The 56,726-nt window shown below is 69.2% G+C and carries 55 protein-coding genes (1 of these 55 running past the window's edge); 30 read left to right on the top strand and 25 right to left on the bottom strand.

Annotated features, from left to right (window positions below; translation table 11 throughout):
- From IG04_RS0136345 to IG04_RS0136335, 3 genes are all read left to right on the top strand, one after another.
- Positions 1-312: the final stretch of a serine/threonine-protein kinase gene (locus IG04_RS0136345; RefSeq protein WP_245816228.1), read on the top strand. The gene continues 1,278 nt to the left of window position 1, outside the view; the window shows 312 of its 1,590 coding nt (coding positions 1,279-1,590); the start codon falls outside the window, past its left edge; it ends in the stop codon at positions 310-312.
- A 122-nt stretch (positions 313-434) separates the two neighbouring features.
- Positions 435-3,023 carry an alpha-glucan family phosphorylase gene (glgP, locus tag IG04_RS0136340; protein ID WP_030481277.1) on the top strand — a complete coding sequence of 863 codons (2,589 nt, stop codon included), beginning with the start codon at positions 435-437 and terminating at the stop codon, positions 3,021-3,023.
- 301 nt (positions 3,024-3,324) lie between these two features.
- The gene (locus tag IG04_RS0136335; RefSeq protein WP_030481276.1) at positions 3,325-3,867 is read left to right on the top strand and encodes a hypothetical protein; all 543 of its coding nucleotides are present in this window, start codon (positions 3,325-3,327) and stop codon (positions 3,865-3,867) included.
- A gap of 141 nt (positions 3,868-4,008) precedes the next feature.
- Here IG04_RS0136335 and IG04_RS0136330 read toward each other — a convergent pair whose 3' ends face one another.
- From IG04_RS0136330 to glgX, 4 genes are all read right to left on the bottom strand, one after another.
- Entirely contained in the window at positions 4,009-5,130 is a 1,122-nt protein-coding gene (locus IG04_RS0136330) for a hypothetical protein (protein ID WP_030481275.1), read from the bottom strand.
- 38 nt (positions 5,131-5,168) lie between these two features.
- Complete coding sequence (locus IG04_RS0136325; protein ID WP_030481274.1) at positions 5,169-5,558, bottom strand: rhodanese-like domain-containing protein; 390 nt, start codon at positions 5,556-5,558, stop codon at positions 5,169-5,171.
- Positions 5,555-6,142: a cysteine dioxygenase gene (locus IG04_RS0136320; protein WP_036016625.1), complete on the bottom strand. Its 588-nt coding sequence runs from the start codon at positions 6,140-6,142 to the stop codon at positions 5,555-5,557. Before IG04_RS0136320 ends, IG04_RS0136325 begins: the two co-directional genes overlap by 4 nt.
- A gap of 241 nt (positions 6,143-6,383) precedes the next feature.
- Positions 6,384-8,498 carry a glycogen debranching protein GlgX gene (gene glgX / locus IG04_RS0136315; protein WP_030481272.1) on the bottom strand — a complete coding sequence of 705 codons (2,115 nt, stop codon included), beginning with the start codon at positions 8,496-8,498 and terminating at the stop codon, positions 6,384-6,386.
- 89 nt (positions 8,499-8,587) lie between these two features.
- On the opposite strand from glgX, the gene IG04_RS0136310 reads away from it, so the two are divergent.
- From IG04_RS0136310 to IG04_RS0136295, 4 genes are all read left to right on the top strand, one after another.
- Positions 8,588-9,430 (top strand): ABC transporter ATP-binding protein, encoded by an 843-nt coding sequence (locus tag IG04_RS0136310; protein WP_051771403.1) that lies wholly within the window; start codon positions 8,588-8,590, stop codon positions 9,428-9,430.
- Between the two features lie 184 nt (positions 9,431-9,614).
- Positions 9,615-10,394: an enoyl-CoA hydratase/isomerase family protein gene (locus tag IG04_RS0136305; protein ID WP_030481270.1), complete on the top strand. Its 780-nt coding sequence runs from the start codon at positions 9,615-9,617 to the stop codon at positions 10,392-10,394.
- On the top strand, positions 10,384-11,340 hold the full coding sequence (locus tag IG04_RS0136300) for a class I SAM-dependent methyltransferase (protein WP_030481269.1): 957 nt from the start codon (positions 10,384-10,386) through the stop codon (positions 11,338-11,340). The genes IG04_RS0136305 and IG04_RS0136300 overlap by 11 nt, the downstream gene beginning before the upstream one ends.
- Before the next feature lies 1 nt (position 11,341).
- Complete coding sequence (locus tag IG04_RS0136295) at positions 11,342-12,502, top strand: THUMP-like domain-containing protein (RefSeq protein WP_030481268.1); 1,161 nt, start codon at positions 11,342-11,344, stop codon at positions 12,500-12,502.
- Here the strand turns inward: IG04_RS0136295 and IG04_RS0136290 are convergent.
- Entirely contained in the window at positions 12,461-13,048 is a 588-nt protein-coding gene (locus tag IG04_RS0136290; protein WP_030481267.1) for a TetR/AcrR family transcriptional regulator, read from the bottom strand. The genes IG04_RS0136295 and IG04_RS0136290 overlap by 42 nt on opposite strands.
- A 92-nt stretch (positions 13,049-13,140) precedes the next feature.
- Here IG04_RS0136290 and IG04_RS0136285 point away from each other — a divergent pair, with 92 nt between their 5' ends.
- On the top strand, positions 13,141-13,536 hold the full coding sequence (locus IG04_RS0136285) for a DUF4267 domain-containing protein (protein ID WP_030481266.1): 396 nt from the start codon (positions 13,141-13,143) through the stop codon (positions 13,534-13,536).
- Between the two features lie 171 nt (positions 13,537-13,707).
- On the opposite strand, the gene IG04_RS0136280 is transcribed toward IG04_RS0136285, so the two are convergent.
- The 7 genes from IG04_RS0136280 to IG04_RS0136245 all read right to left on the bottom strand — a co-directional run bounded on the left by IG04_RS0136280 (position 13,708) and on the right by IG04_RS0136245 (position 25,792).
- Positions 13,708-14,433 (bottom strand): hypothetical protein, encoded by a 726-nt coding sequence (locus IG04_RS0136280; protein WP_030481265.1) that lies wholly within the window; start codon positions 14,431-14,433, stop codon positions 13,708-13,710.
- A 9-nt stretch (positions 14,434-14,442) separates the two neighbouring features.
- Entirely contained in the window at positions 14,443-15,957 is a 1,515-nt protein-coding gene (locus IG04_RS0136275; protein WP_084401333.1) for a peroxidase family protein, read from the bottom strand.
- Positions 15,958-16,026: 69 nt separating this feature from the next.
- Complete coding sequence (locus tag IG04_RS44555; protein ID WP_159460470.1) at positions 16,027-16,737, bottom strand: response regulator transcription factor; 711 nt, start codon at positions 16,735-16,737, stop codon at positions 16,027-16,029.
- 189 nt (positions 16,738-16,926) lie between these two features.
- Positions 16,927-20,184, bottom strand: a complete 3,258-nt coding sequence (locus IG04_RS0136265; RefSeq protein WP_030481262.1) for a GH92 family glycosyl hydrolase — start codon at positions 20,182-20,184, stop codon at positions 16,927-16,929.
- Between the two features lie 58 nt (positions 20,185-20,242).
- Positions 20,243-21,079: a nucleoside hydrolase gene (locus tag IG04_RS0136260; RefSeq protein WP_030481261.1), complete on the bottom strand. Its 837-nt coding sequence runs from the start codon at positions 21,077-21,079 to the stop codon at positions 20,243-20,245.
- A gap of 89 nt (positions 21,080-21,168) precedes the next feature.
- The gene (locus IG04_RS43300; protein WP_211257878.1) at positions 21,169-22,944 is read right to left on the bottom strand and encodes a S8 family serine peptidase; all 1,776 of its coding nucleotides are present in this window, start codon (positions 22,942-22,944) and stop codon (positions 21,169-21,171) included.
- A 118-nt stretch (positions 22,945-23,062) separates the two neighbouring features.
- The gene (locus IG04_RS0136245; RefSeq protein WP_084401337.1) at positions 23,063-25,792 is read right to left on the bottom strand and encodes a helix-turn-helix transcriptional regulator; all 2,730 of its coding nucleotides are present in this window, start codon (positions 25,790-25,792) and stop codon (positions 23,063-23,065) included.
- Between IG04_RS0136245 and IG04_RS0136240 the strand changes: the two genes are divergently transcribed.
- Positions 25,791-26,543, top strand: coding sequence for an acyltransferase (locus tag IG04_RS0136240; protein WP_030481259.1), 753 nt, complete (start codon positions 25,791-25,793; stop codon positions 26,541-26,543). The genes IG04_RS0136245 and IG04_RS0136240 overlap by 2 nt on opposite strands.
- A 3-nt stretch (positions 26,544-26,546) precedes the next feature.
- On the opposite strand, the gene IG04_RS0136235 is transcribed toward IG04_RS0136240, so the two are convergent.
- The 5 genes from IG04_RS0136235 to IG04_RS0136215 are packed head-to-tail and all read right to left on the bottom strand — an operon-like array spanning position 26,547 to position 31,170.
- Positions 26,547-27,323, bottom strand: coding sequence for an SGNH/GDSL hydrolase family protein (locus IG04_RS0136235; RefSeq protein ID WP_030481258.1), 777 nt, complete (start codon positions 27,321-27,323; stop codon positions 26,547-26,549).
- Positions 27,324-27,371: 48 nt separating this feature from the next.
- Positions 27,372-28,619, bottom strand: a complete 1,248-nt coding sequence (locus IG04_RS0136230; protein ID WP_030481257.1) for a glycosyltransferase family 4 protein — start codon at positions 28,617-28,619, stop codon at positions 27,372-27,374.
- Positions 28,620-28,623: 4 nt separating this feature from the next.
- The gene (locus IG04_RS0136225) at positions 28,624-30,087 is read right to left on the bottom strand and encodes a 1,4-alpha-glucan branching protein domain-containing protein (protein ID WP_030481256.1); all 1,464 of its coding nucleotides are present in this window, start codon (positions 30,085-30,087) and stop codon (positions 28,624-28,626) included.
- Positions 30,084-30,812 carry a class I SAM-dependent methyltransferase gene (locus tag IG04_RS0136220; RefSeq protein WP_245816230.1) on the bottom strand — a complete coding sequence of 243 codons (729 nt, stop codon included), beginning with the start codon at positions 30,810-30,812 and terminating at the stop codon, positions 30,084-30,086. Before IG04_RS0136220 ends, IG04_RS0136225 begins: the two co-directional genes overlap by 4 nt.
- Before the next feature lie 10 nt (positions 30,813-30,822).
- The gene (locus IG04_RS0136215) at positions 30,823-31,170 is read right to left on the bottom strand and encodes a hypothetical protein (RefSeq protein ID WP_338043646.1); all 348 of its coding nucleotides are present in this window, start codon (positions 31,168-31,170) and stop codon (positions 30,823-30,825) included.
- Positions 31,171-31,290: 120 nt separating this feature from the next.
- Between IG04_RS0136215 and IG04_RS0136210 the strand changes: the two genes are divergently transcribed.
- Positions 31,291-31,941 (top strand): TetR/AcrR family transcriptional regulator, encoded by a 651-nt coding sequence (locus IG04_RS0136210; protein ID WP_036016623.1) that lies wholly within the window; start codon positions 31,291-31,293, stop codon positions 31,939-31,941.
- Here the strand turns inward: IG04_RS0136210 and IG04_RS0136205 are convergent, their stop codons facing one another.
- On the bottom strand, positions 31,942-32,784 hold the full coding sequence (locus IG04_RS0136205; RefSeq protein ID WP_030481252.1) for a DegV family protein: 843 nt from the start codon (positions 32,782-32,784) through the stop codon (positions 31,942-31,944). It abuts the gene before it with no gap.
- A gap of 315 nt (positions 32,785-33,099) precedes the next feature.
- On the opposite strand from IG04_RS0136205, the gene IG04_RS0136200 reads away from it, so the two are divergent.
- From IG04_RS0136200 to IG04_RS0136185, 4 genes are all read left to right on the top strand, one after another.
- Positions 33,100-34,050 carry a coiled-coil domain-containing protein gene (locus IG04_RS0136200; protein WP_030481251.1) on the top strand — a complete coding sequence of 317 codons (951 nt, stop codon included), beginning with the start codon at positions 33,100-33,102 and terminating at the stop codon, positions 34,048-34,050.
- Complete coding sequence (locus IG04_RS0136195) at positions 34,047-34,601, top strand: hypothetical protein (RefSeq protein WP_144065381.1); 555 nt, start codon at positions 34,047-34,049, stop codon at positions 34,599-34,601. The genes IG04_RS0136200 and IG04_RS0136195 overlap by 4 nt, the downstream gene beginning before the upstream one ends.
- Before the next feature lie 11 nt (positions 34,602-34,612).
- The gene (locus IG04_RS0136190) at positions 34,613-35,386 is read left to right on the top strand and encodes a hypothetical protein (protein WP_030481249.1); all 774 of its coding nucleotides are present in this window, start codon (positions 34,613-34,615) and stop codon (positions 35,384-35,386) included.
- Positions 35,387-35,519: 133 nt separating this feature from the next.
- A complete protein-coding gene (locus tag IG04_RS0136185) occupies positions 35,520-36,326 on the top strand; it encodes an isocitrate lyase/PEP mutase family protein (RefSeq protein WP_030481248.1) in 807 nt (268 codons plus the stop codon).
- Here the strand turns inward: IG04_RS0136185 and IG04_RS47385 are convergent.
- Positions 36,323-36,472 carry a hypothetical protein gene (locus IG04_RS47385; protein ID WP_169746028.1) on the bottom strand — a complete coding sequence of 50 codons (150 nt, stop codon included), beginning with the start codon at positions 36,470-36,472 and terminating at the stop codon, positions 36,323-36,325. The two genes, IG04_RS0136185 and IG04_RS47385, sit on opposite strands and share 4 nt — an antisense overlap.
- Positions 36,473-36,535: 63 nt before the next feature.
- Positions 36,536-37,378: a DegV family protein gene (locus IG04_RS0136175; protein ID WP_030481247.1), complete on the bottom strand. Its 843-nt coding sequence runs from the start codon at positions 37,376-37,378 to the stop codon at positions 36,536-36,538.
- Positions 37,379-37,593: 215 nt separating this feature from the next.
- Here IG04_RS0136175 and IG04_RS0136170 point away from each other — a divergent pair, with 215 nt between their 5' ends.
- From IG04_RS0136170 to mnmA, 7 genes are all read left to right on the top strand, one after another.
- Positions 37,594-38,376: an electron transfer flavoprotein subunit beta/FixA family protein gene (locus tag IG04_RS0136170; RefSeq protein ID WP_030481246.1), complete on the top strand. Its 783-nt coding sequence runs from the start codon at positions 37,594-37,596 to the stop codon at positions 38,374-38,376.
- 13 nt (positions 38,377-38,389) lie between these two features.
- Entirely contained in the window at positions 38,390-39,343 is a 954-nt protein-coding gene (locus IG04_RS0136165) for an electron transfer flavoprotein subunit alpha/FixB family protein (RefSeq protein WP_030481245.1), read from the top strand.
- 146 nt (positions 39,344-39,489) lie between these two features.
- Positions 39,490-40,263, top strand: coding sequence for a GNAT family N-acetyltransferase (locus IG04_RS0136160; protein WP_030481244.1), 774 nt, complete (start codon positions 39,490-39,492; stop codon positions 40,261-40,263).
- Entirely contained in the window at positions 40,260-41,132 is an 873-nt protein-coding gene (locus IG04_RS0136155) for a lysophospholipid acyltransferase family protein (RefSeq protein ID WP_084401342.1), read from the top strand. Before IG04_RS0136160 ends, IG04_RS0136155 begins: the two co-directional genes overlap by 4 nt.
- Positions 41,089-42,432, top strand: a complete 1,344-nt coding sequence (locus IG04_RS0136150; protein ID WP_030481242.1) for an MFS transporter — start codon at positions 41,089-41,091, stop codon at positions 42,430-42,432. Before IG04_RS0136155 ends, IG04_RS0136150 begins: the two co-directional genes overlap by 44 nt.
- Entirely contained in the window at positions 42,432-43,607 is a 1,176-nt protein-coding gene (locus IG04_RS0136145; RefSeq protein ID WP_030481241.1) for a cysteine desulfurase family protein, read from the top strand. Before IG04_RS0136150 ends, IG04_RS0136145 begins: the two co-directional genes overlap by 1 nt.
- The gene (gene mnmA, locus IG04_RS0136140; RefSeq protein WP_030481240.1) at positions 43,604-44,686 is read left to right on the top strand and encodes a tRNA 2-thiouridine(34) synthase MnmA; all 1,083 of its coding nucleotides are present in this window, start codon (positions 43,604-43,606) and stop codon (positions 44,684-44,686) included. The genes IG04_RS0136145 and mnmA overlap by 4 nt, the downstream gene beginning before the upstream one ends.
- Before the next feature lie 213 nt (positions 44,687-44,899).
- Here the strand turns inward: mnmA and IG04_RS0136135 are convergent, their stop codons facing one another.
- Together IG04_RS0136135 and IG04_RS43295 are read right to left on the bottom strand one after the other, a co-directional pair.
- Positions 44,900-45,751, bottom strand: coding sequence for a serine/threonine dehydratase (locus tag IG04_RS0136135; RefSeq protein WP_051771392.1), 852 nt, complete (start codon positions 45,749-45,751; stop codon positions 44,900-44,902).
- Positions 45,748-46,251 carry a DUF6584 family protein gene (locus tag IG04_RS43295; protein ID WP_036016621.1) on the bottom strand — a complete coding sequence of 168 codons (504 nt, stop codon included), beginning with the start codon at positions 46,249-46,251 and terminating at the stop codon, positions 45,748-45,750. The genes IG04_RS0136135 and IG04_RS43295 overlap by 4 nt, the downstream gene beginning before the upstream one ends.
- Before the next feature lie 36 nt (positions 46,252-46,287).
- Between IG04_RS43295 and IG04_RS0136125 the strand changes: the two genes are divergently transcribed.
- Together IG04_RS0136125 and IG04_RS43290 are read left to right on the top strand one after the other, a co-directional pair.
- The gene (locus tag IG04_RS0136125; protein WP_030481237.1) at positions 46,288-47,430 is read left to right on the top strand and encodes a hypothetical protein; all 1,143 of its coding nucleotides are present in this window, start codon (positions 46,288-46,290) and stop codon (positions 47,428-47,430) included.
- Positions 47,431-47,468: 38 nt separating this feature from the next.
- A complete protein-coding gene (locus IG04_RS43290; RefSeq protein ID WP_051771389.1) occupies positions 47,469-47,867 on the top strand; it encodes a hypothetical protein in 399 nt (132 codons plus the stop codon).
- Here the strand turns inward: IG04_RS43290 and paaI are convergent.
- Both paaI and IG04_RS0136110 read right to left on the bottom strand, forming a co-directional pair.
- Positions 47,806-48,192 carry a hydroxyphenylacetyl-CoA thioesterase PaaI gene (gene paaI, locus IG04_RS0136115; protein ID WP_030481235.1) on the bottom strand — a complete coding sequence of 129 codons (387 nt, stop codon included), beginning with the start codon at positions 48,190-48,192 and terminating at the stop codon, positions 47,806-47,808. The genes IG04_RS43290 and paaI overlap by 62 nt on opposite strands.
- Positions 48,193-48,424: 232 nt before the next feature.
- Entirely contained in the window at positions 48,425-49,744 is a 1,320-nt protein-coding gene (locus IG04_RS0136110) for a glycoside hydrolase family 18 protein (protein ID WP_030481234.1), read from the bottom strand.
- A 140-nt stretch (positions 49,745-49,884) separates the two neighbouring features.
- Between IG04_RS0136110 and IG04_RS0136105 the strand changes: the two genes are divergently transcribed.
- From IG04_RS0136105 to IG04_RS44550, 3 genes are all read left to right on the top strand, one after another.
- Positions 49,885-50,934: a methionine synthase gene (locus IG04_RS0136105; protein WP_051771386.1), complete on the top strand. Its 1,050-nt coding sequence runs from the start codon at positions 49,885-49,887 to the stop codon at positions 50,932-50,934.
- A 92-nt stretch (positions 50,935-51,026) separates the two neighbouring features.
- Positions 51,027-52,880, top strand: a complete 1,854-nt coding sequence (locus IG04_RS0136100) for a glycoside hydrolase family 9 protein (protein ID WP_030481232.1) — start codon at positions 51,027-51,029, stop codon at positions 52,878-52,880.
- Between the two features lie 38 nt (positions 52,881-52,918).
- Complete coding sequence (locus IG04_RS44550) at positions 52,919-54,067, top strand: PLL family lectin (protein WP_051771384.1); 1,149 nt, start codon at positions 52,919-52,921, stop codon at positions 54,065-54,067.
- Here the strand turns inward: IG04_RS44550 and IG04_RS0136090 are convergent.
- Complete coding sequence (locus tag IG04_RS0136090) at positions 54,054-54,533, bottom strand: GNAT family N-acetyltransferase (protein WP_030481230.1); 480 nt, start codon at positions 54,531-54,533, stop codon at positions 54,054-54,056. The genes IG04_RS44550 and IG04_RS0136090 overlap by 14 nt on opposite strands.
- Before the next feature lie 64 nt (positions 54,534-54,597).
- On the opposite strand from IG04_RS0136090, the gene IG04_RS0136085 reads away from it, so the two are divergent.
- The 4 genes from IG04_RS0136085 to IG04_RS45910 form a co-directional block, all read left to right on the top strand.
- Positions 54,598-55,119, top strand: a complete 522-nt coding sequence (locus IG04_RS0136085; protein WP_144065383.1) for an LppU/SCO3897 family protein — start codon at positions 54,598-54,600, stop codon at positions 55,117-55,119.
- Complete coding sequence (locus IG04_RS0136080; protein ID WP_211257877.1) at positions 55,116-55,673, top strand: YdeI/OmpD-associated family protein; 558 nt, start codon at positions 55,116-55,118, stop codon at positions 55,671-55,673. Before IG04_RS0136085 ends, IG04_RS0136080 begins: the two co-directional genes overlap by 4 nt.
- Before the next feature lie 5 nt (positions 55,674-55,678).
- Positions 55,679-56,332 carry a hypothetical protein gene (locus IG04_RS0136075; RefSeq protein WP_030481227.1) on the top strand — a complete coding sequence of 218 codons (654 nt, stop codon included), beginning with the start codon at positions 55,679-55,681 and terminating at the stop codon, positions 56,330-56,332.
- Positions 56,333-56,420: 88 nt separating this feature from the next.
- Positions 56,421-56,726 (top strand): helix-turn-helix domain-containing protein (locus IG04_RS45910; protein ID WP_338043645.1); only part of this gene is annotated, 306 nt, incomplete at its 3' end.

Below are 56,726 nucleotides of genomic sequence, written 5' to 3'. Positions count from 1 at the left end.
CAGGCCCAGGTCACGACCTTCACGAAGCAGCACTACGCGAAGCTGCCGTCGAACGTGGAGGCCGCGCGCAACGACTGGGACCCCGGCCGGGCACCGGGCCTCGCCTCGGAGAAGGAGCACTGGGGTCAGTTCAGCAAGGTCGCGATCAGGGGAACCCCGCTCGTCCAGTCCGACAGCGAAGGCAACTTCACGGTCACGGTGGTGCTGGAGCTCACCGAGAAGGAGACGAACGAGGTCAAGACGCGGGAGTACACCCTCGAGATCTCCGGCAAGGGTGAGAGGTTGCTGATCACGGGCGAGCAACGGGGCTGACGCCGGGCGGCGCGTATGGGCTGTTCACGGCCCGTCCCCGTCTTGACCGGTTCTGCAAGTCGTTGCAGGTGTGACCGGGAACGTTGTCAGGCACTCAGGGGCGGCAGGTAAGTTCGCTCGTCATGCGAGCACTTCGCCGGTTCACCGTCCGAGCCAGCCTGCCGGAGCCCCTGTCCGCGCTGAGCACGCTCGCCACCAACCTGCGCTGGACGTGGCACCCGCCCACGCAGGACCTCTTCACCTCGATCGACCCCCGCGTCTGGTCCGAGGTCGGTGGCGACCCGTTGCGTCTGCTCTCCGTCGTCGACGCGGGCAAGCTGGAGTCGCTGGCCAGAGACGACCAGTTCCTGCTCAAGCTCCACGCGCTCGCGAGCGACCTGGAGCGGTACGTCCAGGGTCCGCGCTGGTATCAGCGCAGGCAGGACGAGATCGTCCAGCGCCGGGAGCACGGGGCACCTGACACACCGCTGCCCACGAGCGTCGCGTACTTCTCGATGGAGTTCGGCGTGCACGAGGCGCTGCCGAACTACTCGGGAGGTCTCGGCATCCTCGCCGGCGACCACCTCAAGGCGGCCTCCGACCTGGGCGTTCCGCTGATCGCCGTCGGTCTGCTCTACCGGTCCGGGTACTTCCGGCAGTCGCTGTCGCTCGACGGCTGGCAGATCGAGCACTACCCGACGCTCGACCCGCGCGGGTTGCCGCTGGAGCTGCTGACCGAGCCGTCCGGGCTGCCGTTGCTGGTGCACGTGGCCATGCCGGGCGACCGGATGCTGCGCGCGAAGATCTGGAAGGCGCAGGTCGGGCGTGTCCCGCTGCTCCTGCTCGACTCGGACGTGGAGCAGAACGACGAGGACCTGCGCGGCGTCACCGACCGGCTCTACGGCGGCGACCAGAACCACCGGATCCGCCAGGAGATCCTCGCCGGTATCGGTGGCGTGCGCGCCGTGCGCACGTTCTGCGAGCTCACCGGCCACGCGCAGCCTGAGGTCTTCCACACCAACGAGGGCCACGCCGGGTTCCTCGGCCTCGAGCGGATCCGCGAGTACATCACCAACGAAGGTCTCGACTTCGACCAGGCGCTCACGGCCTCTCGTGCCGGTGCGGTGTTCACGACGCACACGCCGGTGCCCGCCGGAATCGACCGTTTCCCGGTCGACCTGGTCCAGCACTACTTCGGCGCCGAGAACCTGGTTCCCGGCGTGAACACGCAGCGCATCCTCGCGCTGGGCGCCGAGGACAACCCGGGCATGTTCAACATGGCCCACATGGGCCTGCGGCTCGCCCAGCGCGCGAACGGTGTGTCCAAACTGCACGGTGAGGTCAGCCGGGACATGTTCCGCGGCCTCTGGCCGGGCTTCGACGCCACCGAGGTGCCGATCGGTTCGGTCACCAACGGCGTGCACGGGCCGACGTGGGCGGCGACCGAGATGAGCAGGCTGCTCGGAGCGTCCGAAGCGGACAGCCACACGAGCAACGGTCTCGGCATCGGCGCGTTCGAGCCGGTCACCGACGCCGGGCTGTGGGAGCTGCGGTCGACGCTGCGTGGCCGGCTGGTCGACGAGGTGCGCCGACGGGTGCGCGAGTCGTGGCTGCAGCGCGGCGCGTCGGCGTTGGAGCTGGGCTGGACCGACTCGGTCTTCGACCCGAACGTGCTGACCGTGGGCTTCGCACGGCGTGTGCCGACGTACAAGCGCCTCACGCTGATGCTGCGCGACCCGGAGCGGCTGCGTTCGCTGCTGCTGCACCCCGAACGGCCCGTGCAGCTCGTCGTGGCGGGTAAGTCGCACCCGGCCGACGACGGCGGCAAGGCGCTGATCCAGCAGATCGTGCGCTACGCCGACGAGGCGGGCGTGCGGCACCGGATCGTGTTCCTGCCGGACTACGACATGTCCATGGCCCGGTACCTGTACTGGGGTTGCGACGTGTGGCTGAACAACCCGATGCGCCCCCTCGAAGCGTGCGGCACGTCCGGCATGAAGGCGGCGTTGAACGGCGGCCTCAACCTGTCCATTCGCGACGGTTGGTGGGACGAGCTGTACGACGGCTCGAACGGCTGGGCCATCCCGACCGCGGACGGCGTCAACGACCCGGTCCGCCGGGACGACCTGGAGGCCAACGCGCTGTACGACCTGCTCGGTTCGCAGGTCGCGCCGCTGTTCTACGACCGGGGTGAGGACGGCGTGCCGACCCGCTGGATGTCGATGGTCCGGCACACGCTGGCGTCGCTCGGCCCGGTGGTGCAGGCCTCGCGCATGGTCCGCGAGTACGTGGAGACCTACTACGCGCCGGCCGCCGCGTCCGCGCAGAACGTCGTCGGTGAGGGCTACCGGGGCGCCAAGGAACTCTCCGCGTACCGGCACAGGCTGCGCGCGTCGTGGACGCGGGTGCGGGTGCTCGACAGCGACCTGGTGATCAGTGGCTCCTCCGTGCCGGTGCTCGGAGCGCCGGTCATGGTGCGGGCGCGCGTCGAGCTGGCCGGGCTGGAACCGTCCGAAGTGGACGTCCAGGTCGTGCTGGGCAAGGTGTCGCACGACTCCGACGAGCTCAAGGACATCGTGTCCGCGCCCATGAGCTACGCGGGCAACGGCAACTACGAGGCCGAGGTGCCGCTGCCGCACGCCGGAGCGCTCGGCTACACCGTGCGCGTGCTGCCGCGGCACGGCCTGCTGGCGACGTCTGCGGAACTCGGCAGGGTCGTACTGGCTGGTTGATCGCTTCGCGAGATTGACACAGGGCATCCGGTTCGCCTTCAAACGGCGGGCTGGATGCCCTGATGTGTTTGTCTTCCAGGTTGCCTGGTCACTGCTCGTGACTTGAGTCAGGCGTGTACCCCTCAAACCACTTCGCTCAAACGAATGACCACTTTTTCGAGTGGGTGAATTCGCGATCTCCGCTGGTAGGGGCCTGGATGCGGGCTTACGCTCCTTGGCATGGAATGAACCGCACGAGAATTCGTCGAAGGTTTTCTCGGGGCGGCTCCAAGTGAATTGCGCATTGAGGAAGAAGGTAGCCGTGAAGAAGACGATTACCGCACTCTCGCTCGTCGCAGCATTGTTCACCGCCTCGACCATCCCGGCTGCCAGTGCGTCGCCCGCCGCGCCAGAACTCCCAGCCGCCTGCGCCGGTCTCGTCACCGACCTCGCCGGAAAACTCACGAAGACCGTCAGCAGTCTCCTGCCCCTGCCCAACGTGGGCGCCGTGACACCGTTGATCGGTGACATGCTCAACCTGGTGACCGCGATGCAGAGCTCCGGCTGTCTGCCGACACCGCCGGTCAGCGTGCCGGGCGTACCCCTACCCGCGAAGGCCGAGTACACAGGGCCGGTCGACCAGTGCCTGCCGGTCGTGCTGAACCTGATCTCGACCATCGCGGGCCTCGGCGGCACGGTCCTCGGCGCCGCCGGAGGCGCCCTGCCCGACGTCGGCAAACTCACCGGTCTGCTGACCACGTTGCTCAAGACCGTCACCGACCTGCTGAGCAAGTGCGGCCTGCCGGCGCCTCCCGGTGGCCTGCCGACGCTGCCCGGCCTGCCGCTGCCGGTCCAGAACAGCTGATCTGTCCGCGGGGTGCAAAGGGCCCGTCACCGGTCTCGGTGACGGGCCCTTTGCCGTGTCGCAGTATTCCGTTCGGTGCGGAATGGCGGCAATTCGGAATTGCACACAATGATGCGACCGATTCGTTTTGCCCGGAATCGGTCAGCTGATCTCCAGGCGGGCGCGGGTCGTCGCCACCCGCGGACTCCAGCCCGCGAGCTCGTGCGCCTCGGCCACGAGTTCGCGGGCCTTCGCGTTGTCGCCGTCCGCCATCCACGCCCGCGCGATGGTGATCAGGTCGTCGGCACGGCCCTGCGCGTTCTCGCTCGACTCGGCGGAGTAGCCCGCGAGCTGCCTGGCCTTCGTGGTGTCGCCCTCGATCAACGCCATGATCGCCAGCGTCCCGTTCGCGCGCTGCTTCGGATATCCGGCCGCGTAGGCGTTGCCGAACATGCTGCGCGCGGTCTCCAGCCCCACCTCCGCGGGGAACTGCCCCGCCTCGACCGCCAGCACGGAGACGCCCGCGGTGGTGGCCATGACGAACGCCAGGTCGCGCGTGCTCAGGTCCTCGCGACCGGTCAGCCCGATCACCGTCTGCAGCGCTTCGAGGTACCGCTCGCGGGCGCACGACGTCACGACCTTGAGCCCGACGACAGTGAGCAGGTCGGGGTGTTCGCGCACCAGTTCCGCGTAGACGCGCTCGGCCTCGTCGAGGTCACCGCGCTGGTAGGCGTCCATGCCGGCGAGCACGCCGGGCCGTGCCTCCAGTTCGCCGAGCGGCCGTCCGGAGAGCTTCGGCAGCGAGAACACGAACCAGCCCAGGCTCGTGTTGCCCGGCCGCTCGACCGGCACGAGCTGCCACAGGAAGCAGGTGGTGGCGGCGAGCGCCATGCCCTTGCCGAACGCGCTGCCGGTGGCGAGCCACGTCACCGCCGCGACCGCGGCGCAGAAGACGATCGCGAACGCTCCGGTGAGGACCATCCGCCGGCGCACACCCGGCTTCAGCCCGGTGATCCCGACGGTCGCGAGCACGGGGATCTGGCGCAGGACGAGCCGCTGGTGCGTCCACGTCCACGACTTGAGCTCGCCGCCGATGCCGATGATCACGTGCGTGATCCGGAGTCCGCACAGGACGGCGCCGAGCGCCAGGCCTGCCTGTGCCGCGGTCAGCTCCACGATCAGGCCGGCCAGTGCTCCGGCCAGGCCGAGATGGAACTCCGGGAGGGTCCAGGCGATCGTCCCGGCCACGACCAGTGCCGTCACGACCCAGCGCACAACTGTCACGGTCAGCAGACGTTACCGGCGGGACAGCGGTTCCAAGGTCAGACCACGGGCTCCGAGCCGCCCTCGCGGATCGGCAGTCCGGCGGCGCGCCAGCCCCGGTACCCGCCGACGAGGTCCGTCGCGTTGGGCAGCCCGACCCGTTGCAGGTCCCGGGCCGCGAGCGACGACGCCCAGCCTTCGTTGCACACCACGACGACGGTCGTGCCGGCGGTGAACCCTGGCAGCCGCCAGTCGCCGGCGGGGTCGAGCCGCCACTCCAGCACGATCCGCTCGACCACGACGGAGTTCTCGATCTCGCCCTCGGCCAGCCGGTTGTGGGCGGGCCGGATGTCGACGACGAGCACGTCCTCCAGCGCGAGCACCTCGTGCGGTTCCAGCCGCTTGAGATGCGACCGGGCGTCTTCGAGGATGGTGTCGACGTTGCTCACGGGCCCTCCAGGTCGGCCAGCTGACGCAGTTGCGCCAGCGGCAGGCGCTGCGCGGGCAGCGGTGGGATCGAGTCGGGGATGTCGTGCAGCGACGCGTACTCGCGGGTCGGCACGAGCGGCGGCGAGTAGGCGTGCACGGTCGCGGCCGGCGCCTCGAACGGGTTCAGCACCTGGTGCGCGCGCCCGGACCCGAAGCCCAGCGCGTCGCCGGTGTCGCGCACCGCGGACCGGATCGGCCCGGCTGGGTAGCGGTAGTCCTCCCGCAGCCTGCCGGTCAGCACGGTGAACGACCCGGCCGAACCGCCGTGGTCGTGCGGCTCGGTGCCCTGGCCGGGCAGCCACGACAGCAGCCACAGCTCGACGCCCTCGGTCAGCCCCAGCCGCGCCCACCAGCGGTGTTCGGTCGAGTAGTCGAGGATCTGCAGCAACCCGGTGGTCAGCTCGCTCGCCACGAACGAGGTGAGATCGCGCAGCTCGCGCGGCGTCCACAGGTCGCGGGACGGATGGATCACGTCACTCAGCAGCAGACTGTCAAGCGCCGGGTGGAGATCGAATTGATCATGGTCTGCATACGTCGAGGTCACGCACTCGCTCCTGAAGGCCGCGTCGGGTACGGGTAGCGATCAAGACGCGACGCAGGGCGCTGTCAGCGCGTGCGTCGCGTCGAGCTACACCCGCACGACGCCACGAGTACGAGGTCGATCGTGCGGTCCGTCCAGCAGTAGACGACCACGAGCGTGATGGTGCCAGACGCGCTCAGACTATGGCTAGAGCGTCCATTCGCCGGAAGAACCTCGGACACAGAGTCAAGTGACCGCAAGGAGTTCAGCGCGGTACGCGGAGCAGCAACAACGAGCGCGCGGGCACGGTGAGCTTCTCCCACGGTGCTAGAGAACCGGGATTCGCCGGGGAGCCGTCCGTCGTCGTCGTGTCGAGGAACGGCTCGTACGACGGCCCGTAGCGCTCGTGCGGCAGCGTCACACTGATGGCGTCCGCACCGGCGTGCATCAGCATCAGCCACGAGTCGTCGGACACGAGCTCGCCGTCCCGTGTGCGGGAGAGGCAGCTCGAGCCGTCGATGAACATGCCGAGCGTGCGGCGGCCCTCGTCGAACCAGTCCGTCTCGGCCATTTCCTGCCCGTCCGGCCGGAACCACACCAGGTCCGGGTTGCCGCTGGGCGTCGTGCGGCCCTCGAAGAACTCGGGCTGCCGCAACGCCGGCGACGACGCGCGCAGGTCGATCAGCCGCTGCGTGAACCCCAGCAGCGCCTCGCTCGCGTCGGTCGTCGTCCAGTCGACCCACGACACGTCGTTGTCCAGGCAGTACGCGTTGTTGTTGCCGCCCTGGGTGCGCCACATCTCGTCGCCCGCCGTCATCATCGGCGTGCCGGTCGACAGCAGCAGCGTCGAGAGCAGGTTCCGCGCCTGCTGCGCCCGCAGGGTGAGGATGGCGGGATCGGACGTCTCGCCCTCGGCACCGCAGTTCCACGAACGGTTGTCGTTCGTGCCGTCGCGGTTGTCCTCGCCGTTCTCCTCGTTGTGCTTGTCGTTGTACGACACCAGGTCCCGCAACGTGAACCCGTCGTGCGCGGTGATGAAGTTGATCGACTGCCACGGCCGGCGCAGGTCGTCCGCGTACAGGTCGCTCGACCCGGAGAGCCGGTACGCGAGATCGCGCACGGACGTGTGGCCGCGCCAGAAATCCCTGACCGTGTCGCGATAACGACCGTTCCACTCGGCCCACTGCATGCCGAAGTCGCCCACCCGGTACCCGTCGCCCGTCGCGTCCCACGGCTCGGCGATCAGCTTGGACCGGCACAGCACCGGATCCGTCGTGATGGCCGTCAGCAGGGCCGAGTCGCGGTCGAAGAACCCGCCGGCAGGCCGGCCCATCGTCGAGGCGAGGTCGAACCGGAACCCGTCGACGCCCATCTCGTCCGCCCAGTACCGCAGCGAGTCGGTGACCAGCCGCACGACCTGCGGCGACCCGGCGTCCAGCGTGTTCCCGCAGCCGGTGATGTCGACCGTGCTGCCGCCGCCGGCGTGCAGGTAGTACCCCGGCGCGTCGTAGCCGCGGAAGCAGATGGTCGGCCCGTCCGGACCGCCCTCGCAGGTGTGGTTGTAGACGACATCGATCAGCACCTCGATGTTCGCCGCGTGCATCGCCGCGACCATCGTGCGGAACTCCTGGACCTCGTTGCCCGGTTCGCTCGCGTACGCGGCGTGCGGCGCGCAGTAGCCCAGCGGCGAGTAGCCCCAGTAGTTGCTCGCGCCCCGGCTCAGCAGCGACGGCTCGTCCTGGAACGTCTGGACCGGCAGCAGCTCGACACTCGTGACACCGAGGCGCGTGAGGTGCTCGATCGCCGCCGGGTGCGCGAGTCCCAGGTACGTGCCGCGCAGCTTCTCCGGGATGTCCGGGTGGTTCTTCGTGAAGCCCTTGACGTGCATCTCGTAGATGACTGCCTCTTCGAACGGCACGTCGGGCTTCACGCCCGTGTCCGCACCGCCCGGTGAGCTGACGACGGACAGGGGCACGCTGCCGAGCGAGTCGATCGCGGACGGCGGCCCGTGCATCGGGTCGCCGGCGTAGCCGAGCGAGGCCTCCAGGTTCGTGATCATGCCCTCGATCTGCCGCGCGTACGGGTCGACCAGCAGCTTCGCCGGGTTGCAGCGCAGCCCGCGCCCCGGGTCGTAGGGCCCGTGCACCCGGAACCCGTACCGCTGACCGGGCGTGACACCGGGCACGAGGCCGTGCCAGACACCGAACGTCCGTTCGGTCAGCTCGACCCGTTTCTCGGTGCCGTCGTCGTCGACGAGACAGACCTCGACCGCGTCGGCGACGTGGGACGTCACCGCGAACCGGACACCGCCTGCTTCGGCGTGTGCCCCCAGTGGGAACGGTCGGCCTGCCAGCACCTCGGACTCGGGTCGCGTAGCCATGCCCCCGATCTTGGCATCCGCCACCGACAAAAAACTTGAGAGTTCACACAGGCGGCGCAGCGGGGTCACCACTCGCGAGGGACACCCCGATGAGTGGTCGGTGCGAGGCCGTTCGGAAGAATGGGGGCGTGGCGGACGTCGACGTGACAGATCTGGTCGTGCACATGGCGGGCGTGTCGGTCCGCCGAGGCAAGAACACGCTGGTCGGAAACATCGACTGGAGCGTGGAACTGGACGAGCGCTGGGTGGTGCTGGGCCCGAACGGCGCCGGCAAGACCACCCTGCTGAGGCTCTCCAGTGCCGACCTGCACCCGACCAAGGGCAAGGTCCACCTCCTGGGTGAACGTCTCGGCAAAACGGACGTCCAGGAGCTCAAGCCCCGGATCGGCCTGTGCTCCGCGGCGCTGGGCGGCCGCATCCCGCCCGACGAGACGGTCGTCGACCTGGTCGTCTCCGCCGGTTACGCGGTGCTCGGCCGCTGGCGCGAGGAGTACGGCAAGCAGGACACCGACCGCGCCCGCGAGCTGCTCGGCACCCTCGGCATGGCACACCTCGCCGACCGCCTCTACGGCACGCTGAGCGAGGGCGAGCGCAAGCGCACGCTGATCGCCCGCGCGTTGATGACCGACCCCGAGATGCTGCTGCTCGACGAGCCCGCCGCGGGCCTCGACCTGGGCGGCCGCGAGGACCTGGTCGCGAAGCTCTCGGAGCTGGCGATGGACCCGGACGCGCCCGCGATGGTGCTGGTCACGCACCACGTCGAGGAGATCCCGCCGGGCTTCACGCACGCGTTGCTGCTGCGCGAGGGGTCGATCGTGGCGCAGGGGCTCTTGGACGACGTGCTGACCGAGGAGAACCTCTCGAAGACGTTCGCCCAGGACCTGGAGCTGCAGAAAGCGGGAGACCGCTTCTTCGCCCGCAGGAAAGTCTGATTTTTTGGCCGCTGCTCCGCAGACGGCGGCGAGTTCGCCGGGAAGCTGGTCATCCGCCCGCCGCTTCGCCCCGATTGGGCTTCGCCGAATCGAGACGAAGAGGCGAACGGACGACCAGCGCGAACTCGCGACTACTGGGCGGTAACGTACGGGCAGCTGTCGCGACAACTAGGAGGGCTCCGTAGTGGCTGAGTTCGTGAGGCTTGAGGTTCAAGACGGGATCGGCACTATCCGCCTGGAGCGGCCGCCGATGAATGCCCTGAACCGGCAGGTGCAGACCGAGCTCCAGGCCGCCGCGAAGGAGGCCTCGGAGCGTTCGGACGTCTACGCGGTCATCGTCTACGGCGGCGAGAAGGTCTTCGCGGCCGGCGCGGACGTCAAGGAGTTCGCGCAGATCTCCCACGCCGAGATGACGCTGCGGGCCAAGAGCCTGTCCGACGCTCTCGGCGCGCTGGCCTCGGTGCCGAAGCCGACGGTCGCCGCGATCACCGGATACGCGCTGGGCGGCGGCTTCGAGGTCGCTCTCGGCTGCGACCGCCGCATCGCCGGTGACAACGCGAAGGTCGGCCAGCCCGAGATCCTGCTCGGCCTGATCCCCGGCGGTGGCGGCACGCAGCGCCTCGCCCGCCTGATCGGTCCGTCGAAGACCAAGGACCTGCTCTACACCGGCCGGTTCGTCGGCGCCCAGGAGGCGCTCGAGATCGGCATGGTCGACGAGGTCGTGGCGCCCGACGACGTGTACGCCGCGGCCGTGCGCTGGGCCAAGCAGTTCGTCAACGGGCCCGTGCTCGCGCTGGCCGCGACGAAGGCCGCCGTCGACGGTGGCCTCGACACCGACCTGGAGTCGGGCCTGAAGCTCGAAAGCCACCTCTTCGCGGCGTTGTTCGCGACCGAGGACAAGAAGAACGGCGTGGAGTCGTTCATCGCGAACGGTCCCGGAAAGGCGAACTTCAGTGGCAACTGATCCGGCACCGAACCCGCACGCGACCGCGGAAGAGGTCGAGGCGGCCTACAAGGACACCAAGCTCGCGCAGGTGCTCTACCACGACTGGGAAGCGGGCACGTACGACGAGAAGTGGTCGATCTCGTACGACGACCGCTGCATCACCTACGCGACGGACAGGTTCCGCGCCGCCGCGGGTGACGTCGGCCCGTACGAGCACGCGCTGGAACTGGGCTGCGGCACGGGTTTCTTCCTGCTGAACCTGATGCAGGGCGAAGTGATCAAGAAGGGCTCGGTCACCGACCTGTCGCCCGGCATGGTCGAGGTCGCGCTGCGCAACGCCGAGCACCTCGGGCTGGACGTCGACGGCCGTGTGGCCGACGCCGAGCGCATCCCGTACGAGGACAACACGTTCGACCTCGTCGTCGGTCACGCGGTGCTGCACCACATCCCGGATGTGGAGGCGGCGATGCGCGAGGTGCTGCGCGTGCTGAAGCCCGGCGGCAAGTTCGTGTTCGCGGGTGACCCGACGAACATCGGCAACTTCTACGCCCGCAAGCTCGGCCAGGCGACGTGGTGGCTGACCACCAACATCACCAAGGCCGTGCCGGTGCTGGGCGACTGGCGCCGTCCGCAGGAGGAGCTCGACGAGTCCTCCCGCGCGGCCGCGCTGGAGGCCGTGGTCGACCTGCACACGTTCGACCCGGACCAGCTGGAGGCCACGGCTCGTCGCGCCGGTGCCGTCGGCGTCCGCGCGGTGACCGACGAGCTGTCCGCGGCTCTGTTCGGCTGGCCGGTGCGCACGTTCGAGGCCGCCGTGCCGCGCGAGAAGCTGGGCTTCGGGTGGGCGATGTTCGCCTACCGCACCTGGCAGAACCTCACGTGGGTCGACCAGAACGTCTTCGCGAAGGTGCTGCCGCGCGAGGTGTTCTACAACGTGTCGATCACCGGTAAGAAGACTTCCTGAGTTGGGCTACGCGTTCACCACCGCCGACGTGGCGTTCCTGCGCTCCGCCGCCGGAACCGCCGCGCTGGCCGAGGTGGACGCGTTGCCGTTCTCCGACGCTTCCCGGTTGCGCGACGTCGAGACGGCCCGCAGGCGCCTGGGTCCCGGTTTCGCCCCGGTCGTGGAAACCGTGCTGCTGAGGCGTCGCGCGGTGTCCAAACTGGACTCCGCTGCGTCGTGGCTCTTCACCGACGACGCTCTGCAACAGGCCACGGCTTCCACTGTCGCCCGGCATCGCGCGCTTCGGTTCGCCGGTCGCTCGGTGCACGACGTCACCTGTTCGGTCGGCGCGGACCTCTTCGCGCTGAGCGAGGTGGCCTCCGCCTGCGTCGGCTCGGATCTCGACCCCGTGCGGCTTGCCATGGCGCGCAACAACGTTCCGGGTCAGCTCGTCGTCGTCGCCGATGCACTGCGTCCGGTGTCGCGTGCTTCGGCCGTCACCGCGGACCCCGCTCGCCGTGACTCGTCCGGGCGCCGCAAGTGGAACCCCTCGGACTTCGTGCCGCCGCTGGACGAGCTGTCCGAGGTCTATTCGGGTGTGGATCTCGCCGTGAAGTGCGCCCCCGGCATCGACTTCGCCGTCGCGCCGTGGGCTGCCGAGGTCGAGGTCGTGTCCCTCGACGGCGCGGTCCGCGAAGCCTGCCTGTGGACGCGAGGCCTTGCCACGCCTGGGGTTACGCGCCGCGCCTCCGTTCTGCACGGCTCTGACTCGTGGACCCTGACGGACGCCGAACCGGACGACTGCCAGGTCGCTCCGCCCGGCGAGTGGCTCATCGATCCGGACGGCGCGGTCGTGCGTGCCGGTCTGGTGCGTCATTACGCGGCCCGGCACGGGTTGTGGCAGCTCGACGAACGCATCGCGTACCTGAGCGGGTCCAGGCCTCCTGCGGGCATCCGGGCGTTCCGCGTGCTCGAACACGGGCACTACACGGAGAAGTCGCTCAAGTCGTTGCTGAAGACGCGGTCGGTCGGCCGGCTGGAGATCCTGGTGCGCGGTCTGGACGTCGACCCGAACACGATGCGCAAACGCCTGAAGCTCTCCGGTTCCGCGTCGGCCACGGTCGTGCTGACCCGGATCGGCTCAAAGCCCGTCTTCGTGCTTTGTGAGGCTGAGCGCACCTAGCAGCAGGTCGAGGCGGGTCTCGTCGTGCACCGGTCGCAGTCTCCCGCCCTGCATGAGCGTCGCGATGCCGTGCAGCGAGCTCCAGAAGACCTCCGTCAACGCCCCCAGGTCTCGTTCGCCTCGAACGGGTTCGACCGCGGCGACCAGTTCTCCGAACGCGTCGAGCAGCTCCTGCGGCACCTCGTCCGTGCCCCACGGGATGTCGGACTGCTGCACGAACATCGCGTCGTAGAGCGCGGGCCTTCGTTGCGCGAACTCCAGGTACGCCTCCGCCGCGGCCCGCAGCCGTGACTCCCCTCGTGACGGACGGGCTTTCCGCAACAGCCGGGCCAGCTCACCGCACCCCTGGATCGCGACCGCGCGCACGATCGCGTCCTTGCCCTTGAAGTGGCTGTAGAGCACCGGCTGGCTGTACTCGACCTTCTCGGCGAGCCTGCGCGTGGTGACCGCGTCCCAGCCCTCCGCCTCGGCCAGGTCCCGGGCGGCGTCGATGATCAGCTGATGGCGTTCGGCGCGCTCGCGCTCACGCCGGTTCTGGATGGTCACGCCGCTGAATCTAGCACTGCTAGACATCCGAGCGCCTCTAGTGTTAGCGTCGCTCCTGTCGCTAGCACTGCTAGATTTACTCGGAGGATGCAATGAAGCTGACCCTGACCACCGTCATGTCCTGGCTCGTCGTCGCGGCAGGGCTGTACTTCGGCCTGGGCTACCTGCTCAACGGCGACGGAGCGGCGGCGGGATTCGGCATCGTGGACCCGACCGGCTACTACGTCGTGAAGGGGGTGCGCGACATCGCGTACGCGCTGACAGCCCTGATCCTGCTGCTGATGAAGCAGCGGCGAGCGCTGGGCTGGGTGGTCCTCGCGGACTCGATCATCCCGATCGGCGACTGCCTCGCCGTGATCACACACGGCGGAACCGTGGGCTACGCGCTGGCGGTGCACGGCTCGGCGGCCGTGCTGGTGCTGCTCACCGCCGGCCTGCTGCTGCGGGAGACGATGCCCGCACGGCCTCAGCCGGTGCCGGCCCCGTGATCGCGGCCGACAGCACGGCCTCTGACCACGTTGCTACGTGATCGTGCGAACAGCCGCCCGGTGAGTGCGTGAGCCACCACCTCCCCGGTGGCCTGTGCTTCGCGCCGTCGCAGCGGAGGACGGGTTGCCGCCCACCGCCGATCCCATCCCCCTGCAGCGTCCCCAGGTTGCTCAGCGCTGCGCCCCTGCCGCAGGTGACAACGCCCGGACAGCCTCCCGCAGCTCCGGCTCGTCGATCTCCCCGAGCAACAGCCCTGTCAACACATGAAACGCACGAGCCAGCTCGTCAGGATGCGTGGACAGCACCAAGGTCCCCGCGAACGCGTCGGCATCCCGCAGGTCGTCCAGCCCGCGCCCCTGCACCGCGTTCACGCCCTCGCGAAGGCACCACAGCGACATCACCTGGTCGCGCATCCCGTTGATCATGTAGACCGCCTGCCACCCGCGGCCACGCGCGATGGACGACCGCGCGTGCAACCCGTGCAGCCAGGCCAACCCGATGAGCTCGGCGCGGTCGGGCTGACCGGACGGCGGCAGGTGGTTGGTTTCGCCGAACAGCAGCCGGAACGTCGGCCCGGTCGCGCCGAACTCGGAGGAGGGCCAGAACGCGATGTCCACCTGCAGCGTCGAACGCATCAGGAAAACCCGGAAGAGGACAGTGCCGCGCCGCACGTCGAGGTGGCTGACCGCGCCGCACGCGTAAATCAGCGCGGTCCAGTCGGCCACCACCGCGTTCAGCTCGCGGTCGATCGACAGCGCGAAGTCGATATCCGACCAGCGGTCTTCCCGGCCCACGGCCGCCGAACCGGTCAACGCCGCCCCGACCACGCGCGGGTCGGTGTCGGCGGCGTTGACGAGGTCGCGGCGCAGCTGGTCGCGTTCGGAAACTGTGAACACCACCCAACCCTATTGGCCCCGGCTCGCGGGATCGACGCGGGCGAACGTGAGCAGGTCGACAGTTCCGAACTGGCCCGCGGTCCGCGACGGCAGCGTCGGCTTCCAGTTCGGCTGCTGCCTCAGGTACGACTCGGGATCCAGCTGCAGCAGGCCGATGAACACCTCACCGACCAGCCGGGCCGAGGCGCCCGCGAGCGAGATGCCGTCACCGAGCGTCTCGGCCTCACGCAACGTGTAGTACCAGAGCGGTGTCGAGCGGTCGAAGCCGAACTCCCGTAGCTCCGGCACCGAGTCCAGCACCGGGATGCCCATCGCCCGGGCGATCTCCTGCCCGGACGGCAGGGACCACGTGAGGTGCCTGAGCAGGTTGCGCTGCGGTAGCGCAACGGGCGGCGAACCGTCCGGGATCGCCCCGAGCGGCAGCCGGAACAGCGGCGTCGAGATGTGCGTGTCGACTCGCTTGTTCGGCCGCACCTGGCCGTCCCCGAAGTCGAAGAACGTCTGCCACCCGATGAACCTCCGGCGCGCCCGCCGCCCGCCGCGCAGGTCCACCGGATCGCTCTGTCCCTCGGCCGCGGGATCAAAGATGAAGCCGAAGAACGGCTGACCGTTGTCTCCCTTCAGGTTCGCGCGGTACGACGGCCGCACCTGGCTGTGCCCGAACCGGTAGCACGCGCCCTGGAACTCCACCGGCATGAAGTGCTCGCCCTGCGCCGGCCGGTAGAAGCGCCGCCCGTGCGTGAGGACGTCCTGCGTGATCCCGAACCCGATGATCTGCGGCAGCAACTCGTGCAACACGATCCACTGGTAGTGCCACACAACGGTTCTCTGCGCGTCAGCGAAGACCCGATCGCCGGGGACACCCTCGGCGCGCAGCCGGTCCACGACCCGGTTGTGGAACAACAGGAACGCCGCGTGCAGCCCGGCGATCATCAGGTTCTCGTCGTTGCGCGGGTCCCCGATGATCGCCACACCGTCAGAGCGCCGGGGCAGGTCCTCGAACAGCCCGCCGTTCTCCACCCGGAACTTGGCCCGGTCGCCGGAGTCGTACAGCTGGGGCGACAGGACAGGACCGCCGCCATACACGGAATCCAGTGACAGGGTGGGATTCCGCGTGTTCGGACTCTGCTCGGGCACGGCCGGCACCGCGAGCCGCGAGTTGAGGTCGAACGTGAAGTCGTGATCGACGAACTGCCCGAGGAACGTCGTTCCCGCGGTGTTGAAGGGGTTGTCGAGGTTGCCAGGGCTCAACTCCGGATTGGTGATGAGCCGGACAGGTCCTTCGTGCAACGGATCCTTGGCGTCCAACGGCCCGCCCGGTGCGCCCATCGCACGCAACGCGTCCTGAACGCGCGGCGTGTTCTCGGCGAACGGTGGCAGCCCGGGGAACATCCGTCCGAAGAACCGGGGCGAGGTGGCCGCCTCAGCGGCGACCACCCGCGCGGCGGCAGGGGAGGGCGCCAATGTCACTGCACCGGCGCCCGCGACGCCTCCCAGGAATCCACGTCTGGTGAGATTGCCCATGTCAGCGCAGTGTTCTGCAAGATCACTCATCTCCGCACGGACGAAAAACCATGCAGGGACGCGAAACAACTACGTGAGCAGCCCGAGTCGCTGCGCCTCCGAGAACGCCTGCGACCGATTGTGCACTCGCAGCTTGAAGAACAGCTGCCGTTGCTCCGACTCCACGGTCTTCACCGCGATCCCCAGCGCGCGGGCGGTCTGTCGCACCGACTCACCCCGCGCGATCGAGTCGAGGATGTCGTGCTCCCGATGAGTGAGCGTGGGAACGTTCTCATGAGCGGCCGGCACCGAGCAGGACGAGCGCACCAGGCCGAGCCGTGAGACGACCGCGGCCGCCTGCACCCGGCTCTGCACGCCGAGTTTGGTGAAGATGCGGCGCTTGTAGTTGACCACCGTGTGCGGGGAGAGCCGCAGGACGGCCGCGAGTTGCGCGGCGGACAGTCCGGAGCAGACGTGGGCGAGCACCTCCATCTCGCGGTCGGTCAGCGCACCCGGCGCGCTTCGGCGCTGAGGCGGGAGCGAGATGCGTTCGAGTTGGGTGCGCAGAGACGCGAGCCCGGAGGCCGGGCACAACCGGACAAGTGGAATTTCCGGTAGGGATTCCGGTTCGAGCTGGCCGACGACGACGTCAGGAGGCCGAAGCCGGCAGAGCAGCAGGAGATCGTCCTGTGAGTAGGCGGTGCCGACGACGAGCCAGCCAGGTAGCGCGTCGAGCCAGCTCGCGACGGCATCGGTGGTCAGCCGTTCCCGCGAGTGCACTGCGATCCTCGTCGATCGCACGCAGTTGGGCATGGCGCCTCACGCTCAGAGCGAGTCGGCGGCACTCGGATCGGTCCCACCATACGCCCTGGCGCCAGCCCCCGGCTGGGCGTTGACATCAGCCATGAGAGCGCTCTCACCCGCCCTGAGGGCGTGTCTGCAAGTACTGCCGACCGTCCAGTCGGCAGTACTTGCAGACACCCGAACCCGCTAGGCGGTGGCGATGGCGAAGAGGTGCATGTTTCCATCCTCCGGAAGCGTCACGCTCTGCAGAGTCTTGCCCTCCGGAGCCACGTACGTCTTCGTGGCGAAGATGTGGGTGGCGACCTTCTCGCTGCCGCCACCCGACTGGTTGCGGTACGGCGTGGCCGCGACGATCACGTTGCCGTAGCTGGGGGCTGCCCCACCGCCGCCGAGCGTCCAGTCGCTGAAGCCGATCTCGACGGTGGCGGTGGTGCCGTCCGTGAACGTCACCGTGGCCGGCTTGGTGCGCGCCCCGTTGGCGGCCGAACCCACGAACGCGAGCCGCGTACCCGACAGGGCAAGCGTCTGCTTCGCGGCGGTCGCGTTGTCCGGGCGGCCGGGAGGCGACGACGGCCAGGTGAACGTCAGGCCGTCGACGGTGCCCGTACCGCCCGGCGGGAGGCCGGCCGTGGCCAGCGCTTCCCGCGAGTAGCTGTAGCCGCCGCCGTCGAAGTCGCCCTCGCCGGTGGCGTCGGCGGAGGCGCCCACGTTGTTCACGGCCGCGAGCATGCTGCCCGCCGGTGCCACCTTCACGATCTGGGGCAGCACCACGGGTTTCGCGGCTCCTTCGACGTTCACCGTCACGGTGATGTCGTAGAAGCCCTGCGCCGCATCGGGTTTGGCCGCGACCGTGAAGTCGCCGGGCACGGCGCCGGTCGCCGGCGTGAACGTGAGCGCGTCCGAGCCGGTGATCGTGTAGGTCGCCTTCGGGTCACCGTCGTAGAGCTTGACCGAGTCGACCTTCGCCGTGACGGACTTGCCCGGCTCCACCACGAGCTGCCGCGGCTCGACCGTGAGGAAGTACGGCTGGTCGTGCCTGATCGGCTTCTCGCCCTCGCGGAACGACGGCGGGGCGTCCGAGGCACCCGTGCCCCATGCGGAAGGAGCCTTGCCCAGCACGAAGTCCAGCTTGCCACCGCGTTCCACGAACGACTCGGGCAGCCAGGTCTTCGACGACGCGCGACCGTTGACCTTCAGCGACTGCACGTACTTCGTGGCGGTGTTCGCGGCGGACGCGGTGATCGTGATGTCCTTGCCGCCACCGCGGTTGATCTTCACCGACGTGAACAGCGGGCTGCTCAGCACCAGTTCGGCGCGCGACGGCACCTGCGGGTAGATGCCCATCGAGGTGAACACGAACCACGACGACATGGCGCCGAGGTCGTCGTTGCCGGGAATGCCGCCGGGAGCGTTCTTCCACAGCGTGTTGATGGTCTCGCGCAGCGTCTCCTGCGCCTTGGCGGGCTGGCCGGTGTAGTTGTAGAGCCACGGCACGTTCACCGACGGCTCGTTGTCCAGTTCGGACTTCGCGCCACCGCGGCCCGTCAACGCCCACGTGCCGTCGGCGTTGTGGAAGAAGTCGTCCAGCCGCTTGTTGGCGCGCTCACGGCCGCCCAGCGAGTCGACGAGCCCGGCGACGTTGTGCGTCACCATCCATGTGTACTGGGCGCTGCTGCCCTCGACGAACCCGTTGCCGGTGTCCGGTGTGAAGTCCTTGACCCAGGTGCCGTCGGCGTTGCGGTTGCGGATGTAGCCGCCGGTCCTGTCCGCGACCGGGTCGAAGTTGTTCTGCCACCACTGCGCACGCTCGGCGAACGTCTTCGCGATCTTCTTGTCGCCCGTGCGCTCGGCCAGCTGGCTGATCGCGAAGTCCGCCGCGGAGATCTCCAGGGTCTCCGCCGCGCCACCCCAGGCGTTCGACACGGCCGGCATGTACTTGTTCTGCAGGTACTTGTCGAGCGACGGCCGCTGCCCGACCGACATGACGGCCCAGCCTTCCTTGCTCAGGTCCAGCGCCGTCGGCACGGTCGCGGCCTTGACCAACGACTTCAGAGACGACCTGAGGTCGTACTTGTCGCCGCCGAACGCCGAGATGGCGGCCAGCGCGATCGGCGCCGGGTCACCGTTCATGACGTGGGTGCCGCCGCCGTTGTGCGTCCAGCGGTCCCACACGCCGTTGTTCTGCTCGGCCTGGTTGAGCAGCGACTGCGCGATGTCCGAGCCGATCTGCGGTTCGAGCAGGGTGAGCAGCTGCAGCTGCGAGCGGTAGACGTCCCAGCCGGAGAACGTGCCGTACTGGGCCTTCTGCCGTCTCTTGTCGATCTTGTGGGTCCTGCCGTCGAACCCGGCGTACTCGCCGTTGACGTCGCTGAACAGGTTGGGGTGCAACAGCGAGTGGTACAGCGCGGTGTAGAACTTGGTCCGCTCGTCATCGGAGCCGCCGCCGACCTCGATGCGCCTGAGCTGCTTCTGCCACGCGATGTACGCGTTGTCCCTCATGTCCTCAATGGACTGACCCTTGTTCTCGGCCCTGAGGTTCTCGCGTGCGTTGTCCAGGCTGACGTAGGAGATGCCGACCCTGACGCCCACCTGGCTGCCGGGCGCGAACCCGAGGTACGCCCCGGAACCCTTGCCCAGCACCGGCCAGCCGTTCGTCCCGTACGTCGTGCCGCCCTTGGAGGACGTGCTTCCGGGCGTGACAACGTTGTCCTGGTACGTGCCGACCTCGGTGAACTCCTGGTCGAACTCTGCCACGAAATGCAGCGTGTAGTAGCTGCGGCGGCCGGCCTGGTTGATGTAGCCGCAGAAGTTTCCGCTGGTCACGGACCCGGTGATGGTCCGCTTGTCCTTGTCGACCACGGTCTGCGCGTCACTGCTGCCGACCTGCGACTTGGACGTGTTGATCAGCACCGTCGCCGGCTTGTCCGCGGGGAAGCTGAACCGCGCGGCACCGGTGCGTTCGGTGGCGGACAGCTCGGCCTTGGCGCCGGACTTGAGCGTCACGTCGTAGCGGCCGGGCTTGGCCACCTCGTCCGCGTGCGTGAACTCGCTGGCGTAGACCGCGTCGGTCGCGTCCGTGGTCGGCGAGGTGGTGACGGCGCCGACGTGCGGGAAGATCGGGATGTCGCCGCTGCCGCCCGCACAGCCCGTTCCCGACATGTGGGTGAGGCTGAAGCCGCGGATCTTCGTGGCGTCGTACCGGTATCCGCCGGGAGCTGCGGCGCGCAGGGTGTTGCCGCGACTGGCTTCCGGGCTGAAGGAGAACATGCCGAACGGCACGACCGCGCCGGGAAAGGTGTTCCCGAGGTTGGTCGTGCCGATGAACGGGTTCACGTGTGCCGCCGGATCGGGCACCACCTGGATTTCGGGCTGAGCGGAGGCAGGGACCACTCCGAACGTCATGGCCGCCGCCACCGCAGCTGTCGTGAGGACTCTTCGCTGCATGGTCGCGGACCCTACTTACCGTGCCCGCGCAACCCCAGAGAGCGACACGAAGTTGTCGTCAAACGGACAAGCGCTGCTCCATGAAGGCCCTCAGGGCGGGCCAATCGCAGTCTTCCGCGACCTCTACCTGGTGCTTTCCTTCGACGAGCGCGCCCTCGTCGTCGACATCGAGCAGGTGCGTCGTGGTCTTCAGCGTGCCGGGGATGATCGCCTCGGCCACCGCCACGGCGTCGTGGACGTAGATGCCCTCGTTCTCCGACCGGCCGGCCAGATACGCGCGGTAGGTGCCGGTGAGGTTGCTCAGCGTCTGGTCGACCTTGGCGAGGAACTCGGCGTCGGCGATGCACCGGTGGGTGAGGTTGAGCGGTACGACGATCGGGTTCGCCTTACGGATGACCGTCCTCGCTGCCTGGGGATCGGCCCAGAAGTTGAACTCGGCCCTGGCGGTGGTGTTGCCGACATCCAGCCCGCCACCCATGACGATCAGGCGCGGGAACTCGACACCCGCGTCGAGCGCCCTGGCGATGTTGGTCTGCGGTCCGATGGCGACCACCACCGTCTCCGGCGTCAGCCGCTCGCGGAAGAAGCCGGTGACATCGTCGCCGAAGAGTTCGGTGTCGCTCTCGGGCAACGTGTGCGCCTGCCCGCCGAGTCCGTCCTCGCCGTGCACGTCCGCGGCCCCGCCCGGTCCTTCCGCGCCCCGGACCACCGGCACGTCCGTGCGGCCGAGGTAGGCGAGCAGCCGCTGGGCGTTGCGGGTGGTGAGGTCGAGCCCTACGTTGCCGAACACCGTGGTGAGGCCGACGAGCTCGACCTCTGGGCTGCGGGCGGCGAGCGCGATCGCGAACGCGTCGTCCACGCCGGGGTCGGTGTCGATGATGAGCCTGTGTGCCATGCGTCCAGCCTGCCCGACGACGCGTGCCGTGCAGGCTGGTGCCCCTGCGCACGGTGGCGCTGTGAGGACTCACAGCGCCACTGCGGGCATCAGAAGGTGAAACAGAGCGGGGTGGTGATGTGCTTCGAGCAGCGGACCTCGCGGGTGGTGCTGCCTGTCTGGCCGCGGCTGTCGGTGACGGTCAGCTTCACCTGGTAGACGCGGGAGACGTTGGGGTAGCTGTGCGAGATCGTCCTGCCGGTTCCGGTGGTGCCGTCGTCGAAGGCCCACGCGTGGCCGCCGACGGCGCCTTCCTCGTCCGTCGACGCGCTGCCGTCGAAGGAGCAGGTCCCGCGCTGGCAACGGGCGGTGAACGCGGCCGTGGGAGGCAGGTCGCCCGCCTTGACCATGCGGCGGGTGGTGTTCGTCTTGCCCGCGTTGTCGGTCACGGTCAGCCGGACGCTGTAGTAGGCCGCCTTGCCGTAGGTGTGCCCGGCCGTCTTGCCGGTACCGGTGCTGCCGTCGCCGAAGTCCCAGGCGTAGCCGGTGATGGTGCCGTCGGTGTCGGTCGAACCGGCCGCGTCGAACGAGCAGGTGGTGTTCGACGTGGAGCAGGCACTGGTGAACGCCGCGGTCGGGCGGCCGGGGTCCGCGGCGCCCGCCGGGTAGTCCTGAGTGGACCGCACGTCGAGCAGCGGTTCCTTGACGTTGTCGCCCGAGTCGTCGGTCCAGTCGGTGTTCGCGGTGTCGATCAGCCGCTGCCGCACGGCGAGGACGCCGTCGCGGCCGGTGGCGCGGTTGCCGTTCGCCGTGAGCAGACCGGCGGCACCCGCGACGTGCGGCGCGGCCATGGAGGTGCCGCTCAGCACCTTGTACCCGCCGTCGAGGAACGTCGAGTTGATGCACGTGCCGGGCGCGGTGATCTCCACCGTGGAGCCGAAGTTGCTGAAGTCGGCCAGGGTGTCGTCCTGGTCGGCGCGGCACGTCGATCCGGTCCCGCCGCCTGGCTTGCCATTGAAGTCGGCGAGCGCGGACACCGTGACGACGTCCGGGTGGTTGGCTGGGAAGAACGTCCTGGCGTCCTTGTCGTTGTTGCCCGCGGCCACGACGAACACCACGCCCTTGGCCACCGCGTTGGTGATGGCCTGGCCGAGCGCGGCGTCGGTGCAGTTGTCGCAGCCGAGGCTCATGTTCGCCACCTCGATCTCGGCGGCGTTCGCGGCGACCCAGTCGACGCCGGCGGTGACCCCGGACAGGTTGCCGCTTCCACTGGCGTTCAGGACCTTGGCCGACCAGATGCGGGCGCCGGGGGCGATACCGACAACTCCGTTGCCGTCGTCGCGGGCGCCGATCGTGCCCGCCACGTGGGTGCCGTGGCCGTGGTCGTCAGCGCCGGAGTTGGGGGCGCAGGTGGTGCTGTTGACACAGTTCGCGCGGGCCACGACGGTCAGGTCGGGGTGCTGGGCGACCCCGGTGTCGATCACCGCGACGTCGACGTCGACGCTGTAGTCGTTGCTGCCGTTGATTTTCAGGTTCGGGTTGGCGGTGGCGTACGCGCGGTCGACGCCGGTGGGGACGGTGTCGGTGGTGTGCACGACCCGGTCCGGTTCGACCGAGGCGACCCTCGGGTCGCGGCGCAGCGCGTCGGCGCCACTGGGAGACAGGGTGGCCGAGAATCCACGCAGCGCGTGCCGGTAGACGTGGCTGACCTGGCCGCCGTGCCGGTCGACGTGCCCGGCGGCGAACGAGGCCGCGTCCTGGGTGCCGTGCAGAACGACGACGTACCCGGACTCGGCCGGTGCCGCCGCGGAGACGCCGGTGAGGGCGGTTGATGTCAGCGCCAGCGCTGCGGCTCCGGTGAGCAGCGCAGTGGTGAATGTGCGCACGGTTGGGTCCTCTCGCAGGGTATTCGCAGGGCCGCAAACGAGTTGCGGTGCGGCAACTGTCCGAGGAGAAGACCGCGGGGAACAACGCCGGAAATCGTGCGTAGGGTTACGCGTTCGATCAGCCGTGGTCCTCCGGCCGCAGCTCGTCGCGGCCGGTGGCGCCGAGCTTGCGCAGGACGCTGGCGGCGTGTCGTTCGACCGTGCGTGGCGACAGGAACAGCACCTCGGCGATCTGCCGGTTCGTGCGGCCGAGGGCGAGCAGACGAGCCACCTGGCGTTCCCTCGGCGACAGCTCCGTGCCGTAACCCCGGCGGCCGGGGCGCGCGCCGGTGGTGCCGCCGTGCTCGCGCACGAGGTGGTCGCAGCGGGCAAGGTTCCACGTCGCGCCGAGCGTGGTGAACAGCCTGGTCGCCTCCGCGAGCAGCCCGGACGACGGCGGCAGGCACCGCGCGGCGGCTTCCAGGGCACGAGCCTGCTCGTACGGCCGGGGGAGCGCGGCGAGCAGCGTCGTGGCTTCGTCGTACAGCGTCGCCGCGTCGTCGAACCGTTCCCGCGCCGCGGCGATCGCCGCCCGCCCGAACGGAACCATCGAGTGCGCGAACGGACAGTCACGTTCGGCCACATCCGCGGCGAACTCGTCCAGCAACCGCTCTGCCCGCGCCGCGTCACCGGCGAGAAGCAGGGCCTCCACCCCGGCATCGACGAGCTCGGTCGCCCACGCCCAGATGCCCTTGCTTCGCAGGATCTCAACCGTCTCCGCCAGTTCGTCGACGGCCTCCGCGATCCGCCCGCGGACCAGCGCGAGCCGAACCCGCGTCGCGGCGGCGCAGATCACCACCGGCCCATACCACCCGTTCATCGAACGAAGCCCGTGTGCCCCAAGGTATTCCTCGGCTTCGTCCCACTCGCCTCTGGCCAGCGCGAGCTGCGCCAGCACGAGTGAGGCGTCGACGGCGACGAACGTGGTGTGCGTGGCGATCTCCAGGTAGGCCCTGGCGCGTTCGGCGAGGCCGTCCCACCGGCCGGTGACGTGGTCGAGCCGCAGCTGGTTCGACGTGGCCATCTGCCACGGGTACGACGGCCCGCTGCGGCTCGCGAGGTCCTCCGCCCGCGTGAGGAAGTCCGCTGCCGCCAGGTGATGCCCCAGGGCGATCGCGGTGTCGGAGAAGTTGGCGCAGCCGCGCAGAAGCTCGCGGCGTTCACCGATCGTCGCCCCGTCCGCGGGGAGCTCGGCGATGGCGTCCCAGGCGCGCGGGTCACCGATCTGCGCCAGCGTGCTCGCCCGGTTGACCGCGATCGCGAGAAGCAGCACCGGATCACCGCGGTCGGGCACGGTCCGCTCGACCTCGGTCAGCCACCGCACATGCTCGGCCACATGGCAGTTTCCCCAGTAGGGAATGGCCAGGGCCGACATGGCGCGGGCCGCCAGCGCCGGACGACGGCCCAGTTCGGCGATCGCCACCCGGAGCTGGGCGCGGCCGCTGTCGCCGTCGCCCGCCTGGTTCGCCAGCAGCAGTGCCAGATCGAGCCGCAGCTCGCCGCGCATCCCGGCAGGGAGCCGCCCGTCGGCGAGGATGCCGCGCAGCAGCGCGACCGTGTCGTCGTACGCGAGACTGTTCAGACCCAGGCGCCCCAGCCGGACCGCGAGGGCACCCCGCTGGGCGCGGGGCAGGTCCGGCTCGGCCAGCAGCTCCTGCAACAGCTCGATCGCGTCCGCTGTGGTCATGTGTTGGACCGCGCGTTCGGCGTACCGGGCGGCCGTGACCAGGTCCCCCGCCGACCGGCTGTGGAAGACCAGGTCCGCCAGCGCGTCCTGATCCCGGTGCATCGCCGCGACGTACGCCGCGTGCCCGCGCCGGCGTTCGATCGGGTGCAGCCCTCGCTCCACGACGATCCCGCTCACCGGCGGGTGGAACGTGAATGCGCGGCCGTCCGTGGACGCCATGACACCGGTGTCCACGGCGGCGGCCAATGCCGCCTCCACTTCCGGTGCCCCGAGCCCGCACACCTCGCCGAGCAACGAGATCGACACCGGACCCCGCGACAGCGCGGCGGCGGCGACCACCCGCCGTGCCTGTTCGGGCAACGACGCCAGCCGCTGCTCGACCAGCTCGCTGATCGACCGGGGAACCCCTTTGCGTCTCAACGCTTCGCGTGGCTGATCCTCCTCAGAGGACAGATGGTTCACCAGTGCGTGCACCAGCACCGGCACGCCGCCGGTCAGCTCGTGCAGTTCGTCGGCGCACGATCGTCCGACGAACGCCGCCATCTCGGCCGCGGTCCACGGCCCGACCTCGACGTGGTGCAGGCCGGCCGACGCGGCCGAGCTGAGCCGGGTGCCCAGCGGCGGCTCGGCGCCGGGCGTCCAGGTCAGCAGCAGCGCGGCGTTCTCCGGTGGCCGGGTCACCAGGTACCGCAACACCTGCCGGGACCGGTGGTCAGTGCACTCCAGGTCCTCGACGACCACCAGCCGCGCGCCGAGCAGGCCACGCAACGCCCTGCACACCTGGTGCAGCTCGTCCGCTTCGACGGCGGCCAGGACAGACCTCAGGTCACCACCGGCCAGCCCGCTGACCAGCTCCCGCACGAGCACGTACGGCCCGTCCGGCAAGCCGCGGCACCCGATGACCACCCGTTTCCGGTCGACCGCGGCGAGCACGCGCCCGACCAACCAGGTCTTGCCCGTCCCCGGTTCCCCGGTGACCACCACGACCCCGTGGGGACTCAGCGCCGCGACCACTTCGTCTACCAACGAACCGCTTCCGGCCACCCAGACCTCCCCGTGCAGACGCCGCGCGATGGCCATGATGCCGTTCCGCTCCTCGCCCGGAGTTAAAGTGCCGCGCATGACTTCGATGTGGGGTGCCCCGGTCTGGACTCGCTGGCGCAGGTCGCGCCGTGACCCGATGCAGGCACGGTTCCTCACGCTGGCGTCCCTGCGCTGGGTCCTGCGCCACCGCGCCTACACCCCCTGGTACCTGGTGCGGTACTGGCGCCTGCTGAAGTTCCGCCTGCTCAACCCGCACGTCGTCCTGCGCGGCATGGTGTTCTTCGGCAAGCGCGTCGAGGTCATGGCCCGGCCGGGCTTCGGCCGCCTGGAGATCGGCCGCTGGGTGCACATCGGCGACGGCAACGCCATCCGCTGCCACGAGGGGTCGCTGCGCATCGGGGACAAGGTCGTGTTCGGCAAGGACAACACGGTCAACTGCTACCTCGACATCGAGATCGGCGCGTCGTCACTCGTCGCGGACTGGGTCTACATCTGCGACTTCGACCACAAGGTCGAGGACATCACGCTGCCGATCAAGGACCAGGGCATCGTGAAGTCGCCGGTGCGGATCGGGCCGGACTGCTGGCTCGGCGCCAAGGTGACGGTGCTGCGCGGCACGCGCGTCGGGCGTGGATGCGTGCTGGGCGCGCATGCCGTGGTGCGCGGGGACGTGCCGGACTTCAAGATCGCGGTCGGGATGCCGGCTCGGGTGGTGCGGGATCGGCGGGCCGACTACGAGGCCGATGCGCAGCGGCGGGCGGACATCGCGGACATGGCCCGCAAGGCCAAGGACGCCTTGACCAAACGGGCGGAGGACGCGTCGGCCTGACGGTCAGCGAGCTACGCGCTGCGGCCAGGTCAGCGGCGCGAGCTCCGGGCGCTTGGGCACGAAACCGTCGCCCGGCTGCCGCCCGATCAGCTTGTTGCGCGTCCGCGAGTACGCGACCGGCAGCACCTGGTCGCGCAGCCACCGCCAGTGGTCCAGCACCGACGTGGACGCGGCCTTGCCCTCCAGCGGCGCCAGCCAGGACTCGTCGAACGGGATGCCGAGCGCCGACAGCACGTGGCCGGCCAACCGCCTGTGCCCCAACGACGACAGGTGCAGGCGGTCCGGGCCGAAGTAGCGTGAGTCGTGCACGCACTCGTCGGCCTCCACGTCGACCAGAATCGCGCCGTAGCGGGATGCCGCGGTGCGCATGGCGGAGTTCAAGGTCTCGATGCGTGGGCGCATACGCCGGCCGAACGGCATGCGGTGCGAGATGTCGCTCAACGTGAAGACGGCGACGGTCGGCGCGAACGACGTCACGGCGCGCACCATCGCGTCCGCTCGTTGTGCGATCTGCTCCAAGGTCGCGTTGGACATCACGTCGTTGCCACCGCCGAAGAGCACCACCAGGTCGGGCTCCAACGCCGTGGCGGACGGGACCTGCTCCACCAGCATCTGGTCGAGACGGCGGCCGCGCACGGCGAGGTTGGCGTAGCGGAAGCCCGGCGCGTCCAGTGCGGACGCGACCCGGTCCGCCCAGCCGCGGTACCGGCCGTCGGGGAGCAGGTCGTCCAGGCCCTCGGCGCAGCTGTCCCCGAGCGCCACGAAGCGTTGGTAGTTCATTCAGTCCTCGGTCACCTTCTGTTAACGGGACCGGCGACTGTAGCGGACCTAGGTGAACAGATTTCCCGTCGCGATCTTGGGGCGGCCGAGGACGCGTGGTTCGCGCACGACAGCGGACTCGTAGACCGACGCCGTGCCGGCGGCGATCTTGGACCAGTTGAAGTCGGACACCAGACGTGCCTTGGCAGCGCGCGCACGGGTGGCGGCCGAGGCCGGATCGGACAGCACGTCACGCACAGCGCGAGTGAGTCCGTCCACGTCACCGGGGGCGAACGACAGGCCGGTGACGCCGTCCAGCACGACCTCGCCGAGCCCACCGGCGGTTGACGCGACCAGGGGTGTTCCGGCGGCCGCTGCCTCCAGGGCCACGATGCCGAAAGGCTCGTAGCGCGAGGGGAGCACGACGGCGTCGGCGGCTGTCAGCAACGCCGCCAGAGACCTGTCGGAGAGGTGGCCGACGAACTCCACTGCGCGCAGCACGCGATGTTTGCGTGCCTGGTCCTGCAGCCACTCGGTCTGCGACCCGCCGCCGGCCACGACGACGCGCGTGCCGCGGTGGAAGCGGCGGATCCGGGGCAGTGCCGCGATCAGGTCCTGGATGCCCTTCTCCCACTCGATGCGGCCGAAGAAAAGCAGCAACGGATCACCGTGCGGTGAGTACGTGCGGCGGGCGGCGCCGACGTCCTTCGCGCGCACCTTCCAGCCGCCCGGCTCGATGCCGTTGTGGAGCACGGAAACCTCGGCGGTGTCCACTTCGAACAGATGCCCGACCTCGCCGCGCATCGCCGACGAGCACGTGATCAGCGAGTCGGCGCGGTTCGCCAGCCACCACTCCACCGAGTGCACCTGCTGGTTCAGCGGGTGCGACAGCCAGCCCGAGTGCCGGCCAGCCTCGGTCGCGTGGATCGTCGCGACCAGCGGCACGCCGAAGGACTCCGCCAGCGCGACGGCCGGATGCGTGACGAGCCAGTCGTGCGCGTGCACGACGTCCGGGCGCCACGAGCCCAGTGCCAGCCCCGCACGCGTCATCGCGTGTCCCATGGCGAGCGTCCAGGCCAGCAGGTCCTTCTCGAACACGAAGTGCGCGGGGTCCTCGGCGACGCGGATCAGCCGCACGCCCTCGCTCACCACGTCCACGGTGGGGTGGGTGATCGCGTCGGTGCCGGAGGGCTGGCGGCACAGCACGACGACGTCGTGCCCCTGCCCGGCCAGCTGTGTCGCGAGCGCGTGGACGTGCCTGCCCAGCCCGCCGACGACCACCGGCGGGTACTCCCACGACAACATCAGCACGCGCATCCCGTTACCCCATTCCTCGCGCGTCCAGATGCCCGAACGGGCCGTCCGCCGCGCGGAGCTCCGTTGCTCTGCCCAGTCCGCGACCGCTCCGCGCCAACGACGCGAGCTCGCTGAAGCGATCGCTGTGAATCTTCGCGCGGTAGCGGGCGTAGTCGGCGGCCGAGTCCTTCGTGACCATGAACGCCCAGTCGCTCGACAACGCCAGCAGCGCCTCGCGCACCGCCTGGTCCAGCACCGGGTTCCGCACGCCGGCGGAGAAGTCCAGTCCCAGCAGTTCCTTCTGCACCGACTCGTTCAACGACACGATGTCCGACACCTGCGCGCCGTCCCACACGCGCCAGTCCTTGCCACTGCCCCACGACGACGCCGGCAGCTCGACCGGCGCACCCACGTGCCCGGCCTCGACGGCGCCCCGCAACGTCGTCACGCGCACGCCCGCCTTCGGCAACGCCCGCAGCACGGCCTCCAGCCACAAGGGACCTTCGTGCCACCAGTGCCCGTACAGCTCGGTGTCGTAGGCCGCCACGACGAGGCCGCCGTCGATCGCCCGCAACCGCCGCACGACCGTTTCCACGAAATCGACCACGTGCCGGTCGAGAGCTTCGCGCGCCAGCGACGGGTCGTACGGCCGCTTGTCCTCCGGCGCCACGTTCTTGCCGGTCACGCGCGACGGCTTGAGGCCCGTCGGGTGGTCGTAGGTGTGAAAATCCCGGTACGCGGCATCGCCCGGATAGCCGACCTTCGGTGACCAGACGCGGTACGAGACCTCCAGATCGCGTCCGAACGCCAGCACGTCCGACGAGCCGACGGGGTGCGCGGACGAGGTGTCGCCGTGTAACGCGGGACCGTCGACCATGAACCGCCGCACGCCCGCCGCCGCGTAGCCCGCCTCCATGCCGGGCGAGTAACCGCACTCCGGCGCCCAGATCCCTTCCGGCGCACGACCGACGCGCAGCGCGGTGTCGTCCAGGCCGGTCCGCAGCGCGAAGGCCCGCACCCGCGGGTCCAGCAGCGGCTGGAAGGGGTGCGTGGCCGGTCCGCCGAGCAGCTCGATCGTCGAGGAGTCCACAAGGGATCTCAGAACCGGCGAGAATCCGTGCCGCCACTGGCTTTCGAACTGGTCGAGTGCACGGGAGGACGCGCGGTGCTCGTACGTGGACAGCTCGGGCAGCCGTTCCCCGGCGAGGTGCGAGCGCAGGTTCCAGTTGCCGAGCCAGTCGTGCATGCCCCGCAAGCAGTACGGGTCGTCGAGCTGTGCGGCCAGGACGGGGGTGACGCCGAGCGTCAGGACGTCGGAACGGCCCTCGTCGGCGAACCGCCGCAGCATGTCCACGAGGGGCAGGTACGAGTGCGCCCACGCCTGGTAGAGCCACTCCTCGCCGACCGGCCACGCGCCGTGGTGCGCGAGCCAGGGCAGGTGGCTGTGCAGGACGAGGCAGAACGTGCCTTCCGAAGCTCCTGTTGTCACGCGCGCACCGCTACGGCCACGAGGTCGAGGCAGCCGTCCATGTCGTCAGGGGTGATGTCGAAGTCCTCCACCGTCACCGACTCCACAGCCTCCTTGAGCTCGGCCGGCCACGGCGCACCGGACAGGGCGACTTCGACCTGTGCGTTGATGATCTGTCCGTTCAGGAGCGTGTCAAGCCTTCGCCCGTGACGCAGTCCCGTCAGTTCGTCAACGCGGAAACCTGCGTCGCGCAGCATCTCGTCCAGTTCGGACGGTGCGAGTTCCCTGGTGTGGAACGGGTTGAGCGGCGTGTCCTGGCCGGGTGAGAACGTCAGCCTGTTCGGCGTCGTCACGATGAGTTTTCCGCCGGGGCGCAGCACCCGCCGGCACTCCGCCAGGAACTCCTCCTGGTCCCACAGGTGCTCGATGACCTGCAGGTTCGCCACGACGTCGACGCCGCCGTCGCGCAACGGCAGGGTCGCCAGGTTGCCGCGCAGCACGTCGAGTTGCGGGTACGCGCGCGACACGTGCCGCGAGGTCAGCTCGTCGTAGTCGAGGGCGATCACGCGGCGCGCGACCGTGCGGATCAGCTGCGCGCCGTAGCCCTCGCCGCAGCCCGCCTCCAGCACGACGGCGTCCGCGCAGTGGCCGATGAGGTGTAGATACGCCGCCTCGTGCCGCCGGAACCAGTAGTTCTCTTCCGCGATACCGGGCACGGTGCGTTCGCCGGTCAGGGGGAGGGTCACGCCCGCCAGGTTACTTGCCAGTAGACCGCCTGCGAACTACCTGGTGCGCGATGGCGGCCGCGACACCCGTCGCGGCGAGTGCCGCGGTCATCGCGGGACTCATGTACTTCGACAGGCTGGGAGCCTCGCTCGGACCGGCGAGCCACATCGTCAACGGGGTGGCGTAGGCGAGCGTGAGCGCTCCCGTCCACCAGCGGAGCACCCGCGAACGGCGGTCGCGCAGGCTCGCGACGAGCGCGACGGCGATCGGAATGCCGGAGAGCAGGCCGAACTGGCCGATGACCATGACCGGGGCGGCCCAGGCCGCGACCAGGACCGACTTCGACGGGTGAGCGGCGTTGGTGGTGGTCATCGTCATGACGGTCTCCTTCGTTCGTTAGTATCAGTTGTGTTAGTTAGAAGCTATAACTCTGGTGACATGCAGAAGCTAAACTGAAGGCAGCGTGACTGTCAATAACGAATGTGAGAAGGTCTAACCATGGTGACGGATTCGGACGCGCACACGGGGCGGAACCCTCGCGAGCGTTACCGCGCCCAGGTGCGCGACGAGGTCAAACGGCACGCGTGGCAGCAGATCGCGTCGGCCGGGGTGACAGCGTTGTCACTCAACGCCATCGCCAAGGAGATGGGCATGAGCGGGCCCGCGCTCTACCGGTACTTCGCCGGTCGCGACGAGCTGATCACCGCGCTCATCCGGGACGCCTACCGCAGCCTCGCCGACACCGTCCGCGCCGCCCACGCGGCGGGTACCACCGTCGTGGGGCTCGCCGCGGTCATCAGGGAGTGGGCGCTGAGCGATCCGCAGCGGTACATGCTCATCTACGGCACGCCCGTACCCGGCTACCAGGCGCCCGACGACATCACCGCGATCTCGGACGAGATCCTGGCCGTGTTGCTGGAGGTCTGCGGCGGCTCGCCGGACGAGCAGCCGCGGTCCCCGTTCGACGTCGTCCTGAGCCTGAACCACGGGTGGGCGGGCGCTCTGCCGGCGCCGTCGCCGACGGTGCACCGCGCCCTGTCCTTCTGGACCCGGCTGCAGGGCGTGCTGTCGCTCGAACTCGCCGGGCACCTCACGCCCATGGGGTTCGATCCGGGGCTCCTCCTCGCGGAGGAAGTCGCAGACCTCTGATCAGAACGGCGAGACCGTGACGGCCAGTGCCCCCGGCCCGACGTTCGCGCCGATCGCCGCGCTGACCTGCGTCAGGACGATGTCGCGGGCGTGCGGGATCCGCTTCTGCAGCATCTGGAGCAGCTCGCGGCCCTCCTTCTCGGCCGCGAAGTGCTCGACCGCGAGGTCCGCGTTGCGCCCGTAGGCGAGCGCCACGGCCTTGTCCACGAGCTTCGCCAGCGCCCGATCGCGGCCGACGACCTTGTCGAACGGCTCCACGTCGCCGTTCACGACCGTGAGCAGCGGTTTCACCGAGAGCGCGTCACCGAAGAGCTTCGCCGCCGCGCTGACCCGCCCGGCCTGGCGCAGGTAGTGCAGCGTGTCGACGTAGATCAGCACGTTCGCGTCACGCCCGCGCTGCTCGGCGACGCTGCGCGCGTTCTGGACGTTGCCGCCGCTCTGCACGATCCGCGCGGCCGCGAGCGCCGCGAACCCGAGCGTCATTCCCGACGAGTGCGAGTCCACGATGAACACCGGCACGCGCGACTTGGCCGCGGCCGCCTTCGCCGCGTCCGTCGCGGGGGAGAGCTTCGGCGTCACATGCACCGAGATGATCGTCTCCGCGCCCTTCGCCCACGCGTCCTGGTAGGCCCAGAAGAACGCGTCCGGCGCCGGCGGCTGCGTCGTGATCGGGATCTGCGCCTCCATCGCCTGCAGCAGCCTGTCGGTCGGCACGTAGGCCTCGTCGATCAGCTCCGACCCGATCTTGAGCTGCATCGGGACCGTGATGATGTTGAACCGATCCGCCAGACGGGCCGGGAGTGACGCGGTCGAGTCGGTGACGACGGCTACTCGTGAGGACACGAACGAGAAGGTTAACGAAGGGTGATCGAAGTAGCCACGACCGATGGAAGGCAATTCGTGTGATCTAGGCCTGGTCGGTCGCTTTCCGTGCACGGCGAACGCACGGAGTGAACACCCCGAAAAGGCGCCCCTCTTGACACAATCGGGTGACTGGCCGGTGTTTGGTGTTGATCTAGGGACGACTTGTTTGTCCAGGAAAAAGCCATTATTCGACGTGTTACACCAGGTCCGTCCGTCCACTTTCGACGCTGGTTGGCCCAACCTGCCGTGGGTAAGCTCGCACAATCTTCAGCCCGGTTGAGTGAGTAGGTGACCATGGGTGCAAAAGAGCAGGAACTAGTTCCGCTGCACGCCGGTTTCGACGTTGTCTACCGAGGTTTTCACCGACGTCAGGTCATCGAGCACATCGAGAATCTCGAGGAGCAGCTTCGCTTCACGAGCCTCGACAGGGCCGAGGCGCTGGCGCAGGCAGCAGATTTGCGCAAGCTGCTGGAAATGACGCGCCAGGACCTGGAGGACGCGCGCGCCAGGATCGAACGCCTCGAGTCCACCTCGGGCACGCACGCGAGCGCCACCGAACGGATGCACCGCATGCTCCGCCTCGCCGAGGACGAGACGGCGGAGATGCACCTGCAGGCCGAACGCGAGTGCGCTGATCTCCGTGCGCGCACCGACGTCGAACTGGCCGCACTGCGTGCCGAGGCCGAGCGCGAGTCCGCCGCCATGCGCGCGGAGGCCGAGTCCGAGCTCTACGCCTCACGGCAGGACTGCGCCAGCCGCGCCGCCATCATGGAACGGCGCGAGCTGGAGATGGAACGCCGCTGCGCCGACCTCGAAGCCCAGCACCGCCAGCGCGCCGACGAGGTGGAGCGCGAGTGCACGGAGGCGGTCGCCGAGGCCCAGGCCGACGCCGACATGCTGCTGCGGGAGACCGCGCTCCAGTGCAACTCGCTGGAGGCCGACTCCGAACGCAAGCGCGAGAAGGCCCAGCACTTCTTCGAACTCACGATGACCCGGCGCCGCAACGAGGCCGCGCAACACCTGCAGGAGCAGGAGGCGCTGGCCAGGGCACGCTCGGAGTTCATGGTGAAGATGGCGTGCCGCGAGGCGCAACGCAGGCTGGCCGAGGTCGCCGACCGCACCGACGAACTGCACGAGCTCAGGCGCGTCGTCCACTCGCAACTGTCCGCGGCCCGCGCCGCTCTGTCCGCGGCCGCTGACCGAGTTGCCCCGGTGCACATCCCCGAACAGGTGGCCGCATCTTGAAGCGCTGGGTTCCGCTCGTGGTCGGTGCGCTGATGGTGCCCGCGTCGGTGACGGCGTTCGGGTTCTCCGTGTACGGCGACGAGCTGGAGACGGCGCTGTCGTCGTCGCCCGCGGTGCCCGCCGTCCAGGCCGGCCCCGTTCCGGTCTCCGACTTCGTGGCACCGCTGCGAATGGAGCCTCCCGCGCCGGTGCTGCTGTCCGCCGCGGTCGCACAGCAGGCGGTGCGCGACCTGTTCTCGGCGCACGCCGTCAAGGGCATCACGTTCGCGCCGGGCACCGCGTCTCTGGCAGGGCGTGGCGAGGACGTGCGGCGGTCGTTGGCCGGCGTACTGCGCAACGCCACCGGCTCGGTGACGCTGGTGGCGCACGCGTGGAACGGCGAGACGGCCTCGCACCGCTGTGACGTGCTCGCGATGGAGCGAGCAGGCCTGCTGCGGCAGTACCTGGCCGAGCAGGGCGTGGACAAGGTCGTCGCCACTCGCGTGATCGTGGACCCCGTGTGGGGCCCGCCCACGGATTTCGGTCCTCAGATCGACGTCCTCGTCAGCTAGGAGCCTTCGCAATGGCAGGGGCAGTCGGGATCGTCTTCGGGCTCTGCGTGCTGTCCTTCACGTTGGGGGCGGCCCTCATGTACGTGCTGGTGCGGCGTCGCGAGGACGCCGACTCCCGCGAGCGCGCCTCCTCGGAGGCGCCGGACGAGCGGATGTGGGTGCGGAAGCCCGTCGCGGTCGAGCCGGTGGACGACGAGTACGACTCGCGGCCGATCCACCGCAATCCCGTGATGGGGCTGCCGCAGATGGAACCGGCGCTGGCGGCGCTGGCCGAGCCGGTGGTGGAGCCCGCGCCGGTGACGAAGCCCGAGCCCGTGGTCGAGCTGACGCCGGTGGCCGAGTTCGAGCCGGTCACGAAGGCCGAGCAGGTCACGAAGGCCGCGCCGGTGACGAAGGCCGCGCCGGTGACGAAGCCCGAGCTCGTGGTGGAGCGCGAATGGCTCGCAGAGCCAGAACTCGCAGAGCCCGAAACTGTCGGTGCTGCTCGATATGATTGGGATGGGGACCTCGTTCCCCCCATGGGGGATTTCGAAGCCCCCGGATCAACCGTAGCGCCGAGCACCGACAGTCCCGAGCCCACCGAGGCACTCGCCGAGGCGACCGTTGAGGCGCCCGCCGAGGAGACCGAGCCGGAACCGGCCCCGAGCCCTGCCGGGCAGACCGCACTACCCCCACCCGCCGCACCCCAGCCCGTCGAGCACACGACGTGGGTAGAGCGAGAGGACTTCCGCCAGCGCTACCTGCGGACGTTCGAAGAGGTGCGCCGCAAGGCGGACAGCAACTAGCACGGGAACCAACGCGGCAACGGGAACCAGCGCGCCAACGGGCAGAGGCAACCGGCGTGGAATGTCGGAAAGTCGTCGGTACCTGTCCGAATCTCGCCGGACTTCTGCCGGTGCATGCTGATATCAATCGATCATGACTTCCGCCGCTGATCGTACGAAGCTCTTCCACGCGCTGCACAAGCCCGGCCCGCTGGCCCTCCCCAACGCCTGGGACGTCGCCTCCGCCCTCGTCGTCGAGGCCGCCGGCGCGACCGCTGTCGCCACCACGAGTGCGGGTGTGGCGTGGAGCCTCGGCGCTGCCGACGGCGACCACATCGCGCGCGACCGGGCGGTCGATCTCGTGGCCAGGATCGTTGCCGCCGTGGGGATTCCGGTGAGCGCGGACATCGAGACCGGGTTCGGTGCGACGGCCGGTGAGGTGGCGGAGACGGTTCGTGCGGTCGCCGAGGCTGGGGCGTCCGGGGTGAACGTCGAGGACGGGCTTGGTGCGGGGCAGCGCGACGTCGCGGAGCAGGCTGAGCGGTATGCGGCGGCGCACGAGGCCGCGCCGGAGTTGTACATCAACGCGCGGATCGACACGTTCCTGCGCGGCGTCGGTGACCCGGCTACGAGGCTCGAGCGGACGCTGGAGCGCGCCGCGAAGTACCTCGAGGCCGGGGCTAGCGGCATCTTCGTGCCGGGGGTGACCGATCTGGAGACCGTCGCGGAGCTGGCGAAGGGCATCGCCGCGCCGCTCAACGTTCTGGTGGGTCCCGGCGCGCCCGCCGTCGGCGAGTTCGCGAAGGCGGGCGTGGCGCGGGTCAGTCTCGGCTCTGCGGTGGCCGAGGCGGCCTATGCCGTCGCCAGGCGGGCAGCGGAGGAAATGCTGACCAAGGGCACGTACGGCAGCGTTGAGAACGGCATCGCTTACGGCGATCTCAACGCGCTCTTCAAGAGTTAGTGCTTCCTGCCCCGAAGCTTGCGCAGCAGCTGTTCGGCCTTTGCGCGCTTGCGCGGGTCTTGCGCCATCTGCCGTGCCTTGGCTTGCAGCTTGTGGCCCTGCGGACTGCGCAGGAACCTGGTGATCTTGTCCATGAAGCCGGCCATCGGTCCTCCAGGTGTCCGTTACGTCCATTCAACGGACGAAACCGCTCCCGGAGTTCCCTGCGGTCAGACCGGCGAAACGGTGATCCCCAGCGCACCGGGGCCGACGTGGGCGCCGATGGCCGAGCTGACCTGCGTCAGCATGAACTGGCGGACGTTGGGCACGCTGCGCCGGAGCTTGCGCAGCAGCCGCGACGCCTTCTCCTCGGCGTCGAAGTGCTCCACGGCGACGTCCACGGTGTCGGTGCCCGCGCGCTTGATCGCGATGTCCAGCATCCGGTTGAGCGCGCGGTCGGCGCCCATCACCTTGTCCAGCGGCGTGATCTGGCCGTCGGCCATGGTCAGCAGCGGCTTCATCGACAGCACGCCGCCGACCAGTGCGGCGGCGGCACCGATGCGGCCGCCGCGGCGCAGGTACTCGAGGGTGTCGACGTAGATCAGCTCGGTGGACCTGTCGAAACGGCGCTGCGCGGTCGCGAGCACCTTCTCCACGCTGCCGCCCGCCTCGGCCACCTTCGCGGCTGCCTGGACGGCGTAGCCGATGCTCATTCCGCAGGTGTGCGTGTCCACGACGTGCACGGGCACGCGGACCTTGCCGGCGGCTTCGCGAGCGGCCTCGACGGTCGCGGACTGGCGGCTCGACACGTGCACGGACACGATCGAGCGAACGCCCTGTGCGGCCAGTTCGTTGTATGTCCAGAAGAAAGCGCCGGGATCGGGCGGAATCGTCGCGACGGGCACGTTCGAACGCATGGCCGAAACCAGGTCGGGAACGGGGATGCGGGACTCGTCGTCGGTGTGGTCGCCGATCCGTACCTGGATCTGCACCACTTCGATGCCGAGTTGATCAGTCATCTGCGCCGGGAGACAAGCGGTGGAGTCTGTCACGATCGCTACTCGCCGGTACATGTCCACGCAGCCTAGTCCCCTGAATGGGTTAGGTCTCAGTTGGTGGCGTTAACGGGTGATAACTGTCACGCTGGCGGGGTGCTTGCTGCTGTTTGCGAGGGTGCTACTGGCGGGTAACATCCGGGTAATGGCAGGGTCGTGAACACCCGGCGGCGCCGTTCTACAGTCCTCCGCGTCAGCGTCGCCGCCCGTCCGCAGGAGGTCGAAGAGGACCTATGAACATTGTTGTCCTGGTCAAGCAGGTGCCTGACACCTGGTCCGAGCGCAAGCTCACCGACGCCGACCACACCCTTGACCGCGAATCCGCGGATGCCGTGCTCGACGAGATCAACGAGCGCGCCGTCGAAGAGGCCCTGCAACTGCAGGAAGCCCACGGCGGCGAGGTAACCGTGATCGCGATGGGTCCCGACCGCGCCACCGACGCCATTCGCAAGGCGCTGTCGATGGGTGCGGACAAGGCGATCCACGTGAGCGACGAGGCGCTGCACGGCTCGGATGTGCTGGCGACGGCAAGGGTCCTCGCGAAGGCGATCGGCACGGTCGAGAACGTCGACCTGGTCATCGCGGGCAACGAGGCCACCGACGGCCGCGCGGGCGCTGTGCCGGCGATCCTCGCCGAGCTGCTCGGCCTGCCGCAGGTCACTCAGCTGCGCAAGGTCACGGTCGAGGGCACGACGATCAAGGGTGAGCGCGAGACCGACGAGGGCGTCGCGTTCCTCGAGGCCTCGCTCCCGGCCGTGGTCTCCGTGACCGAGAAGATCAACGAGCCGCGTTACCCGTCCTTCAAGGGCATCATGGCCGCGAAGAAGAAGCCCGTCTCCACGCTCACCGTGGCGGACCTGGGCATCGACGCGTCCGAGGTCGGCCTGTCCGGTGCGTACACCCAGGTGCAGGAGGCTTCCCCGAAGCCGCCGCGCAGCGCGGGTCAGCGCGTCGAGGACGGTGGCGACGGCGGGTCCAAGATCGCCGAGTTCCTCGTCGGCCAGAAGCTCATCTGAGGGAGGGGAAATCATGTCTGAAGTTCTGGTTCTGGTCGACCACGTCGACGGCGAGGTCAAGAAGGTCAGCTACGAGCTGCTGACGGCCGCGCGCCGCCTGGGTACCCCGGCCGCAGTGGTCGTGGGCGCTCCCGGCACCGCGTCGAAGATCCGCGAGTCGCTGGGCAGGTACGGCGCCGCGAAGGTCTACGCCGTCGAGTCCGACGACGCCGCCGGCTTCCTCACGACCCCGAAGGTCGACGCGCTGGCCGCACTCGTCCCGAACGCGTCCGCGGTGCTCGTCTCCGCGACGATCGAGGGCAAAGAGGTCGCGGGCCGCCTTGCCGCGCGCATCGACTCCGGCTGGCTCGTCGACGTCGTGGACGTCGAGGCCGACGGCACCGGCGTGCAGTCCATCTTCGGTGGCGCGTTCGTCGTCAAGGCGAAGGTCAGCAAGGGCACCCCGGTCATCACCGTCCGCCCCGGCGGCGTCGAGTCCGAGGAGTCCGCGGCGGACGCCGTGCTGGACGAGTCGGTCTCCATCACCGTGGACACCGCCAAGTCCGCCCGCATCACCTCGCGGGAAGCCGTCGTCGGCGGCGACCGCCCGGAGCTGACCGAGGCCTCGGTCGTCGTCTCCGGTGGCCGCGGCGTCGGCTCGGCCGAGAAGTTCTCCGTCGTCGAGGAGCTCGCCGACTCGCTCGGTGCCGCCGTCGGTGCCTCGCGCGCCGCCGTCGACTCGGGCTACTACCCGCACCAGTTCCAGGTGGGCCAGACCGGTAAGACGGTCTCGCCGCAGCTGTACGTGGCGCTGGGCATCTCCGGTGCGATCCAGCACCGCGCGGGCATGCAGACCTCGAAGACGATCGTCGCGGTCAACAAGGACCCCGAGGCGCCGATCTTCGAGATCGCCGACTTCGGTGTCGTGGGCGACCTGTTCAACGTCGCGCCGCAGCTGACCGAGGACGTCAAGAAGCGCAAGGGCTGAGCACTCCGCTCACCGAGGGCCGTCCCGTTCATTCACGGGGCGGCCCTTTCGCGTTCACGCCACCACCTCGGGTTAACCCGACTGCCACTGACCGGTCATCGTTCTGACCTGCTGTCATTCGCCGATCCGGCTTCACCCTGGTTCGTATGACGCAGCCGGAACTGCTTGTCAGCACCCCCGTCCAGCAGGACGGGGACGCACCCCGCTACTCCCTCCTCGTCGCCCGTGACAGCGACGAGGTCGTCGCCGCGCAGAGACTGCGCCACGAGGTGTTCGCCGGTGAGATGGGGGCGACGCTGCACACCAGCGTGCCCGGCCACGACGTAGACGAGTTCGACGAGTACTGCGACCACCTCGTGGTGCGCGACGACCGCACCGGCGAGATCGTCGGCGGGTACCGGATGCTGCCGCCGGAGCGCGCCAGGGAGGCCGGGCGGCTCTACGGCGACGGCGAGTTCGACCTGAGCAACCTCGACGACATCCGGAGCTCCACGGTCGAGACCGGCCGCTCGTGCGTGCACCCCGACCACCGCAACGGCGCCGTCGTCAGCCTCGTGTGGGCGGGCATCGCGCGGTACATGCTGCTCAGCGGTCACAAGTGGCTCGTCGGGTGCGCGTCGATCCCGCTGCAGGACGGTGGCAGCTTCGCGGCCGGCGTCTGGGACGCGGTGCACGCCAAGCACTACGCGCCCGAGCAGTACCGGGTCACACCGCACAACCCGTGGGACGTCGACGCGATCGCGCGGCCGGACAGGACCGTGCTGCCGCCGCTGCTCAAGGGCTATCTGCGGCTCGGCGCCAAGATTTGCGGACGGCCCGCGCTCGACGCGGACTTCGGCGTCGCCGACCTCTTCATCCTGCTCGGCATGGACCACGTGGATCAGCGCTACCTGAAGTTCTTCCTGGGGGAGACACCATGAGTCACGCCTGGATGCCCGCGTCGCCGTGCGGTGACGGGTGCGTCGGCAGCACGCCCGGTGAGGTCGGTCGGCTCCGGCAGACCTGGCGTGCGGTCATGGCGGTCACCGCGATCCTGTGCGGCGCGTGGATCGCCCTCGCGCTGCTCCTGCCGGGCAGGCAGCGCGAAAGCGTTGTGCGCCTGTGGTTCCACGCCATCCTGCGGGCGTTCGGCGTGCGGCTGGAAGTGCACGGCGCCAGGAGGTTCCAGGAGATCCCGAAGCGCGGCGTGCTCGTCGCGAGCAACCACGTGTCGTGGCTCGACGAGCTCGCGATCGACTCGGTGCAGCCCGTCAGGATCGTCGCCAAGAAGGACATCAAGAGCTGGCCCGTGCTCGGCCCGATCATCACCGCGGTGGGCACGGTCTACCTCGACCGCGAGAAGCTGCGCGAGCTGCCGCAGACCGTGAACGAGCTGGCCACGACCCTGCGCAACGGCAGCGCGGTCGCCATCCACGCCGAGGGCACGACGTGGTGCGGGCTCGCGTCCGGGCACTACAAGCCGGCGCTGTTCCAGGCCGCGCTCGACGCCGGAGTGCCGGTGCGGCCGATCGTGCTGCGCTACCGGATCGGCGACCACCTGACGACGCAGCCCGCGTTCGTCGGCACCGACACCCTGATCGACTCGATCCGCCGGGTGCTCAAGGTCCGGGATCTGGTCGTCGAGGTCCATGTGCTGGACGAGATCGCTCCCGGACGCGCCGGAACCCGACGGGAACTGGCAAAACTTGCCGAAGAGCAATCAAACCGCTTGACCTCGACCGAGCTGGAGATTGCACCATCTACAGGTGACTCTCACCGCGCCCGTCCCGTCTCGCCTCTGGTCGCCTGAACGCCGCTGGCCCACCACGGGCATCCTCCTGCTGGTCACGCTCGTCGCGTTCGAGGTGATGGGCGTCGGCACCGCGATGCCCACCATGGTCCGCGAGCTGAAGGGCGAGGCGCTGTACGCGTGGCCGTTCCTCGCGAACCTCGCGGCGAGCGTGATGGCCACGGTCTTCTCCGGACGGCTCTCGGACCGCAGGGGACCCAAGCCCGCGATCCTGATCGGCGTGGTCCTGTTCCTCGTCGGGCTCGTGGTCGCGGGCATCGCCGAGAACATGACGGTGCTGCTCGCCGGCCGGGTACTGCAGGGCTTCGGCGTCGGCTTTCTGATCGTCGCGATCTACGTGCTGATCGCGCTCGTCTACCCCGAGGACGACCGGCCCGCCGTGTTCGGCGCCCTGTCCGCGGCCTGGGTGGTGCCGTCGATGATGGGGCCGGCGGTCGCGGGCTGGGCCACCGAGCACCTCACGTGGCGGCTGGTGTTCGTCGGCATCGTGCCGTTGGTGCTCATCGGCAGCGTGCTGCTCGTTCCCGTGCTCAAGAAGCTTCCGCCGCACGCTGAGACGCCGCCGCAACGCAAGTACCTGCCTATCGCGGCCGTGGCGGTCGGTCTGGGCGTGGCGGGCCTGAGCTGGTCACTGCAGCACCGCACCTGGTGGATGTTCGTGGTCGCGCTGCTGCTGCTCGCGCCCGCACTGCGCGTCCTGCTCCCCAAGGGCACGCTCCTCGCCCGCCGCGGCCTGCCGGTCACGATCCTGGCGCGCGGACTGCTCGCCGGCACGTTCTTCGCGGTGGAGAGCTTCATCCCGCTGACGCTGACCGTCGTGCACGGCTACTCACCCCTGGAGGCGGGTATTCCGCTCACGCTGAGCGCGCTCGGCTGGGCGAGCGCGTCGATGTGGGCGTCGCGGCATCCCGAGATCGAGCGTCACACGCTCGTTCGCTTCGGATTCCTGCTCTCCGCGACCGGCATCGCGGCCGTGACGCTCATCGCACCCACGTGGGGGCCTGCCCACCTGACGCTGGTCTTCTGGGCCGTCGCGGGTGCGGGCATGGGCATCGCGACGTCCAGCGTCGGCGTGCTGATGATGGCCGCATCGCCCGAGGCCGACCGGGGTTTCAACTCCGCCGCGCTGCAGATCTCGGACATGCTCTTCTCCGCGACCATGATCGGACTCGGCGGTGTGCTCGTCCTGGCGACGGCGCCGACCTCGGGCGTGGTGGCGCTCAACCTGTCGATGGCGGCGTTGGCGGTGGTGGGAGCGATTCTGACCGGGCCCCGCATGCGGGCTACCCTGAAGACCTGATGGCTTATCTCGACCACGCGGCCACGACCCCCATGCACCCGCAGGCGGTCGCGGCCATGACCGAGGCGTTGTCCACCACGGGCAACGCCTCGTCGCTGCACACCTCCGGCAGGCGGGCGCGGCGGGCGATCGAGGAGGCCCGCGAGAACATCGCCGACGCCCTGGGCGCCCGGCCGTCCGAGGTGCTGTTCACCGGCGGCGGCACGGAGAGCGACAACCTCGCGGTCAAGGGCATCTACTGGGCGAGCGGTAAGCGTCGGGTGCTGGCCTCGGCCGTGGAGCACCACGCCGTGCTGGACGCCGTCGAGTGGCTGGAACGGCAGGGCGCCGATGTCACCTGGCTGCCCACCGACCGCTTCGGGCGCGTGTCACCGGAGTCGGTGGCCGAGGCTCTGGACGCTTCCGACGACATCGCGCTCGTCACCACGATGTGGGCGAACAACGAGGTCGGCACCATCAACCCCGTGCACGAGATCGCTGCCGTGTGCGCCGCACGCGGCGTGCCGTTCCACACGGACGCGGTGCAGGCCGTGGGCGCGGTCCCGGTCGACTTCGCCGCGTCCGGCGCCTCCGCGCTGACCATGACCGGCCACAAGGTCGGCGGCCCGTACGGCGTGGGCGTGCTGCTGCTGGCGCGGGACGTGAAGTGCACGCCGTTGATGCACGGCGGCGGTCAGGAACGCGACGTGCGGTCCGGCACCCTCGACGTGCCGTCGATCGTCGGCCTGGCGCGCGCGGTGCGGATCTCGGTGGAGGAACAGGCTTTCCGGGCCGTCGAGATCGCGGCGCTGCGGGACGAGCTGATCGCGTCGGTGCGCGCGGTGGTGCCGGACGTGATCGTGAACGGCGACCCGGTGGATCGCCTGCCCGGCAACGCGCACCTGACGTTCCCCGGCTGCGAGGGCGACAGCCTGCTGATGCTGCTCGACGCACGCGGTGTCGAGTGCTCGACGGGCTCCGCGTGCACGGCCGGTGTCGCGCAACCGAGCCACGTGTTGCTCGCGATGGGCGTCGAACCGGCGTTGGCGCGCGGTTCCCTGCGGTTCTCGCTCGGGCACACGTCGACGCACGCGGACATCGAGAAACTGGTGTCGGTCATCGGACCGGTGGTGGAGAGGGCCCGTACGGCGGGCCTGGCAGGCATGAGGCGTTCCCGGAAGGTGGTCAAGCAGTGAAGGTCCTCGCGGCGATGAGTGGCGGTGTCGATTCCGCGGTGGCGGCGGCGCGCGCCGTCGAAGCGGGACACGACGTGACGGGCGTGCACCTGGCGTTGTCGGCGAAGCCCGGCACCCTGCGCACGGGCGCACGCGGCTGCTGCACGATCGAAGACGCGCACGACGCCCGTCGCGCGGCCGACCTGATGGGCATCCCGTTCTACGTCTGGGACTTCGCCGAGCGCTTCACCGAAGAGGTCGTAGAGGACTTCGTCGCGGAGTACGCGGCCGGTCGCACGCCGAACCCGTGCCTGCGCTGCAACGAGCGGATCAAGTTCGAGGCGCTGCTGGACAAGGCGATCGCCCTCGGCTTCGACGCCGTCTGCACCGGCCACTACGCGCGCCTGGAGATGGTCGGCGGCCGTCCCGAGCTGCGCCGTTCCGCAGACATGGGCAAGGACCAGTCCTACGTGCTGGCGTCGCTGACCGCGGACCAGCTCGCGCACGCGATGTTCCCGTTGGGGGACACGACGAAGGACGACGTGCGCGTCGAGGCGGCGTCGCGCGGGCTGTCGGTCGCGAAGAAGCCGGACAGCCACGACATCTGCTTCATCCCGGACGGCGACACGCAGAAGTTCCTGGCGGGCCGCATGGAAACCAAGCCGGGGCTCTTGATCGACGACGCGACCGGCGCGGTGCTGGGTCGGCACGCGGGCGTGCACGAGTTCACCGTCGGGCAGCGCAAGGGGCTCGGGATCGACGGTCCCGCCGCCGACGGCCGTCCGCGGTACGTGCTGGCGCTGGAGCCGGTGTCCGGGAACGTGCGGGTCGGCGCGGTCGAAAAGCTTGCGGTGACAGGGATTTCGGCGTCCGCGCCGGTCGCGCACGTCGAGTTCGACGGACCTGTCGAGTGCGTCGCGCAGGTGCGTGCGCACGGTGGCACGGCTCCGGCTGTCGCCGAACTGGTCGACGGCGTGCTGCGGGTGCAGTTGCGCGAACCGTTGAAGGGCGTGGCGCCCGGCCAGGCCGTGGCGATCTACCGCGAGGACGCGGCGGGCGACATCGTCCTGGCCAGCGCGACCATCGACGCGACCAGCTAATTCGGTTGTAGGGCCGGGAAGGCGGATCTAGCGTTCGCTGCGTGACGTTCTTTGACACGGAGTTCGACCTTGCCGCGCGGGCTCGGAGCGCGTTTCGGTGCTTCGTCAGTCCTGCGGACCGGCGGAAGCTGAGCGTTCAGGCCCGGCGTGACGACATGCCGGTGTGGGTCGTGTCGCCGTTGCGCCGGCTGGGAGCGCGCAGGTTCCGGCGGGCTAGCTGGGACGCCACTCCGAGTTCGCTCCGCACAGGAGCACGCAGGGCAGCTCACTCGACACATCGCCCCTGAGGAACGCCGCGAACGCCGCCGCGCCCGCCGGTTCGACCGCGATCCGGAACTCCTCCCACAGCCGGTCCCGTGCCGAGAGGATCTCCACGTCGGTGACCAGGGCTGAGGAAACGTTGTGCTGCTGCAGGATTTCCAGCGACAACGAGCCTGCGCGCGTGGCGCCGAGCGCGTCCGCGGCGATGGAGTCCACCACCGAGTCGACGGGTTCGCCGGCGGCCAGCGCGTTGTGCATGGCGCAGCAGTTCTCGGGTTCCACGGCGACGACGTGGCGTCCGCCAGAGGCCAGCGCGGCGCCCGCGACGAGTCCGCCGCCGCCGACCGCGACGAAGATCGTGTCGATGTCCGGGGCGTCCTCGACGATCTCCTGGGTGACCGTGGACTGGCCCTCGATGACGGGAAGCGAGTTGTACGCCTCGATGTAGGGCAGATTGAGTTCGCGGGCGGCCGCGGCGGCTTCGGCGTAGGTGTTGCCGTGGCGGATCAGCTTGGCGCCCAACGCTTCGATGCGCCTCGTCTTGGTCTCGGGCGCGGTCACCGGGACGAACACGGTGGCGTGCGCGCCGAGCAGTTGCGCGGCCTGGGCGACGGCGATGCCGTGGTTGCCGCCCGAGGCGGTGACGACCTCGGAGACGTTCAGCGACAGCAGGGTGTTGACCGCGCCGCGGAGCTTGAAGGAGCCGGTGAGCTGCAGGTGCTCCAGTTTGAACACGAGCGGTCGCCCGTCGGCTGACACGCGCATGATCGGGGTGCGGCGGACGTACTGCGACAACGTTCTCATGAGACCAGCTTCCACAAGAACTGCACGAGAGTCACGATGCCCAGCAGGAAACACACCAGGACGAACGTGCCGCCGGCCATGACGATCAGGCAGGCGCCCCACGACGTCTCCTCGTTCGGGGTGCCGTCCAGGTCCTGCTGGAGCTGCACCCGCGCCTCCTGGTAGAGCGACGCGAGGCGGGTGCGGGCCGTCTCGGTCGGGGCCTCGTCGACGCGGCCCTGCCATGAGAGCGCGACCAGACGGGAGTCCGCGCGGCGATAGGCGCGTTCGAAGGCCAGTAGTTCGTCGGGATCCCGTTCGTCGGAGAGGTAGGTCCAGCGGCCTGCCTGAGCCGGCTGACCGAGTACGCGGTAGACCTCGGCGAGCCGTTCGCGCAGGTCGAGCCGCTGCGGGTAGGTGCCCACGAGCCCGGCGACGCGCTGACGTGCGCGAAGCACGCTGGCGAGGTCGCCTCGCAGCAACTCCTCGGCCGCTTTGTGGAGCGTCAGCTCTACCGGCATGAAGATTAGTTTTGCAGGTAGGGCTAGCTTTGACCCGTGTTCGGCCTATTGCTGCTGGTCTCCGGCCTCGCCTGGTGGCTGGGTCTTTACCTGCTCGCCCGCGACCCCCGCAAGCCGCTCCTGTGGTGGGCGGGCGCCGGGATGATCGGCTATTCGGCGGCGGTCGTCGCGCCGAATCCGGTGCTCCTCGCGGTGCCTGCGCTGGCCTGGACGGGCGCGGTCCTGGTGCTCGCACGGCCCGAGTTGATCAGGTGGTGGCTCCTTGCGCTGCTGCCGTTCTTCGCGGCGTCCTTCTTCGTACCGTGGGTCGTATTGCTCCCCCTGGCCGCGGCAACGGTCCTAGCCATAAGAAAACGTGCTTACTTTTCACTCGTTGGAGTGATGTTCGGGCTCTCGGCAGGTGCGTTCCTGCTGGGATTGCTGCCCGACGCGATCACGTTGCCGTCGCTCGGGTTCGATGTGGTGGTCTTCGGGATCCTCGTCGCCGTCACGGACGCGGTCGAGGAGGGCGAGGCGATCCGCGCGGACATGCTGCGGTCACTGGTCATCTCGGGCTTCACGGCGGTGCTGTTCGGATCGCAGGTGATCTTCTTCGGCGGACCGGACCTGCTCGTCTTCACGACCGTGGCGGCGGCGATCGCGGTCCAGGTGCTCGCGAACCCGCTCGCGTCCGTGGTCGACCGCCTCGCCGTGCCGTCCGTCGCGGCGGAACGCGCCGAACTCCGCGACGCCGCCGAGGCGTTGCCCAAACGCCCGCCGCTGGTGACCGAGGACGACGCAGAATTCGCCCGGCTCACCCGCAAGGCGCTCAGCCACTACGGCGATCTCGGAAAGCTCGTCGCCAGCCCGTTGATCGCACTGACCGACGACGGCCCGCCGCTCGATCGGGCCGCGCAGTTGAAAAGCATGCTGCTCGCGAGCATTCAACGGCTCAAGCCCCTGGACGGCGATTTCGGCACGAGCGATGAATGGCGCTACTACAACGCCGTGTACTTCTACTACGTCAAGGGAATCCGGCCATATTCGGTCCGGACCAAGCGCGAGGACCTCGACGCGGAGGATCGCCGTGCGCTGCAGTGGTTTGTGACACAGGTGCCGGAACGGACCCTGCACAACTGGCAGAACGCCGCCGCACGCCTGGTCGCGGCCGACCTGATGGCAGGAGTTGGCAGCACTTGACGTGGCTTTGGCAGCGTTGAGCGGGCGATGGTCGGGCCATGTTGAAATTCGCCTTGAAACTCGACGGTGTCGCTTCGTTCGCGCTGGGTCTGCTGACCCTGCTGATTCGCCCGGAAGTCGGAATGCCGGTGGGCTGGCAGATCGGACTCGGTTCTTTCTGCGTGGCCTACGGCGCGGGAGTGTTCTTCTTGGGAACGCGCGCCACCCCGGACCGCCGAATCGTGCTGCTGGTCATCATCGGCAACCTCGTCTGGGCCACCGACAGCATTCTCACCGCAGGACTGAACTGGTTCCCGCTCACCGGCATCGGCGTCGCGCTCGTGCTGGCCCAGGGACTCGCGGTGCTCGGCTTCGCGGTCCTGCAGTTCATCGGCCTCAGGCGCGAAGGGTCCGCGACCGGCCGCGGAACTCAGCCACGATCTCGGTCCCTCGCCTGACCGTGATGTCGTAGATCCCGCTGCGGCCGAACCGGGTCCGTTCCACCGCCTCCGCCACCAGCTCGTCGCCCTCGTGCACGGGCAGGATGAAGTCGATCTCGGCCGTGGCGGCGACGGTGACGGACCCGGCCCTGTTGCAGGCACAGGCGAACGCGCTGTCCGCCAGCAGGAACACGTAGCCGCCGTGCGCGATGCCGTGGCCGTTGATCATGTTCTCCGCGACCGTCATCCGCAGCAGCGCGTACCCGTCACGCAGTTCGACGGGCTCGATGCCCAGGGCGGTGGACGCCTTGTCGGCGGCGAGCATCTCGGCAGGACCATTCATTCGGGCAGCGTAATCACCCTGGCGGTGGTGTCACGCAGCGTTGGACCCGCCTTACTGTCCGATTGGCTTGATCGCTCAACATCGGAGGAGGTCAACATGGGTGGTTGTTCCTGCTGTGGCGGGTGCACGGGTCCGGGCTGCGGATGCTGCAGCTCTTGCTAACTGCTTCGGATGTGTGAGGGCCGTTGCGGGGACGGAGGTTCCCGCAACGGCCTTCTTCCCGCAGGGTGAATCAGCCCGTGTAGGTCTTGAACATGTTCGTGAACTCCCAGTTGGCCTGTGCGATTCCACTGCACGTGGGCGAAACCCCGCCACCGGGGCAGCCCTTGTCGCGGCCCGCCGACCAGAACGCGACTCGCCCGACGTGGTTGGCCTTCGCGTAGTCGAGGACCTTGCGCGCGTCGTCCTGGGTCGTCGTCGGGCCCGTGTCGTTGCGTCCGATCATCGGAGTGAGGCCCAGCAGCGCCTTCAGTTGCGCGTCGGACTTCGACGGCCAGATGGCGCGCATCTGCCCGAGGGTGGCGTTCGCGGCGTTGACCATGGCGTCGCCCCAGTTGCCCGTGTAGCCGAAGTTCATCAGCATCGGGTTCACGAGGACGTTGACGCCCTTCGCGGCCGCGTCCTTCAGGACGTCCACCGAGTACGGGTCCATGCCGTAGTCCTGGCCCTGGATGCGCATCGTGTAGCTGACGGTGGTGCCGCGGGTGTCCTGCAGCCTCTTGAGCGCCGTGTTCACGATGGCCTGCGGGATGGTGGCTTCCACGTCCACGTCGATGCTGTTCGACCCCACGGCGTCCAGCACGGCCACATAGGCGTTGTACAGGGAATCCGCGGTTGAGCAGACGTGCTCCAGGTACGGGCCCATGGCGCCGCCGGTCGCGACGATGACGCTGCCGCCCTGGGCCTTCAAGGCCCTTGTGTCGTTCACGATGCGACTGTCGTTCAACGGGACCGTGCCGCCCCACGCCGGTACACAGCCGCTCGACGAACCGAGGGCGAACGCGAGCGTGAAGTGTTTCTGACCGGTCGCGTTCGCCACGTCCATCAGTGACGGCGTCGGCATCGTGATGTCGATGTATGGGGCGACGCGCGCGCTTCCGGGCGTCGGTGGCACATCGGACGTCGTGGTGGTGGTCGGCCCAGTGGTGGTGGTCGTAGTGCCACCGCCGCCACCGCATGGAACGCCGTTGAGCTTGCAGTTCGTCGGCAGCGCGGAGCCGCTCACCAGGAACCCGAAGCTGGTCGACGCACCGGCCGCGACGTTGCCGTTGTACTCGCGGTTGGTGAACGTGTGGTGGTTGCCGCTGCTGGTCAGCGTGGCGTCCCAGTAGGAGCCGACGGACGCGCCGGCGAGGTCGAACTCCAGCTTCCACCCGGACAACGCGGTGGAACCCGCGCTGACCGTGAACCTGCCCTGGTAGCCGGAGCCCCAGGACGAGTCCTGGCTGAACGCGGCGGACTCGCCGGCGGCCGAGGCGGTGGGAGCGATGGCGACGAGTCCGGCCACCAATGCGGTGGCGGCCCCGGCGGCGAAAAGGGCGAAGCGGGCCATCGGGTGTGGTCCTTCCGGCAGGGGAGGAAGGGAGTGGTGCAGGACCACGGGGCGCGTCGCGGTCCTGCACCACGTACAGGGAGGCACCCATACGTTCAGCGCCTGCTCAATCACGGTAAGTGGCCTAGACCATAGCGTCAATGGGTCTAGACCTCTTCTGTCCGCCGGACAGTGGAACAATCCGGTGGGTGCGTGGAGCAACTGGAATCGGATCGCTGCCCGGAACCGACATCGACGAGGCGGCGCGCGTCGTCGTCGGAGAGCTGCCTGAGCTGCCGCACGTCCCGGAGCTGCCTGGCCGGGGAGTCGGTGCGGACATGATCGGCCGTACCGCCGGCCTGCTGGTCGACCTCGCGATCGAGGTCGTCACCTCCGGCTACCGCGTGACCCCGCGCGCCGGCCGTGACCACCGCCGCGCCGTCGACCTGCTGCGGGGCGACCTGGACGCGTTCGACGAGGCGTTGGAACGTGCGGGGGCGCAGCCTGAGACGGTCAAGTTGCAGGCCGTCGGGCCGTGGACGCTGATGTCGAACATCGAACTGATGCGCGGCCATCGGGTGCTCACGGACCCAGGGGCGGTGAAGGAGTTCGCCGCGTCGCTCGCCGAAGGTCTCAAGCAGCACGCTGCCGAGGTCGCCAAGCGCACCAAGGCGAAGGTCGTCGTGCAGATCGACGAACCGGGTCTGCCCGCCGTGCTGCAGGGCCTGCTGCCGACGCCATCCCAACTCGGCACCGTGGCCGCCGTGCCGGGGCCGGACGCCCGCGCGGTGCTCGCCACCGTCATCGATGCGTTGAAGGGCCACGAGGTCGTGGTGCACTGCTGCGCGCCGCACCCGCCGCTGACGTTGCTCCGCGAGGCGGGCGCGACGGCGATCGCGTTCGACGCGACGTTGATCAAGGGCGCGGAGGCGCTCGACGAGATCGGCGAGACGTGGCAGGCGGGCACGACGCTGGCGCTCGGGCTGGTGCCGAGCACCGATCCCGGCGCGCCGGTCGCGCTCAAGGACGTCGGGCAGCGGGCGTTCACCTTGGTCGACCGTCTCGGCTTCCCGAGGTCGATCCTCGCCGAGCAGGCGCTGCCGACTCCGACCTGCGGACTAGCGGGTGCATCGTCCACTTGGGTCAAACGCGCACTCTCACTGACGCGTGACCTCTCCTCGGCGTTTTCGGAACCGCCTGAGGGCTGGTGATGTCCGGTTTGTGGGGCTAGTCTGCTGCGAACTGTTAGGAAACTTTCTTAACCGAAGGCCGAACGCCGAGGCCTGGACCGGGAGTTCCCCTCATGCGCATCAGACTTGCGGCCCTTGTCGCCGCAGTGCTCACAGGTGTGGTCGTGGCGCCTGCACAGGCCGTTCCCACCGGCCAGATCCGGCTGGATCAGGTCGGGTTCGGCACCTCCGAGCAGAAGCACGCCTACGTGCTCGGAGGCGCCGCCAACACCAAGTTCTCCGTTGTGAACAGCCGCGGCCGGACCGTGCTGACCGGCAGGACGGGTGCCTCGACGGGCTCGTGGAGCGACACGTTCCCCGCGGTGCACCCGATCGACTTCTCCGCGTTGAAGAGGTCGGGCACGTACCGGATCAAGGTCGGCACGACGACCTCTCCGGTGTTCAAGGTCGACTCGCTGAAGAAGCTGTTCTCGCCGGTCGCGCACAACACCGTCGAGTTCTTCCAGGCGCAGCGCGACGGCGCCGACGTCATCCCCGGCAGGCTGAACCGCAAGCCCGCGCACCTCACCGACCGCGAGGCGCTCGTCTACGAGGCGCCGGTGTTCGCGGGCGAGGGTGGCGACCAGATCGCGGCGCCGTTGAAGCCCACGGGCGCGAAGGTCGACCTCGAAGGCGGCTGGTTCGACGCCGGTGACTTCGTGAAGTTCACGCACGCCTCGTCGTACTCGACCGCGTCGATGCTGCTGGCGTTGCGCAACAAGCACGACGCCGCGCTCTACAACGAGGCCAAGTTCGGCCTCAAGTGGCTCGACAAGGCGTTCGACGAGAAGACCGGCACGCTCTACGCGCAGGTCGGCATCGGCACGGGCTCCGCGGAGTTCGGCTTCGTCGGCGACCACGACGTGTGGCGCCTGCCCGAGGCCGACGACAAGCTCAACGTCAAGCCGGGCGACAGCGAGTACTTCATCAAGCACCGCCCCGTCTTCCGCGCGAACGTCGCCGGCGAGAAGATCAGCCCGAACCTGGTCGGCCGCGTGGCCGGCTCGTTCGCGCTGGCCGCCCAGATCGAGGCCGACCGCAACCCGCGTGCCGCCCGTGCGTACCTGGACAAGGCCGCGCAGCTGTTCGCGCTGGCCAAGACCGAGAACGTCGGCGAGCTCGTGACGGCGTTCCCGCACGCGTACTACCCCGAAGAGTCGTGGACCGACGACATGGAGTTCGGCGCGACGCAGCTCGCGCTGGCCGCCAAGGCGTTGCACGACAAGCGTTACGGGCAGTTCGCCCGCGCGGCCGCGCACTGGGCCAAGGAGTTCCTCGCGACGCAGGACCCGGACACGCTCAACGTCTACAACATCTCCGCGCTCGGCCACGCCGACCTCGCGAAGCTGTTGAAGAAGGGCATCCCGGGCGCCGAGGTGACCGAGAAGCAGATCATCGGCGACATCCAGCGTCAGCTGCAGAAGGGCGCGGACGCCGCCAAGACGTCGCCGTTCCGCACCGCCGCCAACGTCGAGACCTGGGACGTCGGCTCGCGCACGTTCGGCTACATCACCACCGCCGCGCTGTACCAGAAGCTCACCGGCTCCAAGGAGTACGCGACCTTCGGCACGCAGCAGCGCGGCTTCGCCCTCGGCACCAACGCCTGGGGTACCTCGCTGATCGTCGGCGTCGGCACGAAGTTCCCCGAGTGCCCGCACCACCAGGCCGCGAACCTCTCCGGTTCGGTGAACGGCGGCTCGAAGGTGCTGGTCGGCGCCGTGATCAACGGCCCGAACGACGCAACGCTCTTCGGCGACCTCGGTGAGATGCCGCCTGGTTCCGTCAGCTGCACCAAGCCGTACACGCTGGAGTTCAACAACGCGAAGTCCGTGTTCGCCGACGACCTGCGCTCGTGGCCCAGCTCCGAGCCGGCCATCGACTTCACGGCGACGGGCGTGCTCGGCTTCTCGCTGATCGCCCACTCCTGAGTGGCGCCGGCGCGGGCCTGGGTGTCCAATTCGGACTTGTGCTCAGGCTCGCGCTGGTCTTCGTCTTGCTCATGTCCGGTACCGCACATGCGTTGCCGTTGGACGTGAGGTGCCGAGTTCCCGGCGTGCACGACGCGGACGTCATCCGCGCCGTGCACGCCGTTGGTCTTTCTCTGCGCGTGAGCGACAAGGTGATGCTCGCCGGGTTCGAGGCCGGATGGGTCGAGTCGCACATGAACAACCTGTCGTGCGGTGACCGTGACTCGTTGGGCGTGTTCCAGCAGCGGCCGTCGATGGGGTGGGGGACGCCCGAGCAGATCATGGACGTGCCCTATGCGGCGCGGCGGTTCTTCGAGTACGCGGTGCGCGTGGACCGGCCGGAACTCTCCGCCGGGCTGCTCGCCGACGCGGTGCAGCGGTCCTGCTGCCCGGAGCGGTACGACCAGGCGGAAACGCGCGCCGGATCGATGCTGCGGCAGGCGTGGCAGGGTGGGCCCGAGGTCGTCGGCGGCGTCGTCCACGTGGTCCGGGACGGCGATGTCTGGGCCGGCGGCTCGCGGCTGAGCACCTCGGGCGACTTCGTCGGACGGCCTTCGGTGGCCGGGCGCTCCGTGTACGCGCGAACGGCTCGGGGCGAGGTCAGGGCGTTGGCGGGCGGCGCCGCGCGGACCGTGGCCTCGGGTGTGGCCGGCGATCCCGAAGCGGTGGCTCGTCCTGACGGGACGGTGGACCTGTACGCCGTGCTGGCCGACGGCAGCGTCGCGAAACTGTCAGACCTGCCTGAGATGATTGGGATGGGGGGCAGGTCCCCCCAGGGGGCCCTCCAGTCCGGATCGATTCCGAGCTGGCAGGCGGTGAGCCCGGCCGGCTTCGCGGCGGGCAAGCCGTCCGCCGTCGCCTACCCGGACGGGTCCGTGGCCTTGTACGTCAGGTCCGGCGACAAGCTCATGGCCACCGCCGCCGGAGCATGGCGCGAGATCGCCCATTCCCTCGAAGCCTCACCCGAAGCGGTTCTCCGTCCAGACGGGACGATCGGCGTCCACACCCTGATCGGCGGACGCCCGCACCGCCTCACCACCACCTGGGAACCGTTGGGCGAAGGCCGTTTCATCGACACCGTGTCCGCACAGCCCGACGGCACGGTCTACGCGCGCACGGCCGAAGGCAGCGTGCTCAAAGCCGGTTGAACGGCTCCGCGTACCGGAACGCGCCCGCGGGCACGTCACCGAACAGCCGCGCCTGGAAGTACGGCGCCCACTCCGGAACCGGCGGCGTGATCCCGAACCCCGAAGCGAGCCGGAAGCCGAACCGCGAGTAGTAGTCCGGCGAACCCAGCAGAATGACCGCGCGCTCGCCGCGAGCCTCAGCCGCACCGAGAACCGCGTGCATCAACGCCGACCCGATACCGTCGCGCTGGTGCGAGGGATGCACGGCGATCGGCCCGAGCCCGAGAGCGGCCACCTCGCCGAGGTACCCGCGCGTGCACACGACATGCCCGAGAACGCCGTCCTCCACCAGCGACAACTCCGGGATCCAGCCCTCGTCCGCGCGCAACCAGTCGATCAGCTGAGCCTCCGGCCCGTCCTTGAACGCGAGGTTCGTGACGGTGCGGATGGCGTCGATGTCTGCGGGTGTCTCCCGCCGGATCAGCATGAGGCGCACTGTGGCCAAACCCGTCGCCGCGCGCCACTCAGTTTCCGCCGCCATAATTCGCAGCGTGGTCGTGAGACAGACCGTGATGGTGTGCGTACTTGCCGTGCTGGCCTATCTCGGCGTGTGGTGGGCGTTCAGTGGAACCGACGAACCCGCCCAGCCGGCGCCGGAGTCCATGTTCCTAACCGACTACTCCAAGGCGGACAAAGGCAGCTGCGTGAAGTTCAACGGCCCCGGCGAGAACGACCAGGGCCTGACCGTCATCGGCTGTGAACAGGACAGGGCAGCGCTGAAGATCGGGACCGTGCTCACGGAGACGAGCGGCAAGTGCCCGCGCGGTGACTACAAGGTGTTGCGCGACACCAGGCACAACGCGGCGCTGTGCCTGCTGCCCAACGCCGAGCGCGGCGACTGCTTCGAGCTCGACACCGACGACCTGCAGAGGTCCGTCGTGTCCAAGTTCGACTGCGCGGCGCCGCGGGTGAACGTGCAGGTCGTCGAGATAGCGGACGAAAGTTGCCCCGCAGAGGCCGAACTCGGTGTTCCCTATGAGGACATGACGCTCTGCCTGAGGAGGGTGCGTTGATCGTCTTCGAGGGTCCCGCCGAGTTCGACGCGTGGCTGCACGAGAACGGCGCGAACGAGACCGAACTGTGGATCAAGTACGCCAAGAAGGGCTCGGGGATCAGGACGATCACCTACGGCGAGGCGCTGGACGTCGCCTTGTGTCACGGCTGGATCGATGGACTCACACGGTCCGTGGACGAGACCTACTACTCGCAGCGGTGGACGCCTCGACGTCCGCGGAGCAAGTGGTCCAAGCGCAACTGCGGCAAGGTCGAGGAACTCATCGCGGCCGGCAAGATGCTGCCCGCCGGGCTCGCCGAGATCGAGAAGGCCAAGGCGGACGGACGCTGGGACGCCGCCTACGCGGGACCGGCGACGATCGAGGTGCCGGACGACCTCACCGAGGCGTTGCAGGCCAATCCCAAGGCAGCCGAGTTCTTCAAGACGCTCAACAGCCAGAACAGGTATGCCGTGCTGCTGCGCATCCACGACGCGAAGAGGCCGGAGACACGGCAGAAGCGCATCGCCCAGTTCGTTGAAATGCTGGCGGACGGACGCAAGCTCTACTCTTAGGAATCATGAAGTGGTTCCGCCGCCGCAAAGCCGAAGACGTCGCCCCGACCCATCTGCCGAACGCCGAGGAAGCAGCGCAACGCTTCTGGGAACGGTGGTTCGAGCTGGTACCCGTGGTCAGCGCGGCGCTCGGCGACGGCGAACCGCACCGCGTCGAGGACGAGCTCAACGATCTGGTGAGCTCGTTGCACCCGGACCTGGTGTTCTCTCTCGAACAGGGCCACATGGCCATGTACGCGCTGGTGATCACGGGTCAGGAAGACCCGAGGCTGCGCCCGTACACCGACGCGTGGATCAACGCCGCGCCGCCGTCGGACATGGTGTGGGAGTTCCACGACTCGGTGCCGCCGGTGCCGGACCCGACCGAGGTGATCGTGAACCTCGGCCAGGTGAGGATGCGGCTGGGTGACTACCGCGTGGTGGCCCAGGTGGACGGTGACGTCGTGGACGTCGCGGTCTACCACCCGGCGCTGGCCGGCCTGAGCGACCAGCACCGGCAGACGATGACGTTCCTGCCCCTGGACGTCACTCTGGGCGAGCGGCTGGCGGGGGAGCGGCTGCGGCGCGTGGAGACCGCGGAACTGGAGCCACAGGGCACGATCAGCCTGCTGGAGCTGCGTTCCCTGGTGCGCGAACTCGCCGGGCAGGCGGAGCGCTGAAAACTGTCGGACCTGGTCACCATGGCCTCCGGTGGAGGTCCCGGTGTTCAGGTCGGGGAGGGATCCGGACTCCGCCAGTAGCGTCTGAGTGGAGCTGGGGCGATCCAAGCACGCGGTGCGCAGGCCGGTGGTCCTGCGTCGTGGTTGTCATGGTGTTCCCGGTAGGTTGTGGTTGGTGCGAACGGCGTACAAGTGCCGGGCTTACCCGACTCCTGAGCAGGCTGCGGTGTTGAACCGCACGTTCGGGTGTGTGCGTCTGGTGTGGAACAGGACTTTGAGCGAGCGGAATCACCGTTACCGCGCGGAGGGTGTGCGCACGTCGTACCGGCAGACCGATGCGGCGCTGACCGGGTGGAAACGTACCGAGGAACTCGCGTTTCTGTCGGAGGTGTCC

The sequence above is a fragment of the Lentzea albidocapillata genome (assembly GCF_000719115.1).
Lineage (GTDB): Bacteria > Actinomycetota > Actinomycetes > Mycobacteriales > Pseudonocardiaceae > Lentzea > Lentzea albidocapillata.
This window is presented reverse-complemented; position numbering and strand designations above follow the sequence as displayed.

What these genes read in the sequence shown, in the direction of transcription:
- glgP (WP_030481277.1), top strand. Translation starts at nt 435, where the DNA reads ATGCGAGCACTTCGCCGGTTCACCGTCCGAGCCAGCCTGCCGGAGCCC.
- IG04_RS0136245 (WP_084401337.1), bottom strand. Translation starts at nt 25,792, where the DNA reads ATGCGCGGCACTTTAACTCCGGGCGAGGAGCGGAACGGCATCATGGCC.
- IG04_RS43295 (WP_036016621.1), bottom strand. Translation starts at nt 46,251, where the DNA reads ATGCCGGTAGAGCTGACGCTCCACAAAGCGGCCGAGGAGTTGCTGCGA.
- IG04_RS0136310 (WP_051771403.1), top strand. Translation starts at nt 8,588, where the DNA reads ATGAGTGGTCGGTGCGAGGCCGTTCGGAAGAATGGGGGCGTGGCGGAC.
- IG04_RS0136275 (WP_084401333.1), bottom strand. Translation starts at nt 15,957, where the DNA reads ATGGGCAATCTCACCAGACGTGGATTCCTGGGAGGCGTCGCGGGCGCC.
- IG04_RS0136235 (WP_030481258.1), bottom strand. Translation starts at nt 27,323, where the DNA reads ATGAACTACCAACGCTTCGTGGCGCTCGGGGACAGCTGCGCCGAGGGC.
- IG04_RS0136135 (WP_051771392.1), bottom strand. Translation starts at nt 45,751, where the DNA reads ATGAGAACGTTGTCGCAGTACGTCCGCCGCACCCCGATCATGCGCGTG.
- IG04_RS0136160 (WP_030481244.1), top strand. Translation starts at nt 39,490, where the DNA reads ATGACGCAGCCGGAACTGCTTGTCAGCACCCCCGTCCAGCAGGACGGG.
- IG04_RS0136230 (WP_030481257.1), bottom strand. Translation starts at nt 28,619, where the DNA reads ATGCGCGTGCTGATGTTGTCGTGGGAGTACCCGCCGGTGGTCGTCGGC.
- IG04_RS0136215 (WP_338043646.1), bottom strand. Translation starts at nt 31,170, where the DNA reads ATGACGATGACCACCACCAACGCCGCTCACCCGTCGAAGTCGGTCCTG.
- IG04_RS0136090 (WP_030481230.1), bottom strand. Translation starts at nt 54,533, where the DNA reads ATGCTGATCCGGCGGGAGACACCCGCAGACATCGACGCCATCCGCACC.
- IG04_RS0136105 (WP_051771386.1), top strand. Translation starts at nt 49,885, where the DNA reads ATGGGTCTAGACCTCTTCTGTCCGCCGGACAGTGGAACAATCCGGTGG.
- IG04_RS0136260 (WP_030481261.1), bottom strand. Translation starts at nt 21,079, where the DNA reads ATGGCACACAGGCTCATCATCGACACCGACCCCGGCGTGGACGACGCG.
- IG04_RS0136100 (WP_030481232.1), top strand. Translation starts at nt 51,027, where the DNA reads ATGCGCATCAGACTTGCGGCCCTTGTCGCCGCAGTGCTCACAGGTGTG.
- IG04_RS0136170 (WP_030481246.1), top strand. Translation starts at nt 37,594, where the DNA reads ATGAACATTGTTGTCCTGGTCAAGCAGGTGCCTGACACCTGGTCCGAG.
- IG04_RS43290 (WP_051771389.1), top strand. Translation starts at nt 47,469, where the DNA reads ATGTTGAAATTCGCCTTGAAACTCGACGGTGTCGCTTCGTTCGCGCTG.
- IG04_RS0136145 (WP_030481241.1), top strand. Translation starts at nt 42,432, where the DNA reads ATGGCTTATCTCGACCACGCGGCCACGACCCCCATGCACCCGCAGGCG.
- IG04_RS0136165 (WP_030481245.1), top strand. Translation starts at nt 38,390, where the DNA reads ATGTCTGAAGTTCTGGTTCTGGTCGACCACGTCGACGGCGAGGTCAAG.
- IG04_RS0136285 (WP_030481266.1), top strand. Translation starts at nt 13,141, where the DNA reads ATGAAGCTGACCCTGACCACCGTCATGTCCTGGCTCGTCGTCGCGGCA.
- IG04_RS0136155 (WP_084401342.1), top strand. Translation starts at nt 40,260, where the DNA reads ATGAGTCACGCCTGGATGCCCGCGTCGCCGTGCGGTGACGGGTGCGTC.
- glgX (WP_030481272.1), bottom strand. Translation starts at nt 8,498, where the DNA reads ATGGCTACGCGACCCGAGTCCGAGGTGCTGGCAGGCCGACCGTTCCCA.
- IG04_RS0136175 (WP_030481247.1), bottom strand. Translation starts at nt 37,378, where the DNA reads ATGTACCGGCGAGTAGCGATCGTGACAGACTCCACCGCTTGTCTCCCG.
- IG04_RS0136265 (WP_030481262.1), bottom strand. Translation starts at nt 20,184, where the DNA reads ATGCAGCGAAGAGTCCTCACGACAGCTGCGGTGGCGGCGGCCATGACG.
- IG04_RS0136190 (WP_030481249.1), top strand. Translation starts at nt 34,613, where the DNA reads ATGGCAGGGGCAGTCGGGATCGTCTTCGGGCTCTGCGTGCTGTCCTTC.
- IG04_RS0136210 (WP_036016623.1), top strand. Translation starts at nt 31,291, where the DNA reads ATGGTGACGGATTCGGACGCGCACACGGGGCGGAACCCTCGCGAGCGT.
- IG04_RS0136185 (WP_030481248.1), top strand. Translation starts at nt 35,520, where the DNA reads ATGACTTCCGCCGCTGATCGTACGAAGCTCTTCCACGCGCTGCACAAG.
- IG04_RS47385 (WP_169746028.1), bottom strand. Translation starts at nt 36,472, where the DNA reads ATGGCCGGCTTCATGGACAAGATCACCAGGTTCCTGCGCAGTCCGCAG.
- IG04_RS0136200 (WP_030481251.1), top strand. Translation starts at nt 33,100, where the DNA reads ATGGGTGCAAAAGAGCAGGAACTAGTTCCGCTGCACGCCGGTTTCGAC.
- IG04_RS0136110 (WP_030481234.1), bottom strand. Translation starts at nt 49,744, where the DNA reads ATGGCCCGCTTCGCCCTTTTCGCCGCCGGGGCCGCCACCGCATTGGTG.
- IG04_RS0136075 (WP_030481227.1), top strand. Translation starts at nt 55,679, where the DNA reads ATGAAGTGGTTCCGCCGCCGCAAAGCCGAAGACGTCGCCCCGACCCAT.
- paaI (WP_030481235.1), bottom strand. Translation starts at nt 48,192, where the DNA reads ATGAATGGTCCTGCCGAGATGCTCGCCGCCGACAAGGCGTCCACCGCC.
- IG04_RS0136240 (WP_030481259.1), top strand. Translation starts at nt 25,791, where the DNA reads ATGACTTCGATGTGGGGTGCCCCGGTCTGGACTCGCTGGCGCAGGTCG.